Below are 55,690 nucleotides of genomic sequence, written 5' to 3'. Positions count from 1 at the left end.
GCGCTCCACCGGCTCCTCGAACGCCGACCGTTCGGATCGCGGCTCGTGGTCGAACCAGTCCGGCGTCTCCTCCCCCGGGGGCTGGAACAGCGAGCCCGCCGCCGACTCGGGCTGTTCGAGCCGCGAAAGGGCCGGCGAGACGGGCTCGGGCTCCTCGTCGGGGGCCAGGTACTCGGTCGCCGGGGCGTGGTAGGCGTCCACCTGCTCCAGCTCGTCCACCGGGGTCAGGAACTGGGTGGCGGCGGTCCGGTAGGGGTCGTCCTCGTCGGGCTGGGGCTCCGGCTCGGGTTCCGGCGGCACCCGCGTCGGCACCTGGGCGTCGAGCTCGGCGAAGTCCTCGTCGATGTCGTCGTGGACGTCGTCGCGGTGGATCGGCGGCGCGGCGACCAGCGTGCCGGGGTAGGAGGTCTCCTGGCGCGTCGGCTCCGGCTCGAAGCGCGGCTCCGGCCGGGAGAACGCCTCGGCGCCGGCGTTGGCGGGGGTGCGCGCGGCGTCGGCGTGGGCCTGCGCCAGCGCGCTCTCCAGCTTGCGGACGTTCTTGCGGAGCGGCAGCACGAGCACCAGCCAGGTGAGGACGGCCCCGACGAAGAACGCGGCCAGGCTCCACAGCCAGACCTGTCCGAATATGGACATCTTTTCCTGCCCCTGTTTAGTGCTTAGCGCGTCCGCGCGACCAGGTAGTCGGCAACCGACTCGCACGCGTCCCGGGCGGGCGACGCGGGCAGCGCGGTGAGCTCGGCTCGCGCGCGCTGAGCGTAGTCGGAGAGGGTGACGCGTGCGCGTTCGAGTCCGCTACTGACCCGCAGCAGCTCCAGCGCCTCCCGCACGAGCGCGTCGTCGGCGATCGGGCCGGACAGCAGCTCGGCCAGCCGCGGGTCGGTCTCCGGGTCGGCCAGCGCGTACAGCATCGGCAGCGTCCGGACGCCTTCGCGCAGGTCGGTGCCCTGCGCCTTGCCGAGCTCGTCCGACGGCGAGGCGATGTCGATGATGTCGTCGGAGATCTGGAAGGCGGTGCCGATGATGTCGCCGAACCGCCGCAGCGCCTCGATGTGCTCCTCGGCGGCGCCGGACATCATGCCGCCGAACCGCCCGGAGGTGGCGATCAGCGAGCCGGTCTTCTGCGCGATGACGGTGAGGTAGTGCGCGACGGCATCGTCATCGGGGCCGGGGCCGACGGTCTCGCGCATCTGCCCGGTGACCAGCTCACCGAAGGTCTCGGCGATGATCCGCGCGGCGTCGGTGCCGAGGTCGGCGACCAGCCGCGAGGCGTGCGCGAAGAGGAAGTCGCCGGTGAGGATGGCGATGGTGTTGTCCCAGCGCGCGTTGACGCTCTCGGCACCGCGCCGCATGTCGGCCTCGTCCATGACGTCGTCGTGGTAGAGCGTGGCGAGGTGCACCAGCTCGACCGCGGCGGCGGCGACGATGACGTGGTCGTCCTGCTTGGGCCCGAACTGGGCGGACAGCAGCGTGAAGAGGGGACGGAAGCGTTTGCCCCCGGCCTCGACCAGGTGCAGGGCAGCGTCGTTGACGGCCTGGACATCGCTGCGGACGACGTCACGCAGCAGCTTTTCGACCTCGGCCAGCCCACCGGCGATGGAGCGCAGCAGGGCTTCGTCGCCGATCTGCAGGCCGACCGACGCCCGCAGGTCGTCGAGGGCGCCACCCGGCGCAGCGGGGAGGGATCCCGCCCCGGGGGCTGGGGAAGGCACAGACACGTCGGCTCCGCTCTACTCGTGCACCGGTCGGGTTGCCCCTTGAGCGTAGTGGCTCCCGCGCGCGGTCGTTTACCCGCTGTCCAGCGGAAACGGTGACGAACATGACACCGCCCCGGGTGGTTCCCGATCCCCGGAAGAGTGATGGGAGATTCCGGACGCAACGGACGTCTCCGGCGGGCGGATATCAAGTGCGAGGAGAAGCCGCCCGCTGCTCTCCGGGCGTGGCGGAAATCGGCTCAGCTTCGTTCACCAAGGGGAGGCGGGCGGTTCCCCGACGCCTTAGACCTCACGAGGGCCGCGGCTTGGGAGGACGGCCGCGGCCCTTGTGACCTTGGTTTTTCGATGCGGGAACTTTGGTAGGGTTTCGTGCGTCGGATACGCAGAGTGCCCGGGAGGGAGCACGCTGCAAGCTAGGGGAGAGCTGATGACGGGCGACGAGGGACCGGTTTACGACCCGGGTGGGGATTGGGTACTGCCTGGGCCTGACGGGGTGCGGGTTTCGGGGTCGTATGGGGGCGGCGACGGGGGCGCAGGCTTCGAGTACGACGAGGAGACGCTGCACGAACTGGTGCGGGAGTGGAACGACCTGGCCAACGAGTTCTCGGACGACATGAGCATGGCACGCGCGATCGCCACCGCAGAAGGTCCGGGCCTTGAGTACGCCAGCGGCGGCAACGCCGAACTGATTCGCGCATCGGGCGCCGCGCTCATCTCGACGCTCCAGGACCGTGAGTCCTACTGCCGCGCGATGGCTGCGAAGTTTCAGACAGCTCTGAGCAAATATGCCGCAGCCGAAGGCGATCACTCGACAAAGATCAATCGGTCCGGAGGCAGTCTGTGAAGTCACCAGCGCTGCTCGGCATGGGTGCCGTGATACTGCTCGTTACGGCGTGCACCACAACCCAGAACGGCACAGCCACGCCCTCGCCGATGAGTTCGAACCCATCTGCGCCCAGCGAGTCGGCATCGGAACTACCCGGCGCGGGCGTGCCCGCTGTAACCAGCCCGATCGACACCTCGCAGTTCCAGAGGAAGCCCTGCACGACGCTCACGGACGAACAGATCACCGAACTGCTCGGCCCGGACGTGCAACCGAAGGAGGAGCTGACCGGCGAGGCCGGCCCGTCCTGCTTCTGGCACCCGAAATCGGTTACCCAAGCCGCTGTCTCGGTCATCTACGCCACCAAGAACCGGCGTGGCTTGACCTCGATCTACCAGCAGCAAGGAACGACCTTCCCACTCTTCATCCCGATGGATCCGATCGATGGCTACCCGACCGTCGCGTACGGCCAGGCCGACCTGCGGAGCAGTGCCGGCAAGTGCGCCATCGCTCTCGGCACCAGCAATCAAGACATCATCGACGTAGCGGTGACCCTCTCGGAAGGAAATGTCGGGAAGAAGGATCCTTGTGCCGCGGCCCACGAGGTCACGGCGACCGTACTGAGCAATCTCCGGGCCAGGTGAATTCATGGTTATCGAAGGACCTCTGACGGCCGCTCAGATCTACGAGCAGATTACTGGCGGCAAAGGAACCCAGTCATTGGATGCTGCGCAAATGAGTGCCAGCCAGTTGACCGACCGGATGGTTGAACGGGCTCAGCGGATCAGTGCTCTCCGGGCCAAGGCCATGTCCGGGTGGCGGGGGCGCGCCGGGGATGCTGCTGCCGATGCCACCCTTCCCCTTGTTCAAGCCGCCGCTGATGATGCTGTTCATCTTCGGAATGCTCAGACCGCCGTGGGGGCCCAAATGGATGCCTTTGGGACCGCCAAGCACTCTGTCAAGCCTGTTGCGGCTCAGCCTCCTGAACTTGGTATTGATGATGTTCGGAATGTTCTCGCCGGACATGGGTGGGATTCGTACACCTCCAAAGTCGCCGGGTGGCAGGCTGACAGCCAAGGCAATATCGATGCCTTCAGCGCCTATCACTCCGCCAGTGCCGACAATGGCGGGCAGATGCCCGCTCAATACGCCCAGCTTCGTGACTCCGGTTCGCCCGTCTCCATGACCGATCGGGCCGGCTCCACGAAAGCCGGGCCCAGTGATACCGGTGAATGGGCGCGGAATCCTCGGGATACCCAGGTTCCGGCGCAAGATCGGCAGACCTTCCGACCCGGGCAGGACCACGTCACCAACCAGACCACGAACAACGTCACCAGCCAGACCCGGGATCCGTCCTTTCATCAGCAGGACCGCCAACCCCCGCTGCAGGGGGATACCGGCACGACCCACGCCAACAGCTACGTCCCCAGGCCCGTCGTTCCGCCCGCCGCTCAGGGTGGGTACGTGTTCGGGCCCACCGGGGGCACTACCACCAGCTGGCCCGGCGGAGGCAGCTTCTCCGGCGACTTCGGGCCAGGGACCGGCGGCGGATACTTCACGGGAACCGGCACCGGGACGGGACCAGGACCAGGACCAGGAACCGCACCAGGGACAGGGCCAGGGAGCGGACCAGGAACAGGGAACAGGCCGGGAACCAACCCTCCCGGAGGAACCCGCAACCCCGGCAACGCCTCCGGCACCCGCCTCCCCGAGGAACGCCTCCCCGGCGCCAACCCCGCCCGCGGCACCGCCGGCCCCCGCGGCACCAACGTCGCCCCCATGGGCACCCCCGTCGGTGGCCGGGGCAAAGATGAAGACCGCGAAAAGAAACGCGCCCCCTACCTGCAGAATCCCGACCCCGACGAAACCTTCGGCGGGTTCACCGAAAAACCCATGCCCCCGGTAATCGGTGAGAAAAAGAAATAATGGCCACCTTCTCGCTCACCACCCTCCTCACCGCCATGCGCAACGCCGGCTGCGGCGACCCGCACCCCGTCCTCGCCAAAGGACTGCGCTACATCCCGCCGTCCGCGAAACAACGCGTCAACCGGGAAGCCTTCGAAGAACTCAGCCCCTACGGCTTCATCCAAGGCGACGGCTTCACCCCCGAATTCGAGGACGTCCTACACCTCATCGACAACCCGGAAGAGCAGTTCGTCGCCTACGCCCGGGACGCTGCAGAACAAAGAGGCATCCTGGTGGCGAAAAGAAGCCGTACCGCCGTCAGCGTCGTCTGCCGAGGCGACTACGTGGAGCTCGAGAGCGTCGAAGCCGACCCCGCCGACGTCCTGGTCGGGAAACTCCCACCCTGCGAGCCGGCGAGCATCAAGCCCTTCTCGCTCCCCCAGGAAGAGTTCCAAGCCAAGGAAAGCGACATCTTCGACGAAGACCGCAGCCGCGAAGCGCAGGAGCTCGACGCCCTCCTCCGGCAGCCCCACCTCGGGCTCGGGCAGCTCCACGGCCAGGAAACCACCGTCAGCTATCTGGATCTCGAAGAAGGCCGCGTGGGGATCGCGCTTGCCGACGGTTACATCAGCGTCCTGCCTGGGGAACCCAAACAACTGAGCCAAAAACTCGGCCGCCGCCCCCGATAAGGGGGCGGCGGCCGAAGAGAGAAAACTCAGAAAGCGAAACCGCCCGAACCCGCCCACCCGAGAGCGAAAGCCGGCACCAGCCCCAGCACCAACGTCACCGCGGTGCCCAGGAAGATCGCCGTTCCCGTGCCGAAGCCGGGGACCGATACCGATGGGCCGTCCGCGGCCGGCTCCGAGAAGTACATCAGCACGATCACCCGCAGGTAGAAGAACGCCGCCACCGCGCTGAACACCAGAGCCACGACCACCAGGGGAGCCATTCCGTCCGACAACGCCGCCGAGAACACCACGAACTTGCCCACGAAACCGGACGTCAGCGGAATGCCCGCCAAAGCCAAGAGCAGGAACGTGAAGACACCCGCCAGCAACGGCGAACGCTTGGCGAGGCCGGCCCACGCCGAAAGGTGCGTGGCCTCGCCCGAAGAATCCCGGACCAAGCTGATCACGCCGAACGCCGCCAGCGTCGTGAAACCGTACGCCAGCAAGTAGAACAGCGTGCTCGAAAGCCCATCGCGGGTCATCGCGATGGCCCCCACCAGCAGGAAACCCGCGTGGGCGATCGACGAATACGCCACCATGCGCTTGACGTCGGTCTGCGTGAGGCCCAGCACCGCGCCAATCACCATCGAGATGATCGCCACGCCCCAGAGTACTCCGCGCCACTCCCACGAAGTCGACGAGAACGCCACCGACAGCACCCGCAGGATCCCGCCGAACGCCGCCACCTTCGTGCACGCCGCCATGAACGCCGTCACCGGGGTCGGGGCTCCCTGGTACACGTCCGGGGTCCACGTGTGGAACGGGCCCACCGAACCCTTGAACAGCAGGCCGACCACCAGCAGGCCCAGGCCCGCGAGCAGCAGCGTGTCCGACCGGTCGGAACCCGCCGCCGCCGCGGCGATGTCGCCCAGCTTCACCGAGTTCGCGTAGCCGTACAGCAGCGCCAGCCCGTACAGGAAGAACGCCGACGAGAACGCGCCCAGCAGGAAGTACTTGACCGCCGCTTCCTGCGACAGCAACCGCCGCCGGCGGGCGAGGCCGCACATCAGGTACAGCGGCAGGGACAGCACTTCCAGCGCGATGAACATCGTCAGCAGGTCGTTCGCCGCTGTGAACGCCATCATGCCGCCGAGGGCGAACAGCGTCAGCGGGAACACCTCGGTCTGCATCACCGTCGCCGTCTGGGCGCGGTCCTGGACCGTGCCCGGGCGGATGCTCGCCTGGGCGACCAGCGCGCCGCCCGGCTCGACCACCCGGTCCGAGATCAGCAGCACCGCGCCGACCGCCAAGGCCAGCAGCGTGCCCCACAGGAACAGTGCCGGCCGGTCGATCGAGATCGCGCCGCTGAACGTCGTCACGCCGCCCGCCGGCGCGTTGCCCGTCGCGTAGATGATCAGGCTGACGCCGGCCGCGACGATCGACGCCAGGCTCAGGCCCACCTGGATGCCGAACCGCGACCGCTTCGCCGCGAACGCCTCGACCAGCACGCTGACGCACGCCGCGCCGAACACGATCAGCACCGGCAGCACGGCCGGGTAGTCGACCGACGGCACCGTGATCGGCGCCTGCGCCTGGGTCAGGAGGATGTCGAGCACTTTTACTTGCCTCCCTGAACCGCGGACAGCGTCTGCTGCACCGTCGGGGTGACTGTGTCGAGCACCGGCTTCGGGTAGAAGCCGAGAACGAGGATCAGCACGACCAGCGGCGCGAGGATCGCGATCTCACGACCGTTGAGGTCGCGGATGGCCTTCTTCGCGCCCAGCTCCGGCGCGATCGCCGTGCCCGGGCCCCCGCCGACACCGATCAGGGCGTCACCGCGGACCGGGCCCTGGAAGACCCGCTGGTAGAGCCAGAGGACGTACGCCGCGGCCAGAACCATGCCCACCGTGGCGAGGATCGTGTACACCGGCTGGTCCACAAAGGACCCGATGAGCACCAGGAACTCCGAGACGAACGAGTTCGTGCCCGGCAGGGACAGAGTGGACAGACCGGCGAGCAGGAACAGCCCCGCCAGCAACGGCGTCACCTTCGCCATGCCGCCGTAGTCGGAGATCCGCGTCGACCCGCCGCGCGCGACGACCAGGCCGATCACCACGATCAGCATGCCGGTCGCCAGGCTGTGGTTGAGCATGTACGTCGCCGAGCCGACCATCGCCTGCTCGTTGAACGCGAAGATGCCCAGCGAGATGAAGCCGAAGTGGGCGATGGACACGTAGGCGATGAACCGCTTCATGTCCCGCTGCCCCGCCGCGAGGATCGATCCATAGAGGACACCGATCACCGAGAGCACCAGCACCAGCGGCGCCAGGGTCTTGCTCGCCTCCGGGAACATCGGCAGGCAGTAGCGCAGGAACCCGAACGTGCCGACCTTGTCCAGCACGCCGACCAGCAGGACGGCGACGCCGATCGGCGCCTCCCCCGCCGCGTCCGGCAGCCAGGTGTGGAACGGCACCAGCGGCGCCTTGATCGCGAAGGCCAGGAAGAACCCGAGGAACAGCCAGATCTGCGTGGACAGCGGCGCGTCGCGCACCACCGTCACCAGCGTGGCCCAGTCGAACGTGCCCTTGCCGAGCTTGTCCGCCGCCAGCGAGTACGCCCCGATCGCCGAGGCCAGCATGATCAGGCCGCCGAGGAACGAGTACAGGAAGAACTTCACCGCCGCGTACTGCCGGTTCGCGCCGCCGTAGCCGCCGATGAGGAAGTACATCGGGATCAGCATGATCTCGAACAGCACGTAGAACAGGAAGACGTCGGTCGCGGCGAACACGCCGATCGTGAGCGCCTCCTGCAGCAGGATCAGCGACAGGAACCCGCCCGCGCTGCGCCCCGCCGGGAGCTTGTCCATCGTGCCGAGCCCGCCGACGACGATCGGCACCAGCAGCGCGATCACCGCGATCATGATCAGCGCGATGCCGTCGGTGCCGAACGCGATGTGCACGCCGAAGCTGGGGATCCAGTCGAAGCTCGACGTCATCTGCAGCCGGGGCCCGGACGCGTTGTAGCTGAGCCAGAACGGGATCACCAGCAGGAACTCAAGGATCGAGAACCCGAGCGCGGCCAGCACCGCGGCGCGGTCGTTCCCCTTGAGGAACGCCAGCACCAGGGAGCCGGCGAGCGGCACCAGGATGAGGATGAGCAACCAGGTCATCAGGAGAACCTCACCAGCAGGAGAGCCGCCAGAAGCAGGAACGTGCCGCCCAGCATCGACAGCGCGTACGACCGGACGAAGCCGGTCTGCAGCCGCCGCAGCCGGCCGGACCCGCCGCCGAGACCGGCGGCCAGGCCGTTGACCGCGCCGTCGACGCCGCGGTTGTCGACGAACACCAGCGCCCGCGAGAGCCAGGTGCCCGGGCGGGCGACCAGCGTCTCGTTGAGCGTGTTGCCGTACAGGTCGCGCCGGGCCGCGCGGGTGACGAAGGAGACCCGCTGCGGCTGCTCGACCGGGACGTCACGGCGGAAGATCAGGTACGCGATGACGACGCCGAGCAGCGACACCACCACGGTGATCACCGAGACCACCCAGGCGTCGAGGGCCAGGTGGTGCGACTCCTCGATCGCGCCGACCGACGGGGCCAGCCAGGTGCTGAACCGGTCGCCGAGGGCGAAGAAGGCACCCGCGCCGACCGAGCCGACCGCCAGGATCGCCATCGGGATCCACATGACCGGCTTGGCCTCGTGCGGGTGGAAGTCGTGGCCGTCGGCGCTCTTGAGGTCCTTCCAGCGTTCCTTGCCGAAGAACGTCATCATCATCAGGCGCGTCATGTAGAACGCGGTGAGCCCGGCGCCGAGCAGGGCCGCCCCGCCCATCACCCAGCCGCGCCAGCCGCCCTGGCCGAGCGCCGCCTCGATGATCGCGTCCTTGGTGAAGAAGCCCGACAGCGGCGGGATGCCGATCAGGGCCAGGTAGCCGAGGGCGAACGTCCAGAAGGTGATCGGCAGGGACTTGCGCAGCCCGCCGAACTTCCGCATGTCGACTTCGTCGTTCATGGCGTGCATGACCGACCCGGCCCCGAGGAACAGCCCGGCCTTGAAGAAGCCGTGCGCCACCAGGTGCATGATGCCCAGCGCGTAGGCGACGGGCCCGAGCCCGACGGCCAGCATCATGTAGCCGATCTGGCTGACCGTCGAGTACGCGAGGACCTTCTTGATGTCGTCGTACGCGCAGCCGATGATGCACCCGAGCAGCAGCGTCACCGTGCCGACCAGCGTGACAATCAGCCGGCCGTCCTCGGTGGCGTTGAAGATGTCCTTCGAGCGGGCCACCAGGTAGACACCGGCGGTGACCATCGTTGCCGCGTGGATCAGGGCCGACACCGGGGTCGGGCCCTCCATCGCGTCCGGGAGCCACGCCTGCAGCGGGAACTGGCCGGACTTACCGCAGGCGCCCAGCAGGAGCAGGATCGCCATCGCGGTGATCGCGGCGGGCGAGAACTTGCCGTCGCCGACCGCCTTGAAGACCTCGGCGTAGCCGGTCGAACCGGCGTACTTGAACATGATGAAGATGGCCAGCGCGAGCCCGACGTCACCGACGCGGTTCATCAGGAACGCCTTCTTCGCCGCGGTCGCGGCGGACGGGCGGCCCTGGTACCAGCCGATGAGCAGGTAGGACGCGAGGCCCACGCCTTCCCAGCCCAGGTACAGCGTCACGAAGCTGTTGCCCAGCACCAGGACCAGCATCGACGCGACGAAGAGGTTGAGGTACGCGAAGAAGCGGTACCGGCCCTCGTCGTCGGCCATGTAGCCGATCGAGTAGTAGTGGATCAGCATGCCGACGCCGGTGATGAGCAGCACGAACGTCAGCGACAGCGCGTCGATCCGCAGCCCGAAGTCGATCTGCAGCGCGCCGACCGGGATCCACGAGTAGACCTTCGTGTCCACAGTGGCCTTGCCGTCGGCCGTGAAGAAGAGGATCAGCCCGTAGACGAAGGCGAGGGTGACGGTGGCACAGCCGAGCAGATGCCCCCACGCCTTCGCGCGCTTCCCCGCCAGCAGGAGGATCAGGGCGCCGAGGCCAGGGAGGGCCACCAGCAGCCACGATGATGCGGTCACTCGGGGGTCTCCTAGTACTTCAGCAGGTTGGTGTCGTCGACCGAGGCCGAGCGCCGGGTGCGGAAGATGGCCATGATGATCGCCAGGCCGACCACGACCTCGGCGGCCGCGACGACCATGACGAAGAACGCCATGATCTGGCCGTCGAGCCCGCCGTTGATCCGGGCGAAGGTGACCAGCGACAGGTTCACCGCGTTGAGCATCAGCTCGATGCACATGAACACGACGATCGCGTTGCGCCGCACCAGCACGCCGACCGCGCCGAGCGCGAACAGCAGCGCCGACAGCAGCAGGTAGTACGTCGGGGTCACTTCTTCTCCCCCTCGGAATCAGAGCTTTCGGAGCCGACCAGCGCGTGCGCGTCCGGGTGCGGGCCCTCGTCGGAGACGAGCTTGCGTTCCTTCGCCAGCTCGATCGCCGAGGTGGACTCGATGATCGCCGACAGCGACTCCGGGGCGACCGAGCCGTCCGGCAGCAGCGCCGGGGTGGCCACCGAGTTGGCGGTGGCGAAGACACCCGGGCCGGGCAGCGGCGACGGCCGGTCGTGCTCGCCGCGGAAGCGCAGCAGCACCAGTTCCTTCTGCGACAGCTTCCCGCCCTTGGCGTGCCGGTCGGTGAAGGCCAGCACCATCGCGCCGATCGCGGCGGTGATGAGCAGCGCCGACGTCAGCTCGAACGGGAACAGGTAGTCGGTGAAGATCAGCTTTCCGAGCCCCTGGGGACCGCCGCCGGCCGACGTCGTCGAGTCGAGCGGCGTCGCCGGGGTGACGTTGGCCAGCGCCCGGTAGATGCCGGTGGCCAGCAGCGCGGCCATCCCGATGCCGAGCACGGTGGCGGCGAGCCGCTGGCCGCGCAGCACTTCGACGACCGAGTCGGAGCTCTCCCGGCCGACCAGCATCAGCACGAACAGGAACAGCATCATGATCGCGCCGGTGTAGACGATGATCTGCGTGAAGCCGAGGAACGGCGCCGACTGGATCATGTACAGCGCGCCCAGGCTCAGCATCGTGAGCACCAGCCACAGCGCCGAGTGGACGGCGTTGCGCGAGAAGATCATGCCGAGTGCACCGAGCAGCGACAGCGGCCCGAGCACCCAGAAGGCGATCGCCTCACCGGTGGAGACTCCCGCGGAAGGCGAAGGCGCCGCGGCCAAGAGGGCGGAGATCACTTGACGCCCTCCCCGCGTGCGAGTTCGGGGCCGTTCACGTAGTAGTCCTGCTCGTTTTCGCCGAGCCGCATCGGGTGCGGCGGCTGCTCCATGCCGGGCAGCAGCGGGGCGAGCAGGTCCTCCTTCGTGTAGATCAGCCGCTGGCGGTCGTCGTCGGCCAGCTCGTAGAAGTTGATCATGGTCAGCGACCGGGTCGGGCACGCCTCGATGCAGAGGCCACAGCCGATGCAGCGCAGGTAGTTGATCTGGTAGTCCTTGCCGTACCGCTCACCCGGCGAGAACCGCGCCTCCTCGGTGTTGTCACCGCCCTCGACGAAGATCGCGTCCGCCGGGCAGGCCCACGCGCACAGCTCGCAGCCGACGCACTTCTCGAGGCCGTCCGGGTGGCGGTTCAGCTGGTGCCGTCCGTGGTACCGCGGCGCGGCCGGCGCGCCGGCCTCCGGGTACTCCTCGGTGGCGACCTTCTTGAACATCATTCCGAAGGTGACGCCGAAGCCCTTGACGGGATCAAGAAACCCCATCTTGCGCTCCTTCCTTTGCGGTACCGACGGCCGCCGGCTTGCGGCGGGCCGCCTTCGCCTCGGCCTTGGCCAAAGCCTTCTGACGCGGGGTGGTCTGCGGAACCTTGAGGTCCAGCGGCGGGACGGGGAACCCGCCGCCGGTCACCGGGATGCTCTCGCTCTCCTCTTCGCGGCCCGACGCGCGGACGTAGAAGAACAGCGCGACGACGATGAAGATGGCGACCGCGGCGATGATGATGGTCGCGGTGTTCCAGGTGATGACCTTCGCGAAGGTCACCATGATGATCCAGACGAGGTTCAGCGGGACCAGGACCTTCCAGCCCAGCCGCATGAACTGGTCGTAGCGCAGGCGGGGCAGCGTGCCGCGCAGCCAGATGAACCCGAAGAGCAGGATGAACATCTTCGCGAAGAACCACAGCACCGGCCACCAGCCGGTGTTGAGCACGTTGTTCCCGATCAGCGACAGCGGCCACGGGGCCATCCAGCCGCCGAGGAACAGCGTCGTCGCGAACGCCGAGACGATCACCATGTTGACGTACTCGGCGAGGAAGAACATCGCGAACTTCATCGAGCTGTACTCGGTGTGGAAGCCGCCGACCAGCTCCGATTCGGCCTCCGGGAGGTCGAACGGGGCGCGGTTGGTCTCGCCGACCATCGAGATCAGGTAGATCACGAAGCTGGGGACCAGGTAGAGGAACCACACCTTGTGCTGCGCGCCGACGATGTCGGCCAGGTTCAGCGACCCGGCCTGCAGGATCACCGCGACGATCGACAGGCCCATCGCGATCTCGTAGGAGATCACCTGCGCCGCGCTGCGCATGCCGCCGAGCAGCGGGTACGGCGAGCCGGACGACCAGCCGGCGAGCACGATGCCGTAGACGCCGATCGAGGAGCAGGCCAGGATCACCAGCGCGCTGACCGGCAGGTCGAGCAGCTGCAGCACGGTCCGCTCGCCGAAGATCGACACGACCGGGCCGAACGGGATGGCCGACAGCGCGATCAGCGACGGCACCACGCACAGGACCGGGGCGAGGAAGTACACCTTGCGGTCGGCGGTGTCCGGGATGATCTGTTCCTTGAACGGCAGCTTGATCGCGTCCGCCAGGGACTGCAGGTAGCCGCCGGGCCCGACCCGGTTGGGGCCGGGCCGGTTCTGCATCCGGCCGACCGCCTTGCGCTCCCAGACGATCAGGAAGATCGTCAGGATCGGCCCGATCAGCAGGATGACCACGCACTTGAGCAGGATCAGCCACAACGGGTCGTCGGCCAGCAGTGCCGCCCGCGTCGCCGCGTCCGGCACGCTGCCGACGGCAGCTTCGGTCAGCAGCGGGGTCATTGCCCACCTCCAGCGAGGTTCACGACGGCGCCGTGGCCGGCACCGAGCGTCTTGAACACGGCCGAGCCGTCCGAGTTGCCCGGCAGCCACACGACACCGTCGGGCAGGTCGGCGATCTCCACCGGCAGCGTGATCGCACCGCGCTCGGTGCTGACGCGCACGGTGGTGCCCAGACCTTCGGCGGTCTTCGCCGAGAGCCGCGCGACCGGCGTGCGCTGGGTGCCCTTGAGGTGCGGCTCGCCGTCCTGCAGCGATCCGTTGTCGATCAGCTGCCGCCAGGTCGACAGGACCGCTTGGCCGTCACCCGGCGTCGCGGGCGGCGCGACCTCGGCGGCGACGTGGCTCCAGCGCAGCGCCGAAGCGTGGCCCAGCTTCTCGAAGTCGCCCCGGGCGGCGGCCGGCGTCTGCGTGAACAGGTCCGCGTCCATCTCGACGGCGAGCGTGTCGAGCACCCGGCAGTCCGGCAGGGCGCCGGTGCCTTCGAGGGTGACGTCGAACGGGCGGGTGCGGCCCTCCCAGTTGAGGTAGCTGCCCGCCTTCTCGTCCGACGCGGCCACCGGGAGCACGACGTCCGCGCGCTCGGTCACCGCGCTGTGCCGCAGTTCGAGGCTGACCACGAACCCGGCATTGTCCAGCGCGCGCAGCGCGAGGGCCGGGTCCGGCAGGTCGTACGGGTCGACGCCGCCGACGACCAGGCCGCCGAGCTCGCGGGCCGAAGCGGCCAGCAGGATGTCGGTCGTGTCGCGGCCCGGGGTGGCCGGGAGCGGGACGCCCCAGGCGTTTTCGACGGCGACGCGGGCGGCATCGTCCCCGACCCGGCGGCCGCCGGGCAGCAGCGACGGCACGCAGCCGGTCTCCAGGGCACCCCGGTCGCCGGCGCGGCGCGGGATCCACGCGAGCCGGACGCCGGTGCGCTCGACCAGGTCGTGCAGGGCGGCGAACAGGCCGGGGATCGCGGCGGCGCGCTCGCCGACCAGGACCACGGCACCTTCGCCGCGCAGGGCCTCGTCGAGGTCCGGCGCGTGCTTGGCGATGCCCTCGACGGCCGCGGCCTCCTGGCCGGGGACGCAGGCGAGGAGTTCACCGAACGTCTTGCGCACCGACGACGTCGTCCACTGTCCCAAGTGGACGACCCGGGTCCTGTTCCGGCGGGCCGCCTTGCGCAGCCGCAGGAACACGATGGGGGCTTCGTCCTCGGGCTCGAAGGCGACGCACAGGACCGTGCGGGCCCGCTCGATCTCGCGGAAGGTGACCCCGGACTCCGGCGTCACGCCCACGACGTGCGAGGTCAGGAACGCGAGTTCCTCGCCCGAGTGCGGGCGGGCGCGGAAGTCGACGTCGTTGGTGCGCAGGGCGACCCGGGCGAACTTCGAGTACGCGTAGGCGTCCTCGACGGTCAGCCGGCCACCGGGCAGGACACCGACGCCGCCGTTCGACCGCGCCTCGGTGAGACCTGCCGCGGCGATGCGCAGCGCGTCGGTCCAGGACGCCTCTTCCAGCTCACCGGTCTCGCGGTTGCGGACCAGCGGACGCCGGATGCGGTCCTCGGCGCCGGTGTAGCGGAAGGCGAACCGGCCCTTGTCGCAGATCCACTCTTCGTTGACTTCGGGGTCGTCGCCGGCCAGCTTGCGCTGGACCTTGCCGCGCCGGAAGTCGGTGCGCTCGGCGCAGCCGGACGAGCAGTGCTCGCAGACGCTCGGCGAGGACACCAGGTCGAACGGCCGCGACCGGAACCGGTAGGCCGCGCTGGTCAGCGCGCCGACCGGGCAGATCTGGATGACGTTGCCGGAGAAGTAGGACTGGAACGGCTGGCCGGACGTCGTCCGCGACGCCATGTCGAGCACGTCCGCCGTCTCCGCGGTGCCGATCTGCTGGTGGGCGCCGCGCTCGAGGAGCTCGATGAACGGGTCGCCGGCGATCTCGCGGGAGAACCGGGTGCAGCGCTGGCAGAGGACGCAGCGTTCGCGGTCGAGCAGCACCTGCGTGGAGATCGGCAGCGGCTTCGGGAACGTCCGCTTGGTGTCGACGAACCGGGACTCGGTGCGGCCGTGCGCGAGCGCCTGGTTCTGCAGCGGGCACTCGCCGCCCTTGTCGCAGATCGGGCAGTCCAGCGGGTGGTTGATGAGCAGCAGCTCCATCACACCCTGCTGGGCCTTGTCCGCGACCGGCGACGTCAGCTGCGTCTTGACGACCATGCCGTCGGCGACGGTCATCGTGCAGGACGCCTGCGGCTTCGGCATCGGGCGGCCGCCCATTTCGACCTCGACCAGGCACTGGCGGCAGGCGCCCGCCGGGTCGAGGAGCGGGTGGTCGCAGAACCGCGGGATGACCGTGCCGAGGCGTTCGGCCGTGCGGATGAGGAGCTCGCCCTTGGGGGCGATGACCTCTTCGCCGTCGATGACCAGCTTGACGTGGCCCTCGGGGACCGGCGTCTCGGTGGTCTCGGATTTGTCGGGGGCGATCGTCATGCCTGCGCTCCCACGAGTTCGGGCTTGGTCTGTTCGTGGCGGTTCTTCTCGCACAGCGCGAGGAACTCCTCGCGGAAGTACTTGATGCCGCTCTGGATCGGCGACACCGCGCCGTCGCCGAGGGCGCAGAACGACCGGCCGAGGATGTTGTCGCAGACGTCGAGGAGGGTGTCGATGTCCTCTTCGGTGCCGTGGCCCTCGACCATGCGCTCGAGGATCTGCGCCAGCCAGTAGGTGCCTTCGCGGCACGGCGTGCACTTGCCGCAGGACTCGTGCTCGTAGAACTGCGTCCACTTCATCACGGCCCACGGCACCGACACGGTCTCGTTGAAGACCTGGACGGCGGTGGTGCCGAGCATCGACCCGGCTTCCGCCGCGCCTTCGAAGTCCAGCGGGACGTCGAGGTGGTCGGCGGTGAACATCGGCGTCGACGAGCCGCCCGGGGTCCAGAACTTGAGCGGGATGCCGTCCTTCATGCCGCCCGCCATGTCCAGCAGCTCGCGCAGCGTGGTGCCGAGCGGGCACTCGTACTGGCCGGGCTTCTCGACGTGGCCGGAGATCGAGTAGATCTTCGGGCCGGGCGACTTCTCGCGGCCCATCTCGCGGAACCAGCTGGAGCCGCCGTTGACGATGTAGGGCGCGCTCGCGATGGTCTCGACGTTGTTCACCGTGGTCGGCGCGGCGTACAGACCGGCGGCCGCGGGGAACGGCGGCTTGAGCCGGGGCTGGCCACGGCGTCCCTCGAGGGAGTCGAGCAGCGCCGTCTCCTCGCCGCAGATGTACGCGCCCGCACCCGCGTGGACGGTGATCTTGAGGTCGAAGCCCGACCCCAGGATGTTCTCGCCCAGGTAGCCCGCCGCTTCGGCTTCGCGCACGGCCGCGTTGAGGCGGCGGATGCAGTGCAGCGCCTCGCCGCGGACGTAGATGAAGCAGTGGTTGGACCGCATCGCGTACGAGGCGATGATGCAGCCCTCGATGAGCGAGTGCGGGTCCGCCATCATCAGCGGGATGTCCTTGCAGGTACCCGGTTCGCCCTCGTCGGCGTTGATCACCAGGTAGTGCGGCTTGTCGAAGTTCGGCGGCATGAACGACCACTTGATGCCGGCCGGGAAGCCCGCGCCGCCGCGGCCGCGCAGGCCGGAGTCCTTGACCAGCTGGACGAGCTGCTCCGGCGTCCCGGCCAGTGCCTTGCGGACGGCGGTGTAGCCCTCGAGTGCCTCGTACGTCCCGATCTGCCAGGAGTTCGGGGACAGCCAGCGCTTGGTGAGGACCGGAGTGATGGGGTCAGCCACTACTTCTTCTCCCCCTCTTTAGAAGGCACAGTTGGCAGCGGGACGTCCTGGGCCACCGGGGCGACCCAGCCGCGGTCCTGCGCGAGCTTCGCGCCCCGCAGCGTCTCGACGGCCTGCGACGGGCCGTCGACGTCCCGGCGGTAGGCCGCCTCGTCCTCCGGGAAGAACCCGGCGAGCTGCAGCTCGGCGCCCTTGAAGTTCGTCAGCGGGGCCCCGCGCGTCGGGGCCGGCTTCTTGCCCGCCTGCAGCGCGTCGACGAGCGCGACGGCCTTGTCCTCGGTCTGGTTGTCGAAGTACTCGTAGTTGACCTGGATGACCGGCGCGAGGTCGCAGGCCGCGAGGCACTCGGCGTGCTCGAGGGTGATCGAGCCCGGCTCGTTCGGCGTGCCCGCGGTCTCGTTGTGCCCCAGCGGTTCCGCCTCGGAACCCAGGTGCGTCTGGAGCCGCTTGTAGATCGCGTCCCCGCCCATGGCCGCGCACAGCGTGTTGGTGCAGACGCTCACGAGGTGCTCGCCGCACGGCTTGCGCTTGTACATCGTGTAGAACGTCGCGACCGCGCTGACCTCGGCGTCGGACAGGTCGAGCTGCTTCGCGCAGAACGCGATGCCCTCCTGGCTGACGTACCCCTGCACGGACTGCACGAGGTGCAGCATCGGCAGGAGCGCCGAGCGGGACATCGGGTAGCGCGCGATCAGCTCCTGCGCCTTCGCGTGGATGTCGGCGTCGAAGATGTCCTCGAGGGGCGTCTCCGTGATGATGCCGGCGGCCACCTCGGGGTCCGGCGCGATCGCGACGACGTCGGTGTCGGCCGAAGCCGCGGCGTGCGTCGTCGCCGCGTAGTCCGGACCGGGCTCGGGAACTGCTGTGGTCATCGGTCCACTCCCCCCATGACGGGGTCGATCGAGGCGATGGCGGCGATCACGTCGGCGACCAGGCCGCCCTCGGCCATGGCGGGCATCGACTGCAGGTTCACGAAGCTCGGTTCGCGCACGTGGACCCGCAGCGGCCGGGTGCCGCCGTCGGACACCAGGTGCGCGCTCAGCTCGCCGCGCGGCGACTCGACCGACGTGTAGACCTGGCCCGGCGGCACCTTGAAGCCCTCGGTGACCAGCTTGAAGTGGTGGATCAGGGACTCCATCGACTGGCCCATGATCTTCTTGACGTGTTCGAGGGAGTTGCCCATGCCGTCGCTGCCGATGGACAGCTGCGCGGGCCACGCCACCTTCTTGTCCTCGACCATGACCGGGCCCGGCTCGAGCTTCTCCAGGCACTGCTCGATGATCTTGAGGCTCTCGTGCATCTCGTGGACGCGGATCAGGTAGCGCGACCAGCAGTCGGCGCCGTTGTCCACGGGCACGTCGAAGTCGAACTCGTCGTAGCAGGAGTACGGCTCGGTCTTGCGCAGGTCCCACGGGAGGCCGGCGGACCGCAGCACCGGGCCGGTGACGCCGAGCGCGAGGCACGCGTCGACGGGCAGGTAACCCACGCCCTTGAGCCTGTTCCGCCAGATCGGCTGCCCGGTGAACAGCTTGTCGTACAGCGGAAGGCGCTTCTTCATCGTCTTGACGAATTCGGTGACCTTCTCGCGGTAGTCCGCCGGCATGTCCTGCGCGAGGCCACCGGGGCGGATGAACGCGTGGTTCATCCGCAGGCCGGTCAGGTGCTCCAGCAGGTGCAGCACCTCTTCGCGCTCGCGGAAGCCGAGCGTCATCGCGGTGGTGGCGCCGAGCTCCATGCCGCCGGTGGCGATGTAGACCAGGTGCGAGCCGATGCGGTTGATCTCCAGCAGCATCACGCGCAGCAGCTGCGCGCGGCGCGGGGCCTCGATCTGCAGCAGCTTCTCGACGCCGAGGCAGTACGCCATCTCGGTCGAAAGCGGGGCCAGGTAGTCCATGCGCGTCACGAAGGTGACGCCCTGGGTCCAGGTCCGGTACTCGCAGTTCTTCTCGATGCCGGTGTGCAGGTAGCCGATGACCGACCGCAGCTGCGTGACGGTCTCGCCTTCCATCTCCAGCACGAGCCGGAGCACGCCGTGCGTCGACGGGTGCTGCGGGCCCATGTTGATGACCATGCGCTCGTCGTGCTGGGCGTCGGCGATGACATCGTCCCAGTCGCCGCCGGAGACCGTGTAGACGCGGCCTTCGGTCGTGTCGCGGGAGTCGGCGTAGTTCGCGCTGTCGGTGCTGTCGCTGCCGGCTTCGGTCGTCGACGTGCCGGTGGTGACGTCGGACAGGTTCTCAGTGCTCAATTTCGCCTCCGCGGGAAAAAGTACGTCGGCGGGTGCTCACGAGTACGACCTCCGCTGGTCCGGCGGCGGGATCTCCGCGCCCTTGTATTCGACCGGGATCCCGCCGAGCGGGTAGTCCTTGCGCTGGGGGTGGCCGTCCCAGTCGTCCGGCATCAGGATCCGGGTCAGCGCCGGGTGGCCGTCGAAGACGATCCCGAACATGTCCCAGGCCTCCCGCTCCTGCCAGTCGGCGGTCGGGTAGGTCTCCACCAGCGACGGCACGTGCGGGTCCTCGATGTCGAGGGTGACCTCGAGCCGGATCCGGCGCCGGTAGGTCAGCGACGTGAAGTGGTAGACCGCGTGCAGCCGCTGCGGGACGTCGACGCCGTAGTCCACCCCGGACACCGACGACAGCAGCTCGAAGCGGAGACCGCCGTCGTCGCGCAGCGTCTTCGCGATCGCGGGCAGGTGCTCGCGGGCGACGTAGAAGGTGATCTCGCCGCGGTCGACCGTGGTCTGCAGGATCGCCTCGGCGGGGATCTTGCGCTCGGCCAGCGCGGCGTAGAACTCGTCGGCGAACTGGTCGAACCAGCCGCCGTACGGGCGCTCGGCCGGCGCCGGGCTGTAGGCCGGGAGCCGGACGCCGCCGTAGCCGGAGGTGTCACCGCTGCCCTGGACGCCGAACATGCCGCGGCGTTCGCGGCCGGTGACGACGGCTTCGGCCGCGCCCGGCCCCTTCGCCGTCAGGCCGGTTTCCGCGCGCTCGGCGCTGGACTGCTCTTCGCCGGGTTGGGGGTTCTCAGTCATCGCTCTACTTCTTCGCGTACTTGATCGAGGACGCGACGAGCTCGGTGCGCTCCCCGCTCGCGGCGCGGAGGGCGGCGCGGCGGGCGTTGATCGGCTCGTCCTGGATCTTGGCGTGCAGCTTGAGAATCGCGTCCAGCAGCATCTCCGGCCGCGGCGGGCAGCCGGGCAGGTACATGTCGACCGGCACGATGTGGTCGACGCCCTGGACCACGGCGTAGTTGTTGAACATGCCGCCGGAGGAGGCGCAGACGCCCATGGCCAGGACCCAGCGCGGCTCGGCCATCTGGTCGTAGATCTGGCGCAGGACCGGGGCCATCTTCTGCGTGACGCGCCCGGCGACGATCATCAGGTCGGCCTGCCGCGGCGTCGCGCTGAAGCGCTCCATGCCGAAGCGGGCGATGTCGTAGCGGGAGCCGCCGACCGTCATCATCTCGATCGCGCAGCAGGCGAGGCCGAAGGTGGCGGGCCAGAGCGAGTTCTTGCGCGCCCAGTTGACGAGGCCTTCGAGGCTGGCCAGCAGGATGCCGTTGGGGAGTTTTTCTTCCAGGCCCATGGGTCTAGTTCCAATCCAGGCCGCCGCGCCGCCACACGTAGGCGTACGCGAAGCCGACCGTCGCGATGAACAGCAGGATCTCCACCAGGCCGAACGTGCCCAGCGCGTTCGCCTGCACGGCGAACGGGTAGAGGAAGACCATCTCGATGTCGAACAGGATGAACAGCATCGCGGTGATGTAGTACGCGACCGGCATCCGCCCGGCGCCGACGAGCGGCTGCGGTGACGGCTCGATGCCGCACTCGTAGGCGGACAGCTTGGCCTTGTTGTACCGGCTGGGGCCGACGAGCGGCCCGAGCAGGACCGACAGCACGGCGAAACCGAGCGCCAGGACGAACAAGATCACGATGGGCAGGTAGGGCTTCAGGCTCGGGGCCTCTTGGGCCAGCTGCACCGTGTCGGTCCGGGTCAGCAACGTCAGCACGGGGTCTTCGCCATCCTTTCCGCGCCGCTGCGGTTGTGCGTGTGGTGGGGAACCGCTGGGCCTCGTCGGCACCCTAAGGGACCTGGGTCACACCGCCGAGGGTCAGGGTCTCCTTACGGCCCGTGGCTGGACCGGGAGCAGCTTGTGAAATAGTTCACAAGCCACTCGTCGCGGATGTGAAGCGATTCACAAAGCATGGGGGGAGTCTAGGACGCGACTCACACTCTTGTCCCTAGTACCCCGTGTTATAAGGGTCGCCTAAGTTTTGCCGCCATCGTTGTCACGGGTCGGCAACACCGCGCGCGCGACCTGCGCGAAAGGCGTCCAAGATCGCGTTCCGGAGGGACAAAACGGGCGCTGACCTGTGATCTATCCCACTGACCGCACGGCCAACTTGTTAGGCCACTCGTGTGTCCGCGCGCGGGTCAGCGCGGGCTCGGGGTCACCTTCGCCAGGGCCGCGATCAGGCGGTCGACGCCGTCGCCGCCCTTGGCGTCGTAGCAGCCCGACAGGCCCTTGTAGACCAGCGGCAGGAGCTTGTTGATGCGCAGCCCGTACTTGGTGCAGGCGTGCATGATCTTCGGCTTGCCGATGATCTTCGCGAAGACGTTGCCCAGCGCGTAGTAGCCGCCCATGAGCTCGCCGACCGCGCGCGGGTACGCCTCGAGAGCGCGTTCGCGGGAAGGCCCTTCACGCCGCGCGAGCGCCTGCACGACGACCTCCGCCGCGATCTGCGCGGACTCCATCGCGGCCGAGATGCCCTCGCCGTTGAACGGGCTGACCATGCCGCCCGCGTCGCCGAGCAGCAGCAGGCCGTCGCGGTAGTGCGGGGTGCGGTTGAAGCCCATCGGCAGGCCGGCGCCGCCGACCTTGCCGATCGCGTTCTCCTCGCGGTAGCCCCATTCCTCCGGCGTCCCGTCGAGCCACTGGCGCAGCAGCGCGCGGTAGTCGGTGTTCCGGAACGACGCCGACGTCGAGAGCATGCCGAGGCCGACGTTCACCGTGCCGTCGCCGAGGGGGAACGCCCAGCCGTAGCCCGGCAGCAGCTTCGGGTTCCGCGGATCGGACTTGTCCCACAGCTCGAGGTGGCCCTCGATGAACGGGTCGTCGTGGCGCGGGCTCTTGTAGTACTGGCGCACCGCCACGCCCATCGGGCGCTTCTCGTTCTTCTGGATGCCGACGCTCAGCGCGAGCCGCGCGGACACGCCGTCGCAGGCCAGGACCAGCGGCGCGCGGTAGCGCACCGGCGTCTTCTCCGGGCCGACCTTCGCCTCGACGCCGACCACGCGCCCGGTCGCGTCGGTGATCGCGCTCGTCACGGTGGTGCGCTCGTACAGCCGCGCGCCCGCCTTCACGGCCAGCTTCGCGAGGAGGTCGTCGAAGTCGTGGCGGGTGCGGGAAACGCCGTACGGCGGGTAGCTCGTCAGGTCCGGCCAGTCGAGCTCCAGCGTCAGGTCGCCGGTGAGGATCCGCAGGCCGCGGCTGTGCACCCAGCCCGCGTCCTCGCTGGTGTCGATACCCAGGTCGATCAGCTGCTTGACGCCACGCGGGGTCAGGCCGTCGCCGCACACCTTCTCGCGGGGGAACTCGGTCTTCTCCAGCAGGAGGACGTCGACGCCCGCGCGGGCCAGGTAGGTGGCCACGGTGGACCCAGCGGGTCCGGCGCCGACGACGATGACTTCGGCGTCCTGGTCTGCGGTGCGTCGCGTCATATGCGCGAGTTTAGGCAGGCTTCCGGGCGCGGTGGATCGCCACGACGCCGAATGTGAGGTTCAACCACTCGACGTCGGTCCAGCCCGCGCCGGCGATGATCTCGCCGAGCGTGCGCTGGTCGGGCCACGCGAGCATCGATTCGGCCAGGTAGGAGTACGCCTCCGGGTTGGACGACGTGCGCTTGCCGACCCAGGTCAGCAGCTTCAGCATGAACCGCCGGTGGATGAACCGGATCGGCGCGAACGGCGGAGTCGAGACCTCGCAGATCACCAGCCGGCCGCCCGGCTTGACCACTCGGGCGATCTCGGTGAGCGCGGCCTTCGTGTCGACGAAGTTGCGCAGCGCGAGGGAGATCGTCACGGCGTCGAAGCTCTCGTCGGCGAAGGGCAGGTTGAGCGCGTCGGCCGCAACCATCGGCACGTTCCGGTGCTTGCCGGCGCGCAGCATCCCGAAGGAGAAGTCCGCGGCCAGGCACCAGGCGCCCCCGCGGGCGTACTCGACGGTGGACACGCCGGTGCCGGCGGCGAGGTCCAGGACCTTTTCGCCGCGGCGGGCGTCGAGCACCCGGGCGGTGGTGGTGCGCCAGCGCCGGTCGAAGCCGAACGTCATGAACGAGTTCGCCCGGTCGTACCCGGACGCGACGCCGTCGAACATCGCGGCGACTTCGTGCGGATCCTTGTCCAGGCTTGCGCGTGACATGGGTCGAGATTAGTCGGGTTCGCTCAATGGAACGCGGCCAGCATCCCCGCCACCGCCGCGGGCCAGGTGAACTCCTCTGCCCGAGCTCGTGCCGCCGCACGCCGGGTGTCCTCCGGGCTCTCCAGGAGGCTTGTGACGGCCGACGCGAACGCGGGCGCGTGGTCGTCCACCGCCGCGCCACACCCGGGACGCACGATCTCCCGCAGCGCCGACGACGCCGACACCACCACCGGCGTCCCCGACGCCAGGGCCTCCAGCGCGGCCAGCCCGAACGTCTCGTGCGGTCCCGGTGCCAGGGAGACGTCCGCGCTGGCCAGCAGCCGCGCGACGTCGCCACGGCCGGACAGGAACCCCAGGAAGGTCACCGGCAGCCCGCGCGCCCGGCGTTCCAAGGCCCGCCGTCGCGGCCCGTCGCCCGCCACCACCAGCCGCACGTTCGCCCCCGCCTCCGTCAGCGAAGCGACGGTGTCCACGCTGCGCTCCACGTGCTTCTCCGGCGACAGCCGTCCACAGTGGACCAGCAGGGCGTCCGCGCCAGCGGCCAGGTCCGTGCGCCAGCCGTCGTCGCGCATAGCGGGCCGGAAGGTCGCCAAGTCGACACCGAGCGGCACCCGGCGGACGTTCGGCGCGGCGATCCGGTCGAACTCGGCGCGGGCGAACGCGGTCGTGCAGACGACAGTGTCGTAGCTGGCGGCCATCCGCCGGTTCGCGGCGTCGGCGACGCGGCGCGCCACCGGTTCGGGCAGCAGGAACTGCTCCAGCAGGCGGTCGAGCCGTTCGTGGGAGATGACCGTGCTGGGGACGCCGTGGCGCCGCGCCCAGCCGCCCATCCCCCGCAGCGTCAGGCGGTCGGACACCTCCAGCCGATCCGGCTCGAGCCTGCGCAGGACCGCGCGGACGCGGTGCGGGTCGACCGCGCGGTAGCCGCCGGTGCCGGGGATTTTCGGCGCGGGCAGGGAAAACCGGCGCACCCCGGTCGGCAGGACCTCGTCGGCGTACCGGGTGCCGGGCACCACGAGCGTCACCTCGTGCCCGCTGGCGACGTACCCGGCGCCGAGGTGGTGCAGCGCGGTGCGCAGCCCGCCCGAGCGTGGCCCGTAGAAGTTGGCGAGCTGGACGATGTGCATGGTCAGGCCGCGCGGGCGGCCCGGCCCTGCACGGCTTCGTAGTGCCCCATCAGCTCGCGGCAGACGGCGGGCCAGGTCCGGCCGAGCACGACCTTGCGCGCCTTCTCGCCGAGCCTCGCCCGCAACGCGGCGTCGCGCAGGGCGTCGACCTTCTCGACCAGCGCCGGGCCGAACAGCTCGCGGTCCGCGGGCAGCAGGTAGCCGGTGCGGCCGGGCAGGACGAGGTCCTTCGGGCCACCGGCGTCCGGCGCGAGCACCGGCAGGCCGGACGCCATCGCCTCCTGCACCGCCTGGCAGAACGTCTCGTGCGGGCCGGTGTGGACGAAGACGTCGAAGCTCGCGTACGCCTTCGAGAGGTCTTCGCCGTACTTCGCGCCGAGGAAGGCCGCACCGGGCAGCTGCTCCCGGAGGCTTTCGAGTTCGGGCCCGTCCCCGACGACGACCACGCGGATCCCCGGCATCCCGGCCAGCGCGGCCAGCCGGCCGACCTCCTTTTCGGGCGCCAGCCGGCCGACGAACCCCACGAGCAGCTCGCCGTCCGGCGCCAGCTCGGCCCGCAACGCCGGGTCGGCGTGCTCCGGGGAGAAGCGCTCGATGTCGACCCCGCGGGCCCACCGGTGCACGCGCGGGACGCCGTGCAGCTCCAGCTGCTCGACGGAGTCGCTCGACGGGGCGAGGGTCCGGTCGGCGCGCGAGTGCAGCCGCCGCACCCAGCGCCAGGCAGCGCGGGCGGCGATGCCGAAGCCGTACGCGGCGGCGAACCCGGCGATGTCGGTCTGGTAGACCGCGATCGACGGGACGCGCAGCCGTCTCGCCGCGGCGAGCCCGCGCGCGCCGACCACGAACGGCGAGGCCAGGTGGACGACGTCCGGGCCGAACGCGGTGAGCGCGTTCAGCACGGTGCGCGTGGGCAGGCCGATGGGCAGGGAGTTCACCCCGGGCACGTCCAGCGCGGGGATCCGCACCACGGGCGCGCCGCGGTAGGAGTCCGGGCCGGGGCCGGGGGCGATGATCAGCACGTCGTGCGCGCGTTCGCGCAGGTGCTCGACGACCCGCAGGACGGAGTTGGTCACGCCGTTCACCTGGGGCAGGAAACTTTCGGTGACTATGGCGACTCGCACGTCCTGGACGATCGCACCCGATCCTGGCGACCGCGTGACACGGCGGCCAACGCTGCCGGAACAGATCGGCTACGACATGTCATCTCAAGGTCGTCCGCCGGAAACCAGGGTGGCCCAGACTAAGCAGGCATGACCCTCTTGTCCTCACGGCCGCCGCGGCCCGTCGAGCCCGGCCTGCTGTCGAGGGCGCTCGAAGTGGCCGGGCGGCTGGCCAACGACGCCACCGACGTGATCACCGCGACCGCCGGCCGCGGCGCCCACCCATCGACGTTGGATTCGCCGTTCGACTGGGTCACCGACACGGACAGAATTCTGGAGCGCCACACCAGGCGGGTCCTCACGGCGGAGTTCCCGGGCATCCCGGTGGTGGGTCACGAGTTCGGCGCCGACCACGGCGCCGACGTGGCCGAGTACCGCTGGGTGGTGGACTCGGTGGACGGCACGGCGAACTACGTGGCCGGGGTGCCCTGGTGCGCGTACAGCCTGGCCCTGGTGGACGCGGCGGGCCCGGTGGTGGGGGTGGTGGCGGACCCGTACCGAGCCCAGATCTACGCGGCGGCCCGCGGAAGGGGAGCCCGCGCGAACGGCAAGCCGGTGAAGCTCCAGGACCGCTGTGTGACAGCGGGCGCGCTGGTGTGCACGGAGTTCGCGCGGCGCGGCCCTTGGCCCGGAATGGGCGGCTTCATCGAGCGAGCGGCGGCGGCGCACGCCGGAGTCCGGGTCCTGGGCTCGGCGGCGTTGTCGATCGCCCAGGTGGCATTGGGCCACGCGGCGGCGGCGGTGCTGCACAGCTACCACGAGTGGGACGTGGCCGGATCGGTGGCAATGGCGATCGAAGCGGGCGCGGTGGTGCTGGACAAGCACGGCGAGGACACGGCATTGCCGACGGACGGCCTGCTGGTGGCGGCGCCCGGGGTGGCGGACGAGGTCCTGGGCTGGTGGCAGGAGACGGCTCACGCGGGCTGAGTTGTCCACAACGGGTCCGGCTATCCACAGATTCGCCGCATCACCCGTTTGTGCAGCCCACCGCCGATAGACTGGAACAGGGCACGCCCCCCAGGGTGTGGCGGGGCGCTGTCTGGGCGGCCTGGGGCCCCAACCCGCACCTGGCTGCACAAAGCCAGCCAACCACCCGCCCTACACCTGCCCCGCCCCTCGTCCCAGCCGCAAGGAAACCGCACCGGGATTCGGCTTCTGGATGGGCTTCACAGGCGACGACTTCGTCGGCTGGTGGATCCTGCGCCCACCCCACGGCCCGGACCAGCCGAAGATCGAGGGCGAGGCCGAGCTGGGCTACCGCCTGCTGCGCCGCCACTGGCGGCAGGGATACGCCACCGAAGGTGCACGCGAACTGATCCGCTACGGGTTCGAGGAGCTGGGCCTGAACCGCATCTTCGCCCAGACGATGGCGGTCAACACGCCTTCCCGCGCAACGATGGCATCGGCCGGAATGACGTTCGCACGGACATTCTCCTCGGCCGAGGAGTACGAAGTAGTGCTTCCCGGAACGGAGCACGGCGAGGTCGAGTACGCGATCACGCGTCGCCAGTGGCAGGAGACGCGGGGCTGAGTCACCCTCCGGCAGCAAGGGCTGCCCACCGCCGAACCGCACCAGCCACCGCAACCAACCACCCGCCCTACACCTGCCCCGCCCCTCGTCCCAGCCGCAGTCAGCACCGGAGAGCCGGGGTCAAGGGTGAGCGAAGCTCATCGCGGAGCGACGCCGAAGGCGCCCTTGAGGCCGGCTCTCCGGTGTTGAACAATCAAAGGACGAGGAGCGGGGAACTCCATCAAGCGAGAGCAGCAGCCGCAGCCCGCCGATTCAACCGCCGGATCCACCAAAGCAACGGCCCGGCCACCAGCCAGGTGAAGAACACAAAACTCCCCAACGGCAACAACGTCAAAGCAGCCGACCGCCCAGCCACCCGAGCCAGCTCCGGATCCGAAGCGTCGTACTCGATCCGCACCAGCTGCCCAGCCGCCAGCCCATCCGGATACAACACCCCGTTCGCCGGGCTGTGCACAATCCCATCCGGCGTCTCGAAGTGGATGATCGTCCGATCGAACGCCACCGAATCGACCGTCGCCGTCGCCGTACCCAGCTGCGAAGAGATCGCGCTGTCGTTGCGGATCGCCGCGAACACCAGGCAGACGCACATCACCGTGAGGAGTGAGGCGGCGCCGAGGGTGACCCACCACCCGACGCGCCTCACCCGCTCACCTCTCGTGCTCACGCCGCGAGCGTAGCGGTCCCGCTCAGCCCGCGTGCCCGGCGGCGAGGAACCGGTGGTTCGCCTGGATCTGGTCGAACGACCGAGGCTTGGCGACAGCGACAGCCGGGGCCGACGCCGCGAGCCGGGAAGCAGCAGCAGCCCCGTTCGGGCCCACCGCCGGCTTGCCCGCCGTGTACAGCCACGTCTGGAACAGGTCGTGCAGCGGCTTGCCCGAAATCTTCTCCGCCAGCGCGATGAACTCCTGGATCCGCCCGGAAGAGCCCGCCTTCTGGACCTGCCACGCCTTCAGGATGGCGAAGAACGCCTGGTCACCGACCGCCGTCCGCAGCGCCTGCAGCGTCAGTGCGCCCCGGTCGTACACCGCGTTGTCGAACTGGTTGTCCGCGCCCGGGTCGGCCGGGACCAGCTTCCACAGGTCGCCGTCGGCCGGGTTCGAGTCGTACGTGTACTGCGCCAGCTCGGCGACCGTGCCCTCGCCCTCGTGCTCCGACCACAGCCACTCCGCGTACGACGCAAAGCCCTCGTTCAGCCAGATGTCGCTCCACCGTCCCAGCGAGACGTTGTCGCCGAACCACTGGTGGGCGTTCTCGTGCGCGATCAGCGTCGTGTTCGAGCCCGCGCGGAAGTTGCGGACGCCGTACGTCGGCCGGGTCTGGTTCTCCAGGGAGAAGCCGATGCCGCTGGTCACGACGCCGCCTTCGGCCTCGAACGGGTACGGGCCGAACTGGGTGGCCAGGAACTCGTCGATCTCCGGCGTCCGCTCGACGCTGGCCTTCGCCGCGTACAGCGAGTCGCCCAGGTCGGCGCCGTACGCCGTGATGAACGGCTTGCCGTCCGGCGTGGTCGATTCGACGACCTCGTACTTGCCGACGATGAACGACGTCAGGTAGGTCGCCTGCGGCTTCGTGCTGCGCCACTGCCAGCGGGTCCAGCCGGCGCGCTGCTTGGTCTTGCGGACGAGCGTGCCGTTGGAGATGGCCGCGTTGTCGTCCGGCGCCTCGATCGAGACGTCGTAGGTCGCCTTGTCGGTCGGGTGGTCGTTGGCCGGGAACCACCACGCCGAGCTCTGCGGCTCGTCGATGCCGAGCGCGCCGAAGGAGCCCTTCTTCCACGCGTTGAGCCCGTCCACCGTCTCGGTCGACGGCGTGTCCGAGTAGGCGACGACGACGGTCGCGGTCTGGCCCTTGAGCAGCGGCTGCGCCGGCGTGATGACGAGCTCGCCGTTGCCGGTCTGGTTGGTGAACTGGGCGGGGCGGTTGTTCACCCGCACGCTCGACGCCTTCAGCGCGAAGTCCAGGTCGAAGCGCGAAAGGTCCTGCGTGGCGGTGAGCAGCAGCGTCGTGGTGCCGGACAGGAGGTCGGTCGCGGGCTGGTAGGTCAGCCGGATGTCGTAGTGCAGCACGTCGGTGCCGCCGTTGCCGGCGTTCGGGTAGTACGGGTCGCCGACGCCGGGGGCGCCGGGCGCGGGCGCCGCGCTCGCGGTGCCGGCGAGCAGCACCGAGACGACGCCGGCCGCGAGCGCACCGAGACCGGTGCGCGTTCTTGCACGCATTCGAAATCCTCCAACGGAGTGAGAAGCAGCGCGCTCGAACGTAGCCAGCCAGGAACACCCCAGGAACAGCCGAAGGGAGGTTTCTTGCCTGCTGGGATTACACCCGGAAAGCGGTTGACGTCAGCTCGCCGAGACGGCCGCGGACACCGCCGTGCGCAGCCGGGCGTGCAGGTCGCGGTGCCGCGACCGGTCCACCCGCACCTCGACGACCCGCAGCCCCGGCGCCGGTTCCAGAGCGGCCCGGAACTCCGTCAGCGTCTCCGCGACGACGTGCGGGACGCGGTAGCCGGCGCACAGCGCGCCCAGGTCGGCGCCGTGCGGGGTGCCGAACACCCGCTCGAAGCTCGCCGAGTGCTCCGGCGCGCCCTGTTCGAGCAGGGAGAAGATGCCGCCGCCGTCGTCGTTGAGCACCACGATCGTCAGGTCGGGCCGCTGCTCCGCGGGGCCGGTCAGCAGCCCCGACGCGTCGTGCAGGAACGTCAGGTCGCCCAGGAGCGCGTACGACGGCCCGCGGTGCACGTACGCGGCGCCGATGGCCGTCGAGACCGTGCCGTCGATGCCCGCGACGCCGCGGTTGCGGTGCACGAGGACGTCCGGGCGCAGCCGGCCGGCCAGCGCGACGTCCCGGGTCGGGTTGGACGAGCCGACGACCAGCAGGGAGTCCGGTGGCAGCGCGTCCACCAGCTCGGTCGCCACCCGCAGCCCCGACGGCCACGCTTCCGAAGCCAGCGTCGCCGCCACCGCGGACGCGGCCGCCGCGTCGGCCCGGCGCCAGCTCGCCAGCCACTCCGGGTCGGCGGGCTTGGTCGGCTCGTCGAACCACTGCCCGACCTGCCGGACGTTGTGCGCGGGCGCCGGCCAGTCCGAGTCCGGGCGGACCAGCAGTACCTCGACGTCGGCGTCCGAGAGCACCTTCTGGATCTGCCGGAACACCGTCGGCCGGCCGAGGCAGAGCACCTGCTCCGGCTTGTGCTTGCTGATGAACTCCTCCACGGCCAGCAGCCACACCCCGGACGAGATGGCCGTGCCGCCGGACAGCCCGAGGCCGCCGGTCTCCGACACGACCGGCCAGCCGTGCTGCTCGGCCCACTCGCTGGCCGCCTGGACGCCGGTGTCACACGCGATGACCAGGCCGTGCCGCGCCGAGGGCACCACGAACGACGGCAGCGCGCCGAAGTCGGGCAGCTCGGTCCAACGGGAGCCGTCGGGGCGGCCGTCCAGGGATTCGTACCATTCGCCGTCGTCGTCCAGGTCCGGCACGAGCGGCTCGCGGAACGGGATGTTCAGGTGCACCGGCCCGCAGCGCCACTCGCCGTAGGCGGCGTTCCACGCCCGGCAGATCTGGCTGCGCCAGTACGAGTTCTGCCCGGCTCGCCGTTCGGCGACGGCCAGCTCGTCGAAGTAGCGGACGGCGTCGCCGTAGAGCTGGTGCTGGTCGATGACCTGCGACGCCCCGGCCGCGCGCAGCTCGGGCGGCCGGTCGGCGGTCATGACGATCAGCGGGACGCCGGCCCGGTCGGCCTCCAGGACGGCCGGGTGGAAGTTCGCGGCCGCGGTGCCCGACGTGCAGAGCACGGCCACCGGGCGGCCGGTGCGGGCGGCGATGCCGAGGGCGAGGAACGCGGCCCCGCGCTCGTCGATGCGGACGTGCAGCTGGAGCTTCCCGGCCGCCGCCGCGTCGTAGAGCGCGATCGACAGCGGCGCGTTGCGGGAGCCCGGGCAGAGGACGACGTGCGAAACGGTGTTGCGGACGAGTTCGTCGACGATGACCATGGCCTGCGCGGTGGAAGGGTTCACCGGCAGGCTCCGTCGCGATCAGAAGTGTCCACAGGTCCTATTCTCCCAAACGTGGATGACGCCCGAGTTTCCGAGCTGTTCGACCCCGCCGCGTGGACCGAGGTCGAAGGTTTCGCCTTCACCGACATCACCTACCACCGCTCCGCTGAGAGCCGCGGTGGCAAACGCGTCGTGCGGATCGCGTTCGACCGCCCGGAGGTCCGCAACGCCTTCCGGCCGCACACCGTCGACGAGCTCTACCGGGCGCTGGACCACGCCCGGATGAGCGCCGACGTCGGCTGTGTCCTGCTCACCGGCAACGGCCCCTCGCCCAAGGACGGCGGGTGGGCGTTCTGCTCCGGTGGTGACCAGCGTATTCGCGGACGCTCCGGGTATCAGTACGCGAGCGGGGAGACCTCCGACACGGTGGACCCCGCCCGGGCCGGCCGGCTGCACATCCTCGAGTGCCAGCGGCTCATCCGGTTCATGCCGAAACCGGTGATCGCGGTGGTGCCGGGCTGGGCCGCGGGCGGCGGGCACTCCCTGCACGTCGTGTGCGATCTCACCCTCGCCTCGGCCGAGCACGCGAAGTTCAAGCAGACCGACGCCGACGTCGGCTCGTTCGACGGTGGCTACGGCTCGGCGTACCTGGCGAAGATGGTCGGCCAGAAGTTCGCCCGCGAGATCTTCTTCCTCGGCCGCGAGTACTCCGCCGAGCAGATGCACCACATGGGCGCGGTCAACGCCGTCGTCCCGCACGCCGACCTGGAAAAAGAGGCCCTGACCTGGGCGTGGGAGATCACCCGCAAGTCGCCGACGGCGCAGCGGATGCTCAAGTACGCGTTCAACCTCACCGACGACGGCCTGGTCGGCCAGCAGCTGTTCGCCGGCGAGACGACCCGCCTGGCGTACATGCAGGACGAAGCCGTCGAAGGCCGTGACGCGTTCCTCGAGAAGCGCGACCCCGATTTCAAGGACGTCCCCTATTACTACTGAGCTGCTCCCGGTCCACCTCGACGGCTCGCCGTCCGCGCTCGGCGCGCTGAACAGAGCCGTCGCGGACGCGCTGGGCGGCGGCCCGGCGGTGCTGCCGTTCACCGACCCCGCGCTGCGGGACGCCATGGCGCCGGACGAGCCCGCCGAGCCGGGCACCGCCGTGGTCATCGCCACGTCGGGCTCGACCGGCGCGCCCAAGGGCGTGCTGCTGTCGGCCCGCGCGCTGACCGCGTCCGCCGAGGCCACGCACGCGCGGCTCGGCGGGCCGGGGCACTGGCTGCTGGCCACCCCGGCGCACTACATCGGCGGGCTGCAGGTGCTGGTCCGGTCGCTGCTGGCCGGGACGACGCCGTCGCTGCTGACCGGCACCGGCTTCCGCCCGGACGACTTCGCGGCCGCGGCGGCGGCGCTGAAGGGCAGCCCGCGGTACACGGCGCTGGTGCCGACCCAGCTGGTCCGCCTGCTCGACGACGGCGGCGCGGGCCTGGCCGCGGCGAGGACGTTCGACGCCATCGTGATCGGCGCCGCGGCGACGTCCGCGGGCCTGCGGGAACGCGCCGCCGACGCGGGCGTCCGGATCGTGCCCGCGTACGGGATGAGCGAGACGGCCAGCGGCTGCGTCTACGACGGCGTCCCCCTCGACGGCGTCCGCGTCGACGTCTCCGGGGACCGGATCCGCATCGCCGGGGACGTCCTCGCGCACGGCTACCGGCGGCAGCCGGACCTGACCGCCGAGGCGTTCTCGGACGGCTGGTTCACCACGTCCGACCGGGGAATCAAGCACGACGACGGCCGGATCGAGGTGCTCGGCCGGGCCGACGACATGATCAACACCGGTGGCGTGAAGGTCTCGGCGAACGCGATCGAGCGGTGCCTGTGCGCGCAACCGGGCGTGCGGGACGCGTGCGTCGTCGGCCTGCCGGACCCGGAGTGGGGCGAGGCGGTGGTCGCGCTGGTCGTCCCGGAAGGCGAACACGGGGACCTGCGGGCGGCCGTCCGGGCGGAACTGGGCGCGGCGGCGACCCCCAAGCGCATCGAATTCGCCACGGAACTGCCCCTGCGCGGCCCCGGAAAGATCGACCGCACGGCGGTGCAAGCCCGTCTTCAGTAGCGTTTGCGCGGCTGAATGGCGGTACTTCGTTGACACGCACAGGGTGCGCCCGCTTGGCTACTCACCATGACGCGCTGGATCAGAATCGCCTTCGCCGCCACCGCCGTCACGCTGGGCATCCTCCTGCCCGCAAGCGCGGCCCTCGCCGACAGTGTGGACCCGAACAGCGGTTCGCTCGTCTGGCAGCTGCCGACGTCCGACTGAGTTCCGCGCTCTGATCACCATGGCGTTGAATGGCGCCATGGCGAGTGTGAGCGAGTGGATCGAAGGAGCCCGGCCGCGGACGCTGCCCAACGCGGTGGCGCCGGTGGTGGCGGGAGTCGGCGCGGCGATCGCGCTGGACGCGTTCTCCTGGTGGCGTTCGGTGCTGGCGCTGCTCGTTTCCCTCTCGCTGATCGTCGGCGTCAACTACGCCAACGACTACTCCGACGGCATCCGCGGCACGGACGAAAACCGCGTCGGCCCGCTGCGGCTGGTCGGGTCGAAGGTCGCCGCGCCCAAGGCGGTGCTGACGGCGGCGCTGGTCTCCCTCGGCCTGGCCGGGGTGCTCGGCCTGGTCCTGGTGGCGGTCAGCGGACACTGGTGGCTCCTGGGCATGGGCGCGCTGTGCATCCTCGGCGCGTGGTTCTACACCGGCGGAAAGAAGCCTTACGGCTACTACGGCTTCGGCGAGATCGCGGTGTTCGTGTTCTTCGGCCTGGCCGGCGTGCTCGGCACGGTGTACGTCCAGGCGGGCCGGGTCAGCTGGGCGGCACTGGCGTGCGCGGTCGCGGTCGGCTGCTTCTCGACGGCAGTCCTGACCGCCAACAACCTGCGTGACATCCCGACGGACATCGAGTCCGGCAAGCGCACCCTGGCGACCCGCCTGGGCGACCAGGGCACCCGGCGGCTCTACCTGGCGCTCATCGCGGTGCCGTACGTGCTCAGCGGAATCCTGCAGTTCACCACGCACTCGCTCGCCGCGCTCACGGTGCTGAGCGCCGCCCTGCTGCCCCAGTCCGTGATGGCGATCCTCCGGAACGCGACCGGCCGCAAGCTCATCCCCGCGCTGCGCGACACCGGGCTCGCGATGCTCGCCTGGGCCGCGCTGGCGGCGTTCGGCCTCAACCTCTAGCGCCAGTTCGCGTCGTCCAGCTCGCGGATCAGGAACGTCCGGTCGGCCGGGTCGACCACGGCCGTCAGCTCCCGTCCCGGCGTGAGATCCGGGCGGTACCCCGTGGTGACGACCGCTTCGAACGCCGGGAAACCCGGTCCGCTGACGCGCAAGGTCAGGCGAAGCGGGTTGTCGTCACCGCCGCCTTCTTCGGCCGCGAGGATCTCGGCTTTCGCGGGAAGGCCGACCTCGTCCAGCCGGAGCAGCCGGCGCTTCGCCCGGGTCGTGCCGCGCCACAGGCCGATCCCGGTGGGGACCAGCACGACCGTCAGCACTCCGCCCAGGACGAACTGCGCCGTCCCCCCGGCCGAGGCCGCCACGGCCGGGCCGGCCGCGACAAGCAGCACACTGAGCAGGCGCCAGCCGGTGTTGCGGCCGCGGCCGACGCCCTGCACTTCGACGAACCCGGATTCGGTCACCCGGCCGAGCGTAGTCAAAGCTCCGGGAACTTCCCGGTCGCCAGGAAATCCTCGAACAACGCCGTGTGCGGCGCCAGGTCCAGGCCCTGCTGCGCCAGCCACTCGTCGTTGTAGTAGGTGTGCGCGTACCGCTCGCCGCCGTCGCAGAGCAGCGTCACGACGCTGCCCGCCTGGCCGTCCTCGACCATCCGGGAGATGAGCCGGAACGCGCCGTAGAGGTTGGTGCCGGTCGAGCCGCCCGCCCAGTGCCCGGTCCGCTCGCGCAGCAGCCGGATGGCCGCCAGGGACCCGGCGTCGGGGATCTGGAACATCTCGTCGATGACGCCGGGGACGAACGACGGCTCGCAGCGCGGCCGCCCGATGCCCTCGATCCGCGACGGCATGCCGGTCCCGTAGTCCAGGGCCCCGGTCTCCCAGGCGCCGTAGAACGACGAGTTCTCCGGGTCGACGACGCAGATCTTCGTCGTGTGGCGCTTGTAGCGCACGTACCGGCCGAAGGTCGCGCTCGTGCCGCCGGTGCCCGCGCCGACGACGATCCACCGCGGGATCGGGTGGCGCTCCGAGCGCATCTGCGCGAACACCGACTCGGCGATGTTGTTGTTGCCGCGCCAGTCCGTCGCGCGCTCGGCGTAGGTGAACTGGTCGAGGTAGTGGCCGCCGCACTCGGCCGCGAGCCGTTCCGCCTCCGGGTACATCGCCGGGGCTTCGTCGACGAAGTGGCACTCGCCGCCGTAGAACTCGATGAGCGCGACCTTCTCCTGCGAGGTGCGCCGCGGCACGACGGTGATGAAGCGCAGGCCGAGCATCCGGGCGAAGTAGGCCTCGGACACCGCGGTCGACCCGCTGGAGGCCTCGACGAGCACGGTGTCCGGCCCGATCTGGCCGTTGACCAGCCCGTACAGGAACAGCGAGCGGGCCAGCCGGTGCTTGAGCGAGCCGGTCGGGTGGACCGACTCGTCCTTGAGGTAGAGGTCGATGCCCCACTCCGGGGGCAGCGGGAAGACGTGCAGGTGCGTGTCGGCGCTGCGGTTGGCATCGGCCTCGATGATCCGGACGGCCTCGCGCACCCAGCTGCGGCTGTGCGTGCTCACTCGGACTGCCCGGCGGCGTCGCCCCGCAGCTGCGCGCGCAGCTCGGCGCGGGCGCGGGCGCGCTTCTCGTTGCGCTTCGCCAGCCCGGCGGTCACGCGGGCGTTGAGCGGGCGGAACAGCAGCAGGCCGAGCGGCAGCCCGACGACCAGGCCGATGACCAGGGCGACCAGCAACGGCACCCCGGCCAGGGTGAGTGCCCACGCGATCACCCCGACCAGCACGAACCGTGCCAGCAGGTACAGGGTCAGGTCACGGGGCAGGTGGCCGGCCTTCACGTCGCTCACACCAACGCAGGCTACGCCCCGCCCTGACGGTCCTTCTGCAGGCCCGCGTTGTTCGGGCGGCCCTCGAAGCGCGTCGAGAGCACCACAGTGGTGTTCGTGCGCCCGACGCCGGGGATGCGGCGGAGCCGGCCGAGCGTCCGCTCCAGCTCGTCGACGGTCGGCACGCGCACCTTGACGACGAACGCCTCGTCGCCGGCCACCGCGTAGCAGCTTTCGACCTCGTCGAGTTCGGCGAGCGCGTCGGCGACGTCGTCTTCGGTCGCGGTGTCGGTCGGGTGGATGCTGACGAGGGCGGTGACGCCGAGGCCGACCGAGCTCGGGTCGACGACCGCGTGGTAGCCGGTGATCACGCCGGCGGCTTCCAGTTTGCCCACCCGCTCGTGCACCGATGACGCGGAGAGCCCGACGGCTCGTCCGAGGTCGGCGTAAGTGGCCCGTCCGTTGATGCGCAACGCTGCGATGATCTTCCGGTCCAACTGATCCACAGGGATCACTCTATGCGGTTGGACAATCCCCCATTGGCACCACGCCTCGCCGCCGTCGACCAGGCCGGGGACATCTCCGCACGTCAGGTCACCGCAGGGTAGTTGCCCAGGGTAAACGATCTGTCCGTTTTGACCTTTAAGGGCTCTTTACTCGTGGACAACCGTTCGAGTACCCGACGGGTGAAGTGCAACGATTGCCTTGTTGGCTACCCCGGCGCGACGGGCAGAAGGGCCCGGACGCCTCCGGTATAGCAGTGAGTTCGTTAAGGAGGCGGAAAATGACCGCGACGATGGGCGGACGCCTGCTCACCCCTGGCGAGGTGGCAGCGCTCTTCCGGGTGGACCCGAAGACGGTGACGCGGTGGGCGACCGCGGGCCGGATCGGCTCGATCCGCACCCCCGGCGGGCACCGGCGGTTCCGGGAGTCCGAGGTGAACGAGCTCCTCGCCGAGCTGACCACCGACGCCAGCGAACCGGCGCGCAACGCCTGAACCAACCGCACACGGGGGCCGTGTCGGGTACGGGAACCACCCCGTCCCCCGCACGGCCCCCGGGTTATTCCCGGCCGCTTCAGGCCCACCACACGGCCGCGCGGGTTAACCTCGGTGGACAGGCAGCCATACGGAAGGATCCGGCATGCTCGCTCTGCTCGCGGCGGTCGGCGCGCTGGTCGTCGCCCTGCTCCTGTGGCGGTCGTTCGCCGGCCAGCAGATCGGGGTGACGTCGGCTCCGCGCCGGGCCCCGCTCGCGCCGGACGACGACCCCGACTTCCTGCGCCAGCTGGCCGAACAGCAGCGCAAACGCCGGGACGAAGACCTATAGGCCGCCCTTTACCTTCACCACAGCCTTGTGAGTGGGAAACAGTGTTCTAACACTGTTTCCCACTCACGAGCGTCAGCGGTAGCCCTGGGAGAGCGGGGTGGCGAAACCGTCGGCGACGGTGGCCGCCAGCTCCAGGAGGGCGAGGCGGGTGTCGCCGGACAGGCGGTCCAGCTCGATCTCCGCGCCTTCCTCCAGGTGCGGGTCGAACGGCACCTTGCAGACCGCCCGGACCTTCGCGCCGAAGTGCGCCGACAGCTTGTCGAGGTCGACCGAGCCGCCCTTCGGCCGGACCGAGTTGATCACCGCCACCGAGCGTTTGACCAGCTCGCCGTAGCCGTGGGCTTCGAGCCAGTCCAGCGTCGCCGAGGCGCTGCGGGCGCCGTCGACCGAGCCGGAGGACACCACGACCAGCGCGTCCGCGACGTCCAGGACGCCCTTCATCGCCGAGTGCATCAGGCCGGTCCCGCAGTCGGTGAGCACGATGTTGTAGAAGTGCTCCAGCAGGTTGACCGTGCGCCGGTAGTCGTCTTCGGAGAACGCCTCCGACACGGCTGGATCCTGCTCGCTGGCCAGGATCTCCAGCCGGCTCGAACCCTGGGACGTGTAGGACCGGACGTCGCTGTAGCGCGTGATGCGGGCGGCATCACGCAGCAGGTGCCGGACCGTCGCCGTCGTCTCCAGCGGGATCTTCTGCGACAGCGTGCCGCGGTCCGGGTTGGCGTCCACCGCCACCACGCGGTCACCGCGCAGCGAGGCGAACGTCGAGCCCAGCGTCGTGGTCACCGTGGTCTTGCCGACGCCGCCCTTGAGCGACAGCATCGCGATCTTGTAGCACCCGCGCAGCGGCTGGTTGACACGCGCGATCAGCTCGCGGCGACGGGTGTCCGCCGGGCTCTCCCCCGGGTTGACCAGCTTCCCGGTGCCGACGTAGAGCGCCTTGCGCCAGCCGGACTGCGGGGGCCGCTTGGTCTGCCGGACCAGGTGCGCGGTCGACAGGTCGTGCCCGTGCCCCGGCTGCGGCGCCGCGTGCCGGCCGCCCTGGGGCTGCGGCAGGCCGGACGACGGCGGCTGCTGCTGCGGGTACTGGGCGTGGGCCTGGTACTGCTGGGCCGGGTCGTACTGCGGCGGCTGCAGCGGCGGCAGGTTCTGGTCGTAGCCGTACTGCGGCACCTGGTGCGGCCCCGACACGGCGGGGTTGGGCACCTGGTGCGGGCCCGAAACCGCCGGGTTGGGCGGCGCCACCGCCTGCGTCGGCTGCACGTCGAACGCCCCCGACGTCTCGGGGTGCGGGTGCGAGTCCGTCCGGTCGTCGGCGAACAGGCCCGGCTGCGGTGGCGCAGCGGCCTGTTCGGGGTGGCCAGGAGCCGATTCTTCGCTGGGTCCGGTCACCGGTGAAAACCTCCGCGCGCTCCGCCTGACACATCAGCCCCCCGACGTCGACGGTAGTCGGCGGACGCGCGGGATGCTCAGCCCACCCCGGCGTAGGAGTGCAGGCCGACGGAGACGAGGTTGACGAAGAACAGGTTGAAGATCATCGCGGCGAACCCGACGATGTTGATGACCGCGGCCCGGGCGCCGCGCCAGCCCGCCGTCGCCCGCGAGTGCAGGTAGGCCGCGTAGACGACCCAGGCGATGAACGCGCAGGTCTCCTTGGGGTCCCAGCCCCAGAACCGGCCCCACGCCGACTCGGCCCAGACCGCGCCGCAGAGCACGCCGAAGGTGAAGATCGGGAAGGCGAAGATCGTCGTCCGGTAGGCGATCCGGTCCAGGACGTCGGCCGCGGGCAGTTTCGAGGCGAACCGGGCGAACTTCGTGGCGTCCTTCTCGTGGGCCGAGCGGAACAGGAAGAGCACGCTCGCGACGCCGGGGACCAGGAAGACGCCGGAGCCGATGATGGCCGCCGAGACGTGGATGACCAGCCAGTACGACTGCAGCGCGGGCTGCACCGGCGCCGCCGTCGTGTACAGCAGCGTGCCGTTGATGAACATCAGGACCACGACGGGCAGCAGCAGGAAGCCGGTGAGGTGCCGGACCGGGAACTTCCACAGCACGACCAGCCAGGTGACCACCGTGATGAAGGTGACCGCCATGCCGTACTCGTACATGTTGCCCCAGGGCGCGCGGTGCACGGCGAGCCCGCGCAGCACGATCGCCGACAGCTGCAGCAGCGCGCCAAGCACGAGCAGCGACGCACCCATCCGGCCGATCCGCTCCGGGCGGCCGACCTCGCGCTGCGCGGCCGGGACGTCCTCGACCGGCGGCCCGCCGGCCCCGACGAGCTCGCGGGCCCGGAGCTTGGCGCGCTCGGTGGCGAGCCGCCCCTTGGCGCCGAAGCCCTGCTCGATCAGGGTGAACATCAGCGCGACGACGTAGATCGCCGCGGCCGTGACGTACAGCCAGTCGCTGTAGGTCGACAGCGTCTCGTTGATCGGCATGCCTCAGCCCTTCTGCCCACTGACCAGGCGTTCACTGACCCGGTGGAACTCTTCGCCGTACCCGGCCTGGTCGGTGCGCGCCAGCCCGGCGACCTCGATCACGGTACCCGGCTGGTCCGGGGTCCCCGGTTTCACCCGCACCCACAGCCGGCGGCGCTTGACCAGCAGGGACGCGCCGAGCCCGACGAACATCGCGATGGCGAACCCCAGCACGAACCCCTGTGTCGGGTCGTGCGAGATCTGGATCGAGACCCACTGGCCGACGCCGTCGAAGCGGACCTTCGTGCCGTCATCGAGCTTGAGCTCCTGGCCGACCTTCAGGTTCTGGCGGGCGACCTTCTTCAGCCTGCCGTCGGCGACGAGCGACTGGTCGACCTCGAAGACGGACTGGCCGCGCCCGGCGTCGAGGCCGAGGTCACCGCGCAGGACGTCGACGGCGACCGCCGGGTCGTTCGCCTCCGGCGCCGACGACGTCAGGACGCTGCCGTGCAGGAACGCGGTCGGGGCGAACAGGCCGGTGACGGCCAGCTGCCGGGTCCGCCGCTGGACCTCGTCGGTGATGCCGGGCTGGTCGAACTTCGTGGCGCCCTCGGCGAGCATGGTGCTGGGGTCGACGGTGCGCCACTGGGTGTTCTGGGTGCGCTGCGTGCCGTCCGGGAAGGTGACGGTGAACTTCGGCGAGTAGCCGTGCCCGAGCAGGTAGACGCGGTCGCCGGCGGTGCGCAGCGGCGAGTTGACCTCGAGCCCGTACGGGCGCCAGGTGCCCGTCTCCAGGTCGGCGCCGGACTGGTACTCGATGTTCGAGTGGTAGTAGTCGGGCTGGCCGGACGCGGTGTAGCGCGCGGTGAAGTCGTTCACCTTCACGCAGAACGGGTTGAGGTCGGTGCCGTCGACGCGCAGGCCGGCGTTGAACGAGTCGTAGTTGTAGATGCCGGCGTTGCAGAAGGTGCTGCCGTCGGCCTGGACGATGACCTGGCCCTCGTAGCCGTAGAGCTTGCCGAGGGCGAAGAACACGATCAGGCCGAGCATGCTGAAGTGGAAGAGCAGGTTGCCGGTCTCGCGCAGGAACCCGCGTTCGGCGGAGATCGTGCGGACGCCGTCGGGCTCTTCGCGCTCGACCCGGCGCCAGCCGGAGAGCTGCTTGTGGACGGCGGCGATCTCGGCGGCAGCGTCTGACACGTCGGCTTTGCCGCGGCCGAGCCGGTAGTGCGGCATCCGGGCGAGGTTGCGCGGGGTCAGCACGGGCTTGGCGCGCATCGCCTTGGCGTACTCGAAGCTGCGCGGGGTGAGGCAGCCGACGAGCGAGACCATCAGCAGCAGGTAGATCGCCGAGAACCAGATGCTGGAGTAGACGTCGTAGAACTCGAGCTTGTCGAGCAGCGTCCCCCACCACCCGTGGGCGGCGATGTACTCGTCGACCTTGGGCGCGTTGAGCTTCCGCTGCGGCAGGAGCGCACCCGGCAGCGCGGCGAGGGCGAGGAGGAACAGCAGGACGAGCGCGGTCCGCATCGACGTCAGGCCGCGCCAGGTGTTGCGCAGGAAGGCGAGGGTGCGCTTGGCGGACGTCGGGGGTTGCGGGGGCTTGGGGGGTGCTTCCGTGGTCGTCACAGCGGCAGCCTCAGGTCGAGGGCGAATTCGTTGCGGAGCCAGCCCATCAGGTCCCCCCAGACGCCGGTGACCAGCAGGACCCCGACGATCAGCAGCAGCACGCCGCCGAAGACCTGCACCTGACGGCCGTGCCGACGCACCCAGTCGGTGGCGCGCACGGCCCACCGCGCGCCGAGGGCGATGAGCAGGAACGGCACCCCGAGCCCGAGGCAGTAGACGGCGATCAGCAGGTATCCCCGGGCCGCGGCCCCGCCGGTGGCGCTGGCCAACGTCATGACGGCGGACAGCGTCGGGCCGATGCACGGCGTCCAGCCGAGCCCGAAGATGGCCCCGAGCAGCGGAGCGCTCCAGATCCCGCCGCGCGGCACGTGGTGCGAGCGGACGTCACGCTGCAGGCCGGGAATCCAGCCGAGGAAGACGAACGCCATGGCGATGGTCAGAACCCCGCCGAAGCGCTGCAGGAGGTCCTGGTTGAGGGTGAGCGTGGCGGCCAGCCAGACGAGCGTGCCGAGGGTGGCGACGAAGACGACGGTGAACCCGAGAACGAAGAGGAGCGCGGCCCCGACCACGGCCCACCGGCCCTGCTTCCGTTCCTCATCGGCCTTGACGGCGGGAGCATCGGCCCCGACGAGCGCGGCGAGGTAGGCGAGGTACCCGGGCACGAGCGGCACGACGCAGGGCGAGGCGAAGGAGACGGCCCCGGCCAGCAGGGCAACCCCGGCAGCGAGCAGCAGCGGTCCGGAGATCGCCAGCTCGGTCACGGAGTTCACTCCGTTGAGGGTAGGCAGTGAGGTCCTGGTGAGAACGCCGGGGCCGGTTCACAGGACCTCGGTCACAGCAGTTCAGGACCTTGGTCCCGGGTGTCCGGCGGCGGACACGCCGGGCGGCTCGCCCACCGGCCGCGTCGATGGCCGACCATGAACCGGTGGAGCAGGGATTGATCGGGTGGTCCGGCGCGGCGGCTGCGGTGGCGAGTGCGGTGTTCTTCGCCCTGCACCTCGGGCGACGGAACAAGGACCGCCGGAGCTACGCGCTGACCGCGACCGTTTTCGCCGCTCTGGCAGGTCTGCTGGGAGTCATGTGGTGGCTGCATCGAGCCGAGCCGTCCGTCAGCCGGGTGGAGACGCTGAAGACCGGCGGACTCGCTTCCGCGTCGATCGTCGCCCTGTACGCGCTTTGGCTGAACGACCGGAGGCGGCGCGTCGAAGAAGATCGCCGCGACATCGAAGAGCAGCGCCGGGCCATCGAGAGCGACCGGCAGCAGCTGGAGACGAGAAAGGCCGACCATGACCGGCAGCGCGTCGGCAACGAGCAGTTCAGCAAGGCGATAGAGCTCCTCGGCCACGCCGCGGACCAGGTCCGCGTCGGTGCCCTGCACGCGCTCGCGGCACAGGCCGAAGCCGAACCGGCCCGCGTGCAGACGGTGCTGGACGTCCTCTGCTCGTACCTGCGCCGGCCGTTCGACCACGAGGACTACCGGAAGGGCGAGAAGAGCGCCGCAGACGACGAAGACGAGCCCGAGGCCCCCTCTCCTCGCGACCGGGAAGACACCGACACGGAAGAACGGGAGCGTCAGGTTCGCCTGACCGCTCAGCGCCTGATCGCCCAGGTGCTGCGGTCCGCGCCGAGAAGCCAGGCCCCAGACCTCGATCTCACCGGTGCGCGGCTCGACGAATTCGCTCTCAGCGAGTGCACCATCGGCGAGCTGGTCCTGACGCGGGCGAAAGTGTTCCGCAGCCTCGTCCTCACCGAAGTTTCCCTTGAACGGGCGAACTTGGACGAGGCGCGCATCCGCTTCGGAGAACTCAACCTGCGTTCCGTCGAGATAGCGGGCGATCTCGACCTGCTCCTCTTGAGTGCATCTCTGATGCTGAGGATGGAAGACGTCAACATCGGCGGAGATTTGATCTTGGGTGGTGCCGAGCTCAACTGGGGAGGCATCCTCCGCAACGTCGACCTGAGTGGCGAATTCGACTGCCGGGCGTGGCTGGGGCGCGGGCTCCAGTTCAGCGGCTTCACCCACCGCAGCGACAAGCCGATGCAGCTCGAAGACGGACTCAAGGTCCTTCGAGGCGCCGACGACCGGATAACCGACATCTACGATCCCGAAGTCCTGGCCGAACACAACCTGCCGGATCCCGAAACCTCACCGCGCGACTGGGCGGAACCGCCGCAAGCGCAGCAGTGACGGCTCAGGCTTCCGCGGCCAGGCGCTGGGCCACCGGCATCAGGTCCTGCGCCAGCACCGGCCGCAGGAACACCGCCGCCACCCGGTGCTGCTTGTCCAGGACGATCGTCGACGGGATGATGTTCCGCGGGTACCCGCTCAGCTTCAGCAGCACCCGCCCGTCCGGGTCGTAGATCGACGGGTACGTCAGCTGCCGGTCCCGCACGAAGTCCTGGGCCACCTCGCGGGCCGGGTCGCGGACGTCGATGCCCACCACCTGGACCCCCTGGCGAGCCACCGTCTCCATCTCCGGGGCCTCCGTGCGGCACGGGCCGCACCACTGGCCCCACAGGTTGAGCACCACGACCTGGCCCGGGAAGTCCGCCAGCGAGAGCTGCTTGCCCTCGTTCATCAGGTCGTCGCCGGCCAGGACCGGGGCCGGCTGGCGGTCCGCGACCTCATAGGTGATGTCGATCTTGCCGCCCGGGGAGACGAAGTTGAAGCTGCTCCCCTGCACCACCGCGTCCTTGCCCGCGCTGCACCCGGCCAGCGCGAGCAAGGCGACCAAGAGCAGCCGTTTCATGCCCCGGTCACCTTCGGGTCCGTCGTCCCCGCGGGCTCGCTGTAGACGATCTCGCGCAGCTCGTCGCCCTCGAAGACCAGCGAGGTCAACGACGCCAGCGAGCACTGGCGACGCCGGGGGTCGTGCCACAGGCGCTTGCCCTCCAGGAACCGGCGCAACGTCCAGATCGGCAGCTGGTGGGACACGCACAGAGCCTCATGACCCTCCGCGGCGGAGCGCGCCCGGTGGACCGCGCCCAGCATCCGGTGGGCGATCTCGAGGTACGGCTCGCCCCACGACGGCTTGAACGGGTTCACCAGCTTCGGCCAGTGCTTCGGCTCCCGCAGCGCGCCGTCGCCGACCGCCACGTGCAGGCCTTCGAACTGGTTGCCCGCCTCGATCAGGCCCTCGTCCGTCGCGATGTCGAGCCGGTGGGCGGCGGCGATCGGGGCCGCCGTCTCCTGCGCCCGCTGCAGCGGCGACGCGACGACGTGCACGAGGTCGTGCCCCGCGACGGCCTCGGCGACCGTCAGCGCCTGCCGCTGCCCGCGCTCCGAGAGGCGGTAGCCGGGCAGGCGGCCGTACAGGATCTTCGTCGGGTTGTGCACTTCGCCGTGACGCAGCATGTGGACGACAGTGGTCACTGGACGGCCCCAGCCGCCGCGCGCGCCGCAGCGGGCAGAGCCGCTTCGATCACCGAGAACGCTTCGTCGTCCATCGCCGCGTTGACGAACCACGCCTCGTACGCGCTCGGAGGCGCGTACACGCCTCCGTCGAGCAACGCGTGGAAGAAGGGCGGGAAGCGCCATGTCTCCGACGCCTGCGCGCCCGCGTAGTCGCGTACAGGCTCTTCGCCGAAGAAGACGCTTACCAAGTTGCCCGCGTACTGGACGTTGTGCGCAACCCCCGCTTCGCTCAGCGCGGCGTGGAAGAGGTTGCCGAGGCGCTTCGCGTTGGCGTCGAGCGCCGCGTACACGGCGTGGTCGGCCGCGCGCAGCGTGGCGAGGCCGGTGGCCACCGCGACGGGGTTCCCCGACAGCGTCCCGGCCTGGTAGACCGGCCCGCCCGGGGCGAGCTTGGCCATCACGTCGGCGCGGCCGCCGAAGGCCGCCGCCGGCAGGCCGCCGGACATCACCTTGCCGAACGTGTAGAGGTCGCCGGCCACGCCTTCGAGGCCGAACCAGCCCGCGTGCGAGACGCGGAAGCCGGTCATCACCTCGTCCATGATCAGCAGCGCGCCGTGCTCGTGGGCCAGGTCACGCAGGCCCGCGTTGAAGCCGTCGACGGGGGCGACCGCTCCCATGTTCCCGGCCGCGGCCTCGGTAATCACCGCGGCGATCTCGCCCGGGTTGTCCACAAAGGACTTCCGGACCGCGTCGAGGTCGTTGTAGGGCAGCACCAGCGTGTCCGCGGCCTGGGCGCCGGTGACACCCGGCGACGTCGGCAGCCCGAGCGTCGCGACGCCGGAGCCGGCCTGGGCGAGCAGCGCGTCGACGTGACCGTGGTAACACCCGGCGAACTTCACGATCTTCGTCCGGCCGGTGAACCCCCTGGCCAGCCGGATCGCGCTCATCGTGGCCTCGGTGCCCGAGTTGACCAGCCGGACCTGCTCGACGGGCCCGACGCGGTTGATGATCTCCTCGGCCAGCTCGACCTCGCCGATGGTCGGCGTGCCGAACGAGAGCCCGGACGTCGCCGCCGCGCGCGCCGCCTCGACGACCGCCGGGTGCGCGTGGCCCAGGATCATCGGCCCCCAGGAGGACACCAGGTCGACGTAGCGGTGGCCGTCGGCGTCCCACAGGTGCGGGCCCTCGCCGCGGACCATGAACCGCGGGGTGCCGCCGACCGAGTTGAACGCCCGGACCGGCGAGTTCACCCCGCCCGGGATGGCCGCCTTCGCGCGGTCGAACCATGCCTTGGACTGCTCGGTTCCAGTGCTCACGGGGTCCAGTGTCCCAAACCCATTTAGGATGGCGGGCAGCCGCCCGGGAGGGAAACAGCCGGTGACCGAACGCGCCCCGCACCGCAACCCGTGGCTCATGCTGGCCGGGTTCGTGGGCGTCGTCGCCGTGGTGGCCGTGGTCGCCGCCCTCGCCGCGGCGTCGGCGCGGGAGGTCTACGCGCGGCTCGAGCAGCCGTCGTGGGCGGCGCCGGCGTCCTGGTTCAGTCCGGTGTGGACCGTGTTGTACGTCATGATCGCGGTGGCCGGGTGGCTGTACTGGCGGACCGACGGCGAGACCCGCGGGTTCGCCGCCTACGGTGTCGGCCTGCTGTTCAACCTGCTCTGGACGCCGTTGTTCTTCGAGGGCCGCGCCACCGGGGTGGCGCTGGCCGACATCGTGCTGCTGGACGTCACCGTCGTCGTGACGATCGCCCTCTTCGGCCGCCGGTCGAAGGCCGCCGCCGCGCTCCTGGTGCCCTACCTGGCCTGGATCCTCTACGCGACGGCCCTCAACGCCGCGATCCTGGTGCTCAACTAGCGCGCGGCCTGCTGGGTGATGGCCTGCGCGGCCACCGTGCCGTCGTCGCCGGCCTGGCCCTGGACGACCACGGTCGCGCCCGGCTTGAGGTCGGCCAGCTTGCCGGCCTGGGTCACCCCGACCGTGGTCGAGTCCGATGTGGACACCTTGACGTCGGTGCCCTGCGCGGTCTTGAGGTACACCGTGGTGCCGTCGACGTGGTCGACGGTGCCCGTGGTGCCGCGGCCGCCGGCCCCGCGGAACCCGCCGCCCTGCTGCCCGGTGCCCGCCTGCTGACCGCCTTGGTTCCCGCCCGCCGGCCGGGTGGGCGCCGACGATGACGTGCCGAACGCGGCGTGCGTCCAGGCGCCGCCGCCGAACGCGATCGCCAGGACGACGAGCCCGGCCAGCACCAGCGTCGTGCGGGAGAACGGCTTCGCCGCGTTCCGCATTTCGGCGTTCAGGTCACCGTCGACCGCCGGGCTGGCGATGATGTCCTCCGCGTTCGGCGGGGTCGTGGTAGACGAAGACATGCGAAGACTCCTTATTCGTGGCGCAGGGCGTCGATGGGCCGCAGCTTGGCGGCCCGGTTCGCCGGGAAGCTGCCGAAGAACAGGCCGATCAGGGCGGATACCGCGAAGGCGAGCAGGATCGACGAGGGCACCACGACGGGTTTGATCCCGGAGATGGTGAACCGGCTGCCGATCACCCCGATCGCGACGCCGAGCAGCCCGCCGAACAGGCTGAGCATGGTCGCTTCGGCGAGGAACTGGCCCAGGATGGCCGAGCGCGGCGCGCCGATGGCCTTGCGGATGCCGATCTCGCGGATCCGCTCGGTGACCGTGACGAGCATGATGTTGGTGACGCCGATCCCGCCGACGAGCAGGGAGATCGCCGCGACGGCGGCCAGCAGCACGGTGAACGTCTCGGTCGCCGACGTCCGGGTCGCGAGGAGCTGCTCGGAGTTCTGGATCTGGTAGTCCGGGGTGCCGCCGAGGCGGATGCCGTGGCGGGCGTTGAGGATGGCGGTGATCTCGGACTGGGCCAGCGAGACGGAGTCGGCGCTGGTGGCCTGGACGGCGATCTGGCTGAGGTTGCCGTACCCGGCGAGGGAGTTCTGCACGGCCGAGATCGGCGCGATGGCGACGTCGTCGGCGTTCTGCAGGCCGGTGCTGCCCTTGGCCTGGAGCACGCCGATCACGGTGAACTGGATGCTGTTGAGCAGCACGTTCTTGCCGACCGCGTCCGAGGCGGTGCCGAAGATCGACTCCGCCGTCGTCGGGCCGAGCACGACGACCTTGCGCGCGGCCGTGACGTCTTCGCTGGTGAACAGCTGGCCCTGGGCGAGTTCGCGGTTGGTCGTGGTGAAGTACGCCGGTTCGGTGCCGGCGACGCTGGAGATGTCGTAGGACGTCTGCCCGTAGGTCGCGGTCGCCGTCGTGTTGACCACCGGCGACGCGGCCTTGACGTCGGGGGCGCCGACGGGATCGACGAGGGCGTGCGCGTCCTGGACGGTCAGCGGCCGGGCGGTCGCGCCCTGCCCGCCGCCGCGGGCCGGGGAGACGTTGACGACGTTGGTGCCGAGGCCCTGGATGCTGGCCGCGATGGCCGCCGACGCGCCGTTGCCCACCGCGACCAGGAGGATCACCGCGGCGACGCCGATGGTGATACCGAGGGTGGTCAACGCCGAGCGCAGCTTGTTCGCCGTCAGGCCGCGGACGGCGAAGCGCAGGATCTCCAGGAGGTTCACGAGACCGCCCCCACCGCGCGCGTGACTTCGTCGGACACGATCAGGCCGTCGTCGACGCGGACCACGCGGTGCGCGTGTTCGGCGACCTCGTCCTCGTGGGTGATGACGACGATGGTGCGGCCGAGGGCGTTGAGCCGGTCGAACACGCCGAGGACGTCCTCGGTGCTGCGCCGGTCGAGGTTGCCGGTCGGCTCGTCGGCCAGCAGCATCGCCGGGCCGGTGACCAGCGCCCGCGCCACCGCGACGCGCTGGATCTGGCCGCCGGAGAGCTCGCTGGGGAGGTGCTTGGCCCGGTCGGACAGCCCCACCATCTCCAGGGCCGCCAGCGCCCGTCGCCGCCGCTCGGACCGGCGAAGTCCACTGTAGACAAGCGGAAGCTCCACGTTGGACAACGCCGACGTCCGGGGCACCAGGTTGAACGACTGGAAGATGAAGCCGATCTTCCGGTTGCGCAGCAACGCCAATTGCCGTTCGTTCAGCCGCCCGACGCCGAACCCGTCCAGCAGATACCGGCCGGACGTCGGCACGTCCAGGCAGCCGAGCATGTTCAGCAGCGTCGACTTGCCCGAGCCCGAGGCGCCCATGATGGCGACGTACTCGCCGGGCCACACGGTGAGGTCGACGCCGCGCAGCGCGTGCACCGCCGTCTCGCCGGCCCCGTAGGTCTTGCGCAGCCCGGAGACCGCGATCACCGGGTTCATCCGCGCCCGCCGAAGCCGCCGCCGGCGCCGGTGCCCGTGCCGCGCTGGCCGCCGCCCGGGAACCCGCCGGTCCCGCCACCGGGGAACCCTCCGGTGCCGCCGGTGCGGCCGGTCCCACCGGTGGTGCCGGTCGTGGCCGTCCCGGTGAGCACGACGTTCTCGCCCTCGGTCAGCCCGGAGGTGATCTGGACCGTCGACTCGCCGCGCAGGCCGACCTGCACCTGGCGGGTGACGTTCCGGCCGTTCTCCTGCACGGTGACGAGGTTGGTGCTGCCCGCGGTCTGCACCGCCGCGGCCGGCACGCTCAGCGCGTTGTCCGCCTCGGCGACGGTGATCACGACGCTCGCCGACTGGCCGGGCCGCAGCCCGTCCGGCGGGCTGGTCAGCGCCAGCTGCGCGCCGTAGGAGACAACGCTGCCGCTGGTGGTCGGGGTGAGGTTGATGCTCGACACGGTGGCCTGGATCGGCTTGTCCGGCAGCGCGTTGAGCGTCACCGTGGCCTTCTGGCCCGTCTTGACCTTGCTGACGTCGATCTCCGCGACCGAGGTGTTGACGACCAGGCCGGTCATGTTCGTGATGGTGATGAACCCCGAGCTACTACTGCTGCTGCTCGACGCGGCGGAGCTGGAGTTCGACGACGAACCCTGGCCGCCCTGGCCGCTGCCGCTGGTCGAGGACTGCGACGCGGCGGACGAGCCGCTCGAGGACTGCTGCCCGACCGCGCCGTTGATCGCGGTGACCGTGCCGGCGCCCGGGGCGTACAGGACGGTGTTGTCGAGCGCCTGCTGCGCGGTCTGGACGTCGAGCTGGGCCTGGTCGAGCTTCGCCTGCGCCGACGTGACGCTGTTGGCGGCGTTGGTCTGCGCGTTCTGGGCGTTCTGCCCGGTGGCCGGGGTGTTCTCGGCCGTCTCGGCGGTGTCCAGGTTGTCCTGCGCGACCGCGAGGTTCGCCTTCGCGACCTGGAGCTGCTTCGCCGCCTGCGTGCTGTCGACGGTGGCGAGTTTCTGCCCGGCGCTGACGACGTCACCGACCTTGACGTCGATCGAGGTGACCTTGCCGGCCGTCGCGAAGTTCGCCGCGCCGGTGTAGCTGCTGGCGAGGGTGCCGGCGGCGGAGACAGTCTCGGTGACCGTCGCCCGGCGGACCGGGGTGCTGCGGCTCTGGGCCTGCGCCGAGCTCGGGGCGGGGCTGAACGCCTGGTATATCCCGAAGCCCGCCCCGGCCAGCAGTACGACCAGGGTTCCGTTGATCACCCATGCCTTCGAGGCACGCACGCGCGTCATGCGGCAACCTTGGTGCCGCTGTTTAGCAATTGACTGTTGGTTACCTGTGCGCCGGCTGTGTATCAGCCCTTGGGCTTGGGACTCCGCGCACGGATCGCGAGCGACAGCTGACGCACCGCGTCGACCAGCAGCAACGCGGCGACGGTGCCGAGCCCGATGGCGGCGGCGAGCAGGCCACCGAAGTACCGGTGCGACTCGAGCACGGCGCCGTCGTCGGTCCGCGTGACGACGGTGGCGACGCTGTGGTGCCAGCACGCGTACGCGGCCCAGCCGGCCAGGACGGCGAGCAGGACCTCCACGACGGCGACCAGCGTCCGCCACGGCTTGTGCAGCCGCGCACGCGGGCCGGGTTCTTCCGGCGGCCAGAGCTCGGCCCCGGTGGGCTGCGGAAGGTCGATCACGGCGCCGATTTTCTCATGCTTCGCGCGGGGTCGCCCGGACGAGCCGGTCCAGCGCGTCCTGCAGGGCCTCGACGTCCTTCGCCCACGCCAGCACCACCGTGCCGTCGGCGAGTTCCACCGGCAGCGAGTCGTACTTCCGCGGCACCGACCAGCCGCCACCGAGCACGCGCGCGCCGACCGGCGTCCCGACGTCCGTCACCGACGCGATGTCGGCTGCCGGTACCTTCTCGCGGCCCTGCCGCAGCTGCTCGGTCGTCACCTCCAGCGACAGGAACCGGCGCCGCGCGTACACCCACGGCATCGTGATGACGCACAGCCCGAGCCCGACCAGCAGCCAGCCCACGACGTGCACCGGACCGCCCGTGACGAGCTCCGCCAGGGCCCCGACCAGGGCGAACACCGGGCCCCAGCCGATCGCCGCCCAGCTCACGCCGGACTCGGCGTAGAGCCTCACAGCTTCTTGCCGACCTTGGGGAAGTAACCGCTCACCGAAGGCAGGTACAGCAGCACCAGGGCGATGACGAACAACAGCACCGCGACCAGCGTCAGGTAGGTCAGCACCGGCGCGAAGGTGAAGATCAGCAGCACCATCACGATCGGCAGGACGGTGAGGACCGTCCGGGCCGAGCGGGTGCCTTCGCGGGCCTTGTACGCGAACAGCAGGAACAGCAGCGTGAACACGGCCGACCCGACGAGGAGGAACCACAGCATCGCCGTGACACCGTCCGCGATCATCTGCGGCGAGATCTTCGGGTCGGTCGTCCCCTTGACGTACCGGTCGATGACGGCGGACTTGCCCGCCATCAGCTGGACGTACCCGAGCACCAGCAGCACCCCGCCGGCGAGCCACAGCCAGAACGACACCGCCACCGGACGCGGCGGCTTGGCCTTCGGGGCCTTCGCGCCGGGCAGCACCGGATCGGGCGACCGGCCGAGCTTGCGCCGTTCGTCGTCGGTCAGACCGGTGAGGTCCTCTTTGTCTTCCACGCGCAGACTCTAACGCCTCAATCCAGCCAGGCAGCGGCTTCGGCGGCCCAGTAGCTGAGGATCATGTCGGCGCCCGCGCGGCGGATCGACGTCAGCACCTCGAGGATGGTCCGTTCGCGGTCGAGCCAGCCGTTCGCGGCCGCGGCCTCGACCATCGCGTACTCGCCCGAGATGTTGTACGCAGCCACCGGCACCGGGGAGATGTCCGCGGCCGCCTTGATGACGTCCAGGTAGGACAGCGCGGGCTTGACCATGATCATGTCCGCGCCCTCGGCGAGGTCCAGCTCGATCTCGCGCAGCGCCTCGCGGCCGTTGCCCGGGTCCTGCTGGTAGGTCTTGCGATCGCCCTTGAGCTGGGAGTTGACGGCCTCGCGGAAGGGACCGAAGAACGCGCTGGCGTACTTCGCGGCGTACGCGAGGATCGCCGCATCCTTGTGCCCGACCTCGTCGAGCGCGCGGCGGATGACGCCGACCTGGCCGTCCATCATCCCGGACGGCCCGAGCACGTGCGCCCCGGCTTCGACCTGCGCGATGGCCATCTGCGCGTAGATCCGCAGGGTGGCGTCGTTGTCGACGTTGCCGTCGGCGTCGAGGACACCGCAGTGGCCGTGGTCGGTGAACTCGTCGAGGCAGGTGTCGGCCATCAGCACGGTGGCGTCCCCGAGCTCCTGCCGCAGGTCGCGCAGGGCGACGTTGAGGATGCCGTTCTCGTCGACGGCTCCGGAGCCCTCGGCGTCGTGGGTGGCCGGGATGCCGAACAGCATGAGCCCGCCGACCCCCGCGTTGACCGCGTCGACGGCGGCCTTCCGCAGCGTGTCACGGGTGTGCTGCACGACACCGGGCATGCTCGCGATCGGCCGCGGCGCGTCGATGCCTTCGGCGACGAACATAGGGAGGATCAGCTGGCGTGGCCGCAGCGTCGTTTCGCCCACCAGCCTGCGCATGGCCGGGGTGGTGCGAAGCCTGCGGGGACGATGCTCGGGGAACACCCTTACCAAGTTACTCCGGCGCTGATCGCCGGGGTTCCGCAAGGGTGCTCCAGCGCGGCCGTCAGGTCAGGTCGTCGAACTCGCCCGCGCGGCAGCCCTTCACCCAAGCGGCCATTTCCTCGCGGGTGAAGAAGACCGTGCCCGCCTCCGGCGCCTTGCTGTTGCGCACCGCCACCGAACCATCCCGCAGGGCCGCAACCTCGACACAGTTACCACCGGTGTCCCCGCTGAAGCTCGACTTGCGCCACACGACATCGGCGAGACCCTCGAAGCTCATCGATACTCCTCCGCCAATCGCTGGATGAAGGTGACCGACTCGTCCGGCGTCAAGGCCAGCGCGCTGAGGTGCGCGAAGGCCACCTTGTGCGCTTCGATCTCATGGGGCTGTTCGAGATAGAACCCACCGGCGCGATGCTCCACGTATGCGACGCCAGGGTCACCCGGCCAGGGGAAACCTATCACCGTGAAGGGACCGATCACCCCGGGATGAGCACCGCGGTCGAACGGCAGCACTTGGATGGTGATCTTCGGCTTGCCGGCCATCTTCACCAGATGCTCCAACTGCCCGCGCATGACCTCACGGCCACCGACCAGCCGACGCAGGACAGCCTCGTCCAGCACCGCCCACAACCGCAGAGGATCAGGCTCACGCTCTACGACGGCTCGCCGGGCGAGCCGCACGGTTGCCATGTGTTCGATCTGCTCGTCGGTGCGTTCGGCCGTGCCGCGGCGAAGCAGCGCGTGCACGTAGTCGCTGGTCTGCAACAACCCCGGTACTGCCTGCGCCTCATAGGTCTGCACCTGGTTCGCACCCTGCTCCAGGCCGAGGTAGAGCGAGAACCAGCTCGGCACGGTCTCGGGGCCGTAGCTTTCCCACCAGCCCTTGACACGGGAGTGCTTCGCCGCGTCCAGGTAGTCCGGCCATTTGCTCTCCGGCACCTTGAACAACGGCAGCAGGACCTCGTCGAGATCGCGCAGGACGACCGGCCGTTCCGCGGTCTCGTAGTAGGAAACCTTGGCGGTCGTGCAGCGCAGCGCCTTCGCCACGTCCTTCTGCTCCAGCCCGGCCTCTTTGCGAAGCCGGACCAGTTCGAACGCCAGCCAGCGCCGCCACACGGTCGGGCTTGCCGTCTCGACCACGCTGCCCTCCTCGATTCACCCGATCGAATGGCCGTCGGTTAAATCCTTCGGGCCTGCCGCCGTTGTGCGGCGAACCCGAGTTCTCCGAACTGCTCACCGAGATGGCCCTCGCCGAAGCACCCCGCCTGTTCGCCGTCGTCCAGGAGTACGGCGAGCGGGTGGACGCGAGGATCGCGGGCTGGGGTCTGGCGTTCGAGGATCGCGCCGACGTCATCGGTGTCGAAGGCGGCACCCGGATGAGCTTGTCCAGCCCCGAACGTGCCCTGCGGGGCTTCCGCACCAGCCCGCACGTCCGCCCTCGCCTGGTCTGGATCACCGCCGAAACGCCGTGAAGGCCGCCCCGGCGAACCGGGGCGGCCTTCACAGAACCTCAGGAGCGGCGGGCCCGCTTCGCCTTCCGCGGCGGCGGCAGCGCACCCTCCGCGCGCAGGCGCGCCGCGTGCTCAGCCAGCGCGTCCACCAGGTGCGGCACGTCCGCCTTCTCCGGCTGGACGTCCACCCGCAGCCCGAACTCGACCGCGGTCTCCGCGGTCTTCGGGCCGATGCACGCGACCAGCGTGCGGGTGTGCGGCTTGCCGGCGATGCCGACCAGGTTCCGCACGGTCGAGGACGAGGTGAAGCAGACCGCGTCGAACCCGCCGGTCTTGATCATCTCGCGGGTCTCGGCGGGCGGCGGGGCCGCCCGGACCGTCCGGTACGCCGTCACGTCGTCGATCTCCCAGCCGCGCTCGCGCAGGCCGGCCGACAGCGTCTCGGTGGCGATGTCCGCCCGCGGCAGCAGCACGCGGTCGACCGGGTCCAGCACGTCGTCGTACGGCGGGAACTCGGCCAGCAGGCCCTCGGACGACTGCTCGCCGGAGGGGACCAGCTCGGGGATGATGCCGAACGAGCGCACCTTCTCCGCGGTGGCCGAGCCGACGCAGGCGATCTTCACGCCGGAGAACGCGCGGGCGTCGAGCCCGAACTCCTCGAACTTCTCCCACACCGCGCGGACCGCGTTGGTCGAAGTGAAGACGATCCACTGGTAGCGGCCGTCGACCAGGCCCTTGACCGAGCGCTCCATCTGCGCCGGGCTGCGGGGCGGCTCGACCGAGATCGTCGGCACCTCGTGCGAGGTGGCGCCGTGGCCGCGCAGGCGCTCGGCCATCTCGCCGGCCTGCTCCTTGGTGCGCGGCACCAGGACCTTCCAGCCGTACAGCGCGCGCGACTCCCACCACGACAGCTTCGAACGGTGCCCGGCGGCCTGGCCGATCGTGACGATCAGCGGCCCGACGAGCTCGCCCGCGTCGTTCGCGACCTTCTCGAGCGTGGTGTCGAGGGTGCGCTGGGTGTTGATCGTGCCGTTCGCGGTCACCGCGACCGGAGTGGACGCCGGGACGCCGTTGCCGGTCAGCGCCGACGCGGCCTCGGCCAGGTGCGCCGACGTCGCGTGCAGCACCAGCGGGCCCGGCGCGGCGGCCAGGGCCGCCCAGTCGACGTCGCCGCGGACGTCGACCTCGGTGTGCGTGCCGCCCAGCGCGACGCCCGCGTACGCCGGGACGGCCGCGGCCGGGGAGACCCCCGGGATGACGTCGAACACGGCGCTGGTGCGCGCGACCGCCTGGACCTCGGCCACCACGGCCGGGGTGGTCAGCGGGTCGCCCGCGACCAG

The 55,690-nt window shown here is 70.2% G+C and carries 61 protein-coding genes (2 of these 61 running past the window's edge); 15 read left to right on the top strand and 46 right to left on the bottom strand.

Annotation, left to right across the window (positions count from 1 at the left end; all coding sequences use genetic code 11):
- On the bottom strand, positions 1 to 633 hold the 5' portion of the coding sequence (locus AB0J55_RS10885) for a hypothetical protein (protein WP_364245776.1). 552 nt of this gene lie to the left of the window's left edge; the window shows 633 of its 1,185 coding nt (coding positions 1–633); the start codon lies at positions 631 to 633; its stop codon lies off the left edge, out of view.
- Between the two features lie 23 nt (positions 634 to 656).
- Positions 657 to 1,709: a polyprenyl synthetase family protein gene (locus tag AB0J55_RS10880; protein WP_364245773.1), complete on the bottom strand. Its 1,053-nt coding sequence runs from the start codon at positions 1,707 to 1,709 to the stop codon at positions 657 to 659.
- A 430-nt stretch (positions 1,710 to 2,139) separates the two neighbouring features.
- Here AB0J55_RS10880 and AB0J55_RS10875 point away from each other — a divergent pair, with 430 nt between their 5' ends.
- Entirely contained in the window at positions 2,140 to 2,556 is a 417-nt protein-coding gene (locus tag AB0J55_RS10875) for a hypothetical protein (RefSeq protein WP_364245770.1), read from the top strand.
- Positions 2,553 to 3,179 carry a DUF3558 domain-containing protein gene (locus tag AB0J55_RS10870; RefSeq protein WP_364245768.1) on the top strand — a complete coding sequence of 209 codons (627 nt, stop codon included), beginning with the start codon at positions 2,553 to 2,555 and terminating at the stop codon, positions 3,177 to 3,179. The genes AB0J55_RS10875 and AB0J55_RS10870 overlap by 4 nt, the downstream gene beginning before the upstream one ends.
- Before the next feature lie 73 nt (positions 3,180 to 3,252).
- Here AB0J55_RS10870 and AB0J55_RS10865 read toward each other — a convergent pair whose 3' ends face one another.
- Complete coding sequence (locus AB0J55_RS10865) at positions 3,253 to 3,912, bottom strand: hypothetical protein (RefSeq protein WP_364245765.1); 660 nt, start codon at positions 3,910 to 3,912, stop codon at positions 3,253 to 3,255.
- A gap of 402 nt (positions 3,913 to 4,314) precedes the next feature.
- Between AB0J55_RS10865 and AB0J55_RS10860 the strand changes: the two genes are divergently transcribed.
- Complete coding sequence (locus tag AB0J55_RS10860) at positions 4,315 to 4,461, top strand: hypothetical protein (protein ID WP_364245762.1); 147 nt, start codon at positions 4,315 to 4,317, stop codon at positions 4,459 to 4,461.
- Positions 4,461 to 5,129, top strand: a complete 669-nt coding sequence (locus tag AB0J55_RS10855) for an ESX secretion-associated protein EspG (RefSeq protein WP_364245759.1) — start codon at positions 4,461 to 4,463, stop codon at positions 5,127 to 5,129. Before AB0J55_RS10860 ends, AB0J55_RS10855 begins: the two co-directional genes overlap by 1 nt.
- 26 nt (positions 5,130 to 5,155) lie before the next feature.
- Here AB0J55_RS10855 and nuoN read toward each other — a convergent pair whose 3' ends face one another.
- The 18 genes from nuoN to AB0J55_RS10765 all read right to left on the bottom strand — a co-directional run bounded on the left by nuoN (position 5,156) and on the right by AB0J55_RS10765 (position 25,586).
- A complete protein-coding gene (gene nuoN, locus AB0J55_RS10850) occupies positions 5,156 to 6,724 on the bottom strand; it encodes an NADH-quinone oxidoreductase subunit NuoN (RefSeq protein ID WP_364245756.1) in 1,569 nt (522 codons plus the stop codon).
- 2 nt (positions 6,725 to 6,726) lie between these two features.
- A complete protein-coding gene (locus AB0J55_RS10845; protein WP_364245753.1) occupies positions 6,727 to 8,277 on the bottom strand; it encodes an NADH-quinone oxidoreductase subunit M in 1,551 nt (516 codons plus the stop codon).
- On the bottom strand, positions 8,277 to 10,178 hold the full coding sequence (gene nuoL, locus AB0J55_RS10840) for an NADH-quinone oxidoreductase subunit L (protein ID WP_364245750.1): 1,902 nt from the start codon (positions 10,176 to 10,178) through the stop codon (positions 8,277 to 8,279). Before nuoL ends, AB0J55_RS10845 begins: the two co-directional genes overlap by 1 nt.
- An 11-nt stretch (positions 10,179 to 10,189) precedes the next feature.
- Positions 10,190 to 10,489, bottom strand: coding sequence for an NADH-quinone oxidoreductase subunit NuoK (gene nuoK, locus AB0J55_RS10835; protein ID WP_003081840.1), 300 nt, complete (start codon positions 10,487 to 10,489; stop codon positions 10,190 to 10,192).
- Entirely contained in the window at positions 10,486 to 11,346 is an 861-nt protein-coding gene (locus AB0J55_RS10830; RefSeq protein ID WP_364245748.1) for an NADH-quinone oxidoreductase subunit J, read from the bottom strand. Before AB0J55_RS10830 ends, nuoK begins: the two co-directional genes overlap by 4 nt.
- Entirely contained in the window at positions 11,343 to 11,867 is a 525-nt protein-coding gene (gene nuoI / locus AB0J55_RS10825; RefSeq protein WP_043783834.1) for an NADH-quinone oxidoreductase subunit NuoI, read from the bottom strand. The genes AB0J55_RS10830 and nuoI overlap by 4 nt, the downstream gene beginning before the upstream one ends.
- A complete protein-coding gene (gene nuoH / locus AB0J55_RS10820; RefSeq protein ID WP_364245745.1) occupies positions 11,854 to 13,203 on the bottom strand; it encodes an NADH-quinone oxidoreductase subunit NuoH in 1,350 nt (449 codons plus the stop codon). The genes nuoI and nuoH overlap by 14 nt, the downstream gene beginning before the upstream one ends.
- A complete protein-coding gene (locus AB0J55_RS10815; RefSeq protein ID WP_364245743.1) occupies positions 13,200 to 15,671 on the bottom strand; it encodes an NADH-quinone oxidoreductase subunit G in 2,472 nt (823 codons plus the stop codon). The genes nuoH and AB0J55_RS10815 overlap by 4 nt, the downstream gene beginning before the upstream one ends.
- Positions 15,668 to 16,963: an NADH-quinone oxidoreductase subunit NuoF gene (nuoF, locus tag AB0J55_RS10810; protein WP_364245740.1), complete on the bottom strand. Its 1,296-nt coding sequence runs from the start codon at positions 16,961 to 16,963 to the stop codon at positions 15,668 to 15,670. The genes AB0J55_RS10815 and nuoF overlap by 4 nt, the downstream gene beginning before the upstream one ends.
- Complete coding sequence (gene nuoE / locus AB0J55_RS10805) at positions 16,963 to 17,835, bottom strand: NADH-quinone oxidoreductase subunit NuoE (RefSeq protein ID WP_364245737.1); 873 nt, start codon at positions 17,833 to 17,835, stop codon at positions 16,963 to 16,965. The genes nuoF and nuoE overlap by 1 nt, the downstream gene beginning before the upstream one ends.
- Complete coding sequence (locus tag AB0J55_RS10800) at positions 17,832 to 19,211, bottom strand: NADH-quinone oxidoreductase subunit D (RefSeq protein ID WP_364245734.1); 1,380 nt, start codon at positions 19,209 to 19,211, stop codon at positions 17,832 to 17,834. The genes nuoE and AB0J55_RS10800 overlap by 4 nt, the downstream gene beginning before the upstream one ends.
- Before the next feature lie 36 nt (positions 19,212 to 19,247).
- Entirely contained in the window at positions 19,248 to 19,997 is a 750-nt protein-coding gene (locus AB0J55_RS10795) for an NADH-quinone oxidoreductase subunit C (protein WP_364245732.1), read from the bottom strand.
- Between the two features lie 4 nt (positions 19,998 to 20,001).
- Positions 20,002 to 20,550, bottom strand: coding sequence for an NADH-quinone oxidoreductase subunit B family protein (locus AB0J55_RS10790; protein WP_364245729.1), 549 nt, complete (start codon positions 20,548 to 20,550; stop codon positions 20,002 to 20,004).
- Positions 20,551 to 20,554: 4 nt separating this feature from the next.
- Positions 20,555 to 20,974: an NADH-quinone oxidoreductase subunit A gene (locus tag AB0J55_RS10785; protein ID WP_003081861.1), complete on the bottom strand. Its 420-nt coding sequence runs from the start codon at positions 20,972 to 20,974 to the stop codon at positions 20,555 to 20,557.
- 425 nt (positions 20,975 to 21,399) lie between these two features.
- Positions 21,400 to 22,686: a geranylgeranyl reductase family protein gene (locus AB0J55_RS10780; protein WP_364245725.1), complete on the bottom strand. Its 1,287-nt coding sequence runs from the start codon at positions 22,684 to 22,686 to the stop codon at positions 21,400 to 21,402.
- Positions 22,687 to 22,696: 10 nt separating this feature from the next.
- Positions 22,697 to 23,386, bottom strand: a complete 690-nt coding sequence (locus tag AB0J55_RS10775; RefSeq protein WP_364245722.1) for a demethylmenaquinone methyltransferase — start codon at positions 23,384 to 23,386, stop codon at positions 22,697 to 22,699.
- Positions 23,387 to 23,409: 23 nt separating this feature from the next.
- On the bottom strand, positions 23,410 to 24,513 hold the full coding sequence (locus AB0J55_RS10770) for a glycosyltransferase family 1 protein (RefSeq protein ID WP_364245720.1): 1,104 nt from the start codon (positions 24,511 to 24,513) through the stop codon (positions 23,410 to 23,412).
- A gap of 2 nt (positions 24,514 to 24,515) precedes the next feature.
- Positions 24,516 to 25,586, bottom strand: a complete 1,071-nt coding sequence (locus AB0J55_RS10765; protein WP_364245717.1) for a glycosyltransferase family 1 protein — start codon at positions 25,584 to 25,586, stop codon at positions 24,516 to 24,518.
- A gap of 177 nt (positions 25,587 to 25,763) precedes the next feature.
- On the opposite strand from AB0J55_RS10765, the gene AB0J55_RS10760 reads away from it, so the two are divergent.
- Both AB0J55_RS10760 and AB0J55_RS10755 read left to right on the top strand, forming a co-directional pair.
- Positions 25,764 to 26,600 carry an inositol monophosphatase gene (locus AB0J55_RS10760; RefSeq protein ID WP_354821305.1) on the top strand — a complete coding sequence of 279 codons (837 nt, stop codon included), beginning with the start codon at positions 25,764 to 25,766 and terminating at the stop codon, positions 26,598 to 26,600.
- Between the two features lie 97 nt (positions 26,601 to 26,697).
- Complete coding sequence (locus tag AB0J55_RS10755; RefSeq protein ID WP_364245714.1) at positions 26,698 to 27,204, top strand: GNAT family N-acetyltransferase; 507 nt, start codon at positions 26,698 to 26,700, stop codon at positions 27,202 to 27,204.
- 220 nt (positions 27,205 to 27,424) lie between these two features.
- Here the strand turns inward: AB0J55_RS10755 and AB0J55_RS10750 are convergent, their stop codons facing one another.
- The 3 genes from AB0J55_RS10750 to menD form a co-directional block, all read right to left on the bottom strand.
- A complete protein-coding gene (locus tag AB0J55_RS10750) occupies positions 27,425 to 27,868 on the bottom strand; it encodes a DUF3592 domain-containing protein (RefSeq protein WP_364245711.1) in 444 nt (147 codons plus the stop codon).
- Between the two features lie 22 nt (positions 27,869 to 27,890).
- Positions 27,891 to 29,420 (bottom strand): M1 family metallopeptidase, encoded by a 1,530-nt coding sequence (locus AB0J55_RS10745; RefSeq protein WP_364245708.1) that lies wholly within the window; start codon positions 29,418 to 29,420, stop codon positions 27,891 to 27,893.
- Between the two features lie 120 nt (positions 29,421 to 29,540).
- A complete protein-coding gene (gene menD, locus AB0J55_RS10740; RefSeq protein ID WP_364245705.1) occupies positions 29,541 to 31,217 on the bottom strand; it encodes a 2-succinyl-5-enolpyruvyl-6-hydroxy-3-cyclohexene-1-carboxylic-acid synthase in 1,677 nt (558 codons plus the stop codon).
- Between the two features lie 51 nt (positions 31,218 to 31,268).
- On the opposite strand from menD, the gene AB0J55_RS10735 reads away from it, so the two are divergent.
- The 4 genes from AB0J55_RS10735 (at position 31,269) to AB0J55_RS10720 (ending at position 34,417) form a co-directional block, all read left to right on the top strand.
- Positions 31,269 to 32,192: a 1,4-dihydroxy-2-naphthoyl-CoA synthase gene (locus tag AB0J55_RS10735; protein WP_364245702.1), complete on the top strand. Its 924-nt coding sequence runs from the start codon at positions 31,269 to 31,271 to the stop codon at positions 32,190 to 32,192.
- A 1-nt stretch (position 32,193) separates the two neighbouring features.
- Positions 32,194 to 33,303: an o-succinylbenzoate--CoA ligase gene (menE, locus tag AB0J55_RS10730; RefSeq protein ID WP_364246027.1), complete on the top strand. Its 1,110-nt coding sequence runs from the start codon at positions 32,194 to 32,196 to the stop codon at positions 33,301 to 33,303.
- A gap of 66 nt (positions 33,304 to 33,369) precedes the next feature.
- Complete coding sequence (locus tag AB0J55_RS10725) at positions 33,370 to 33,507, top strand: hypothetical protein (RefSeq protein WP_364245699.1); 138 nt, start codon at positions 33,370 to 33,372, stop codon at positions 33,505 to 33,507.
- Positions 33,508 to 33,544: 37 nt separating this feature from the next.
- On the top strand, positions 33,545 to 34,417 hold the full coding sequence (locus AB0J55_RS10720) for a 1,4-dihydroxy-2-naphthoate polyprenyltransferase (protein ID WP_364245696.1): 873 nt from the start codon (positions 33,545 to 33,547) through the stop codon (positions 34,415 to 34,417).
- On the opposite strand, the gene AB0J55_RS10715 is transcribed toward AB0J55_RS10720, so the two are convergent.
- Genes AB0J55_RS10715 through AB0J55_RS10700 form a run of 4 tightly spaced genes read right to left on the bottom strand, consistent with a single transcriptional unit; the run spans position 34,414 to position 36,735 of the window.
- A complete protein-coding gene (locus AB0J55_RS10715; RefSeq protein ID WP_364245693.1) occupies positions 34,414 to 34,875 on the bottom strand; it encodes a hypothetical protein in 462 nt (153 codons plus the stop codon). The two genes, AB0J55_RS10720 and AB0J55_RS10715, sit on opposite strands and share 4 nt — an antisense overlap.
- 14 nt (positions 34,876 to 34,889) lie before the next feature.
- Positions 34,890 to 35,966, bottom strand: a complete 1,077-nt coding sequence (locus AB0J55_RS10710) for a PLP-dependent cysteine synthase family protein (RefSeq protein WP_364245691.1) — start codon at positions 35,964 to 35,966, stop codon at positions 34,890 to 34,892.
- Entirely contained in the window at positions 35,963 to 36,250 is a 288-nt protein-coding gene (locus AB0J55_RS10705; RefSeq protein ID WP_364245690.1) for a DUF4229 domain-containing protein, read from the bottom strand. The genes AB0J55_RS10710 and AB0J55_RS10705 overlap by 4 nt, the downstream gene beginning before the upstream one ends.
- Positions 36,251 to 36,261: 11 nt before the next feature.
- Positions 36,262 to 36,735, bottom strand: coding sequence for an Lrp/AsnC family transcriptional regulator (locus AB0J55_RS10700; RefSeq protein ID WP_361081829.1), 474 nt, complete (start codon positions 36,733 to 36,735; stop codon positions 36,262 to 36,264).
- 278 nt (positions 36,736 to 37,013) lie between these two features.
- Between AB0J55_RS10700 and AB0J55_RS10695 the strand changes: the two genes are divergently transcribed.
- Both AB0J55_RS10695 and AB0J55_RS10690 read left to right on the top strand, forming a co-directional pair.
- Positions 37,014 to 37,226 carry a BldC family transcriptional regulator gene (locus AB0J55_RS10695; RefSeq protein WP_003081896.1) on the top strand — a complete coding sequence of 71 codons (213 nt, stop codon included), beginning with the start codon at positions 37,014 to 37,016 and terminating at the stop codon, positions 37,224 to 37,226.
- 145 nt (positions 37,227 to 37,371) lie between these two features.
- Positions 37,372 to 37,557: a hypothetical protein gene (locus tag AB0J55_RS10690; RefSeq protein WP_364245688.1), complete on the top strand. Its 186-nt coding sequence runs from the start codon at positions 37,372 to 37,374 to the stop codon at positions 37,555 to 37,557.
- A 72-nt stretch (positions 37,558 to 37,629) separates the two neighbouring features.
- On the opposite strand, the gene AB0J55_RS10685 is transcribed toward AB0J55_RS10690, so the two are convergent.
- The 4 genes from AB0J55_RS10685 to AB0J55_RS10670 form a co-directional block, all read right to left on the bottom strand.
- A complete protein-coding gene (locus AB0J55_RS10685) occupies positions 37,630 to 38,946 on the bottom strand; it encodes an AAA family ATPase (RefSeq protein WP_364245685.1) in 1,317 nt (438 codons plus the stop codon).
- Positions 38,947 to 39,023: 77 nt separating this feature from the next.
- Positions 39,024 to 39,992 carry a c-type cytochrome biogenesis protein CcsB gene (gene ccsB, locus AB0J55_RS10680; protein ID WP_364245683.1) on the bottom strand — a complete coding sequence of 323 codons (969 nt, stop codon included), beginning with the start codon at positions 39,990 to 39,992 and terminating at the stop codon, positions 39,024 to 39,026.
- A 3-nt stretch (positions 39,993 to 39,995) separates the two neighbouring features.
- Positions 39,996 to 41,600: a cytochrome c biogenesis protein ResB gene (locus AB0J55_RS10675; protein WP_364245681.1), complete on the bottom strand. Its 1,605-nt coding sequence runs from the start codon at positions 41,598 to 41,600 to the stop codon at positions 39,996 to 39,998.
- Positions 41,597 to 42,370 (bottom strand): cytochrome c biogenesis CcdA family protein, encoded by a 774-nt coding sequence (locus tag AB0J55_RS10670; protein ID WP_364245678.1) that lies wholly within the window; start codon positions 42,368 to 42,370, stop codon positions 41,597 to 41,599. The genes AB0J55_RS10675 and AB0J55_RS10670 overlap by 4 nt, the downstream gene beginning before the upstream one ends.
- A gap of 155 nt (positions 42,371 to 42,525) precedes the next feature.
- Between AB0J55_RS10670 and AB0J55_RS10665 the strand changes: the two genes are divergently transcribed.
- Complete coding sequence (locus tag AB0J55_RS10665) at positions 42,526 to 43,788, top strand: hypothetical protein (RefSeq protein WP_364245675.1); 1,263 nt, start codon at positions 42,526 to 42,528, stop codon at positions 43,786 to 43,788.
- Between the two features lie 4 nt (positions 43,789 to 43,792).
- On the opposite strand, the gene AB0J55_RS10660 is transcribed toward AB0J55_RS10665, so the two are convergent.
- Genes AB0J55_RS10660 through hemL form a run of 3 tightly spaced genes read right to left on the bottom strand, consistent with a single transcriptional unit; the run spans position 43,793 to position 46,271 of the window.
- Positions 43,793 to 44,350, bottom strand: coding sequence for a TlpA disulfide reductase family protein (locus AB0J55_RS10660; protein WP_364245673.1), 558 nt, complete (start codon positions 44,348 to 44,350; stop codon positions 43,793 to 43,795).
- A complete protein-coding gene (locus tag AB0J55_RS10655; RefSeq protein ID WP_364245670.1) occupies positions 44,347 to 44,973 on the bottom strand; it encodes a histidine phosphatase family protein in 627 nt (208 codons plus the stop codon). The genes AB0J55_RS10660 and AB0J55_RS10655 overlap by 4 nt, the downstream gene beginning before the upstream one ends.
- The gene (hemL, locus tag AB0J55_RS10650) at positions 44,970 to 46,271 is read right to left on the bottom strand and encodes a glutamate-1-semialdehyde 2,1-aminomutase (RefSeq protein ID WP_364245668.1); all 1,302 of its coding nucleotides are present in this window, start codon (positions 46,269 to 46,271) and stop codon (positions 44,970 to 44,972) included. The genes AB0J55_RS10655 and hemL overlap by 4 nt, the downstream gene beginning before the upstream one ends.
- Before the next feature lie 61 nt (positions 46,272 to 46,332).
- On the opposite strand from hemL, the gene AB0J55_RS10645 reads away from it, so the two are divergent.
- Positions 46,333 to 46,809, top strand: a complete 477-nt coding sequence (locus AB0J55_RS10645; RefSeq protein WP_364245665.1) for a TspO/MBR family protein — start codon at positions 46,333 to 46,335, stop codon at positions 46,807 to 46,809.
- Here the strand turns inward: AB0J55_RS10645 and AB0J55_RS10640 are convergent.
- From AB0J55_RS10640 to AB0J55_RS10595, 10 genes are all read right to left on the bottom strand, one after another.
- Positions 46,806 to 47,321 (bottom strand): hypothetical protein, encoded by a 516-nt coding sequence (locus AB0J55_RS10640; RefSeq protein ID WP_364245662.1) that lies wholly within the window; start codon positions 47,319 to 47,321, stop codon positions 46,806 to 46,808. The genes AB0J55_RS10645 and AB0J55_RS10640 overlap by 4 nt on opposite strands.
- Positions 47,322 to 47,332: 11 nt before the next feature.
- Positions 47,333 to 48,538, bottom strand: coding sequence for an ABC transporter permease (locus AB0J55_RS10635; protein ID WP_364245660.1), 1,206 nt, complete (start codon positions 48,536 to 48,538; stop codon positions 47,333 to 47,335).
- A complete protein-coding gene (locus tag AB0J55_RS10630; protein ID WP_364245657.1) occupies positions 48,535 to 49,239 on the bottom strand; it encodes an ABC transporter ATP-binding protein in 705 nt (234 codons plus the stop codon). The genes AB0J55_RS10635 and AB0J55_RS10630 overlap by 4 nt, the downstream gene beginning before the upstream one ends.
- Entirely contained in the window at positions 49,236 to 50,522 is a 1,287-nt protein-coding gene (locus AB0J55_RS10625; RefSeq protein WP_364245655.1) for an HlyD family efflux transporter periplasmic adaptor subunit, read from the bottom strand. The genes AB0J55_RS10630 and AB0J55_RS10625 overlap by 4 nt, the downstream gene beginning before the upstream one ends.
- A 62-nt stretch (positions 50,523 to 50,584) precedes the next feature.
- On the bottom strand, positions 50,585 to 50,923 hold the full coding sequence (locus AB0J55_RS10620) for a hypothetical protein (RefSeq protein ID WP_364245653.1): 339 nt from the start codon (positions 50,921 to 50,923) through the stop codon (positions 50,585 to 50,587).
- A gap of 13 nt (positions 50,924 to 50,936) precedes the next feature.
- Positions 50,937 to 51,377: a hypothetical protein gene (locus AB0J55_RS10615; RefSeq protein WP_364245650.1), complete on the bottom strand. Its 441-nt coding sequence runs from the start codon at positions 51,375 to 51,377 to the stop codon at positions 50,937 to 50,939.
- Positions 51,374 to 51,910: a hypothetical protein gene (locus tag AB0J55_RS10610; protein WP_364245648.1), complete on the bottom strand. Its 537-nt coding sequence runs from the start codon at positions 51,908 to 51,910 to the stop codon at positions 51,374 to 51,376. Before AB0J55_RS10610 ends, AB0J55_RS10615 begins: the two co-directional genes overlap by 4 nt.
- A gap of 17 nt (positions 51,911 to 51,927) precedes the next feature.
- Positions 51,928 to 52,899: a porphobilinogen synthase gene (hemB, locus tag AB0J55_RS10605; RefSeq protein WP_364245645.1), complete on the bottom strand. Its 972-nt coding sequence runs from the start codon at positions 52,897 to 52,899 to the stop codon at positions 51,928 to 51,930.
- Between the two features lie 61 nt (positions 52,900 to 52,960).
- The gene (locus AB0J55_RS10600) at positions 52,961 to 53,176 is read right to left on the bottom strand and encodes a DUF397 domain-containing protein (RefSeq protein WP_364245642.1); all 216 of its coding nucleotides are present in this window, start codon (positions 53,174 to 53,176) and stop codon (positions 52,961 to 52,963) included.
- Positions 53,173 to 54,039, bottom strand: coding sequence for a helix-turn-helix transcriptional regulator (locus AB0J55_RS10595; RefSeq protein ID WP_364245640.1), 867 nt, complete (start codon positions 54,037 to 54,039; stop codon positions 53,173 to 53,175). Before AB0J55_RS10595 ends, AB0J55_RS10600 begins: the two co-directional genes overlap by 4 nt.
- A gap of 62 nt (positions 54,040 to 54,101) precedes the next feature.
- Here AB0J55_RS10595 and AB0J55_RS10590 point away from each other — a divergent pair, with 62 nt between their 5' ends.
- On the top strand, positions 54,102 to 54,371 hold the full coding sequence (locus tag AB0J55_RS10590) for a hypothetical protein (protein WP_364245637.1): 270 nt from the start codon (positions 54,102 to 54,104) through the stop codon (positions 54,369 to 54,371).
- 38 nt (positions 54,372 to 54,409) lie between these two features.
- On the opposite strand, the gene AB0J55_RS10585 is transcribed toward AB0J55_RS10590, so the two are convergent.
- Positions 54,410 to 55,690 carry the 3' portion of a bifunctional uroporphyrinogen-III C-methyltransferase/uroporphyrinogen-III synthase gene (locus AB0J55_RS10585; protein WP_364245635.1) on the bottom strand. The gene runs 252 nt beyond the window's last position, so the window shows 1,281 of its 1,533 coding nt (coding positions 253–1,533); the start codon falls outside the window, past its right edge; it ends in the stop codon at positions 54,410 to 54,412.

Origin of the sequence: Amycolatopsis sp. NPDC049688 (assembly GCF_040674975.1) — a bacterium.
Lineage (GTDB): Bacteria > Actinomycetota > Actinomycetes > Mycobacteriales > Pseudonocardiaceae > Amycolatopsis.
Note: the sequence above shows the minus strand (reverse complement) of the source record. Positions and strands in the feature narration are given on the sequence as shown.

What these genes read in the sequence shown, in the direction of transcription:
- AB0J55_RS10795 (WP_364245732.1), bottom strand. Translation starts at nt 19,997, where the DNA reads ATGACTGAGAACCCCCAACCCGGCGAAGAGCAGTCCAGCGCCGAGCGC.
- AB0J55_RS10780 (WP_364245725.1), bottom strand. Translation starts at nt 22,686, where the DNA reads ATGACGCGACGCACCGCAGACCAGGACGCCGAAGTCATCGTCGTCGGC.
- nuoI (WP_043783834.1), bottom strand. Translation starts at nt 11,867, where the DNA reads ATGGGGTTTCTTGATCCCGTCAAGGGCTTCGGCGTCACCTTCGGAATG.
- AB0J55_RS10640 (WP_364245662.1), bottom strand. Translation starts at nt 47,321, where the DNA reads ATGTCTTCGTCTACCACGACCCCGCCGAACGCGGAGGACATCATCGCC.
- nuoH (WP_364245745.1), bottom strand. Translation starts at nt 13,203, where the DNA reads ATGACCCCGCTGCTGACCGAAGCTGCCGTCGGCAGCGTGCCGGACGCG.
- AB0J55_RS10775 (WP_364245722.1), bottom strand. Translation starts at nt 23,386, where the DNA reads ATGTCACGCGCAAGCCTGGACAAGGATCCGCACGAAGTCGCCGCGATG.
- AB0J55_RS10745 (WP_364245708.1), bottom strand. Translation starts at nt 29,420, where the DNA reads ATGCGTGCAAGAACGCGCACCGGTCTCGGTGCGCTCGCGGCCGGCGTC.
- AB0J55_RS10875 (WP_364245770.1), top strand. Translation starts at nt 2,140, where the DNA reads ATGACGGGCGACGAGGGACCGGTTTACGACCCGGGTGGGGATTGGGTA.
- AB0J55_RS10690 (WP_364245688.1), top strand. Translation starts at nt 37,372, where the DNA reads ATGCTCGCTCTGCTCGCGGCGGTCGGCGCGCTGGTCGTCGCCCTGCTC.
- AB0J55_RS10770 (WP_364245720.1), bottom strand. Translation starts at nt 24,513, where the DNA reads ATGCACATCGTCCAGCTCGCCAACTTCTACGGGCCACGCTCGGGCGGG.
- AB0J55_RS10660 (WP_364245673.1), bottom strand. Translation starts at nt 44,350, where the DNA reads ATGAAACGGCTGCTCTTGGTCGCCTTGCTCGCGCTGGCCGGGTGCAGC.
- AB0J55_RS10725 (WP_364245699.1), top strand. Translation starts at nt 33,370, where the DNA reads ATGACGCGCTGGATCAGAATCGCCTTCGCCGCCACCGCCGTCACGCTG.
- AB0J55_RS10815 (WP_364245743.1), bottom strand. Translation starts at nt 15,671, where the DNA reads ATGACGATCGCCCCCGACAAATCCGAGACCACCGAGACGCCGGTCCCC.
- AB0J55_RS10630 (WP_364245657.1), bottom strand. Translation starts at nt 49,239, where the DNA reads ATGAACCCGGTGATCGCGGTCTCCGGGCTGCGCAAGACCTACGGGGCC.
- AB0J55_RS10720 (WP_364245696.1), top strand. Translation starts at nt 33,545, where the DNA reads ATGGCGAGTGTGAGCGAGTGGATCGAAGGAGCCCGGCCGCGGACGCTG.
- AB0J55_RS10600 (WP_364245642.1), bottom strand. Translation starts at nt 53,176, where the DNA reads ATGAGCTTCGAGGGTCTCGCCGATGTCGTGTGGCGCAAGTCGAGCTTC.
- AB0J55_RS10695 (WP_003081896.1), top strand. Translation starts at nt 37,014, where the DNA reads ATGACCGCGACGATGGGCGGACGCCTGCTCACCCCTGGCGAGGTGGCA.
- ccsB (WP_364245683.1), bottom strand. Translation starts at nt 39,992, where the DNA reads ATGCCGATCAACGAGACGCTGTCGACCTACAGCGACTGGCTGTACGTC.
- AB0J55_RS10790 (WP_364245729.1), bottom strand. Translation starts at nt 20,550, where the DNA reads ATGGGCCTGGAAGAAAAACTCCCCAACGGCATCCTGCTGGCCAGCCTC.
- AB0J55_RS10845 (WP_364245753.1), bottom strand. Translation starts at nt 8,277, where the DNA reads ATGACCTGGTTGCTCATCCTCATCCTGGTGCCGCTCGCCGGCTCCCTG.
- AB0J55_RS10860 (WP_364245762.1), top strand. Translation starts at nt 4,315, where the DNA reads ATGGGCACCCCCGTCGGTGGCCGGGGCAAAGATGAAGACCGCGAAAAG.
- AB0J55_RS10855 (WP_364245759.1), top strand. Translation starts at nt 4,461, where the DNA reads ATGGCCACCTTCTCGCTCACCACCCTCCTCACCGCCATGCGCAACGCC.
- nuoE (WP_364245737.1), bottom strand. Translation starts at nt 17,835, where the DNA reads ATGACCACAGCAGTTCCCGAGCCCGGTCCGGACTACGCGGCGACGACG.
- AB0J55_RS10760 (WP_354821305.1), top strand. Translation starts at nt 25,764, where the DNA reads ATGACCCTCTTGTCCTCACGGCCGCCGCGGCCCGTCGAGCCCGGCCTG.
- AB0J55_RS10625 (WP_364245655.1), bottom strand. Translation starts at nt 50,522, where the DNA reads ATGACGCGCGTGCGTGCCTCGAAGGCATGGGTGATCAACGGAACCCTG.